This window comes from Aeromonas piscicola, assembly GCF_000820005.1.
Lineage (GTDB): Bacteria > Pseudomonadota > Gammaproteobacteria > Enterobacterales > Aeromonadaceae > Aeromonas > Aeromonas piscicola.
Genome location: NZ_CDBL01000037.1, coordinates 1 through 57,671 on the forward strand (window position 1 = coordinate 1; position 57,671 = coordinate 57,671).

Annotated in this window: 45 protein-coding genes (1 of these 45 running past the window's edge); 13 read left to right on the plus strand and 32 right to left on the minus strand. The window is 61.4% G+C overall.

The features are described 5' to 3' along the window. From BN1128_RS07795 to BN1128_RS07805, 3 genes are all read right to left on the minus strand, one after another. The coding region (locus BN1128_RS07795; RefSeq protein ID WP_042867420.1) for a transglutaminase TgpA family protein at positions 1-1,809 on the minus strand (1,809 nt) is incomplete at its 3' end. Beyond that, entirely contained in the window at positions 1,796-2,785 is a 990-nt protein-coding gene (locus BN1128_RS07800) for a DUF58 domain-containing protein (RefSeq protein WP_209428550.1), read from the minus strand. The genes BN1128_RS07800 and BN1128_RS07795, both read right to left, overlap by 14 nt. A 14-nt stretch (positions 2,786-2,799) precedes the next feature. Further along, on the minus strand, positions 2,800-3,720 hold the full coding sequence (locus BN1128_RS07805) for an AAA family ATPase (RefSeq protein ID WP_042867422.1): 921 nt from the start codon (positions 3,718-3,720) through the stop codon (positions 2,800-2,802). Positions 3,721-3,944: 224 nt separating this feature from the next. On the opposite strand from BN1128_RS07805, the gene ampC reads away from it, so the two are divergent. The 4 genes from ampC (at position 3,945) to dtpB (ending at position 9,491) form a co-directional block, all read left to right on the plus strand. Further along, complete coding sequence (gene ampC, locus BN1128_RS07810) at positions 3,945-5,093, plus strand: FOX/MOX family class C beta-lactamase (RefSeq protein WP_082030384.1); 1,149 nt, start codon at positions 3,945-3,947, stop codon at positions 5,091-5,093. 301 nt (positions 5,094-5,394) lie between these two features. Then, the gene (locus BN1128_RS07815; protein ID WP_042867424.1) at positions 5,395-6,567 is read left to right on the plus strand and encodes an MFS transporter; all 1,173 of its coding nucleotides are present in this window, start codon (positions 5,395-5,397) and stop codon (positions 6,565-6,567) included. 18 nt (positions 6,568-6,585) lie between these two features. Further along, positions 6,586-7,557, plus strand: a complete 972-nt coding sequence (yidZ, locus tag BN1128_RS07820; protein WP_042867425.1) for an HTH-type transcriptional regulator YidZ — start codon at positions 6,586-6,588, stop codon at positions 7,555-7,557. A 431-nt stretch (positions 7,558-7,988) separates the two neighbouring features. Continuing rightward, on the plus strand, positions 7,989-9,491 hold the full coding sequence (dtpB, locus tag BN1128_RS07825; RefSeq protein ID WP_042867426.1) for a dipeptide/tripeptide permease DtpB: 1,503 nt from the start codon (positions 7,989-7,991) through the stop codon (positions 9,489-9,491). Positions 9,492-9,539: 48 nt separating this feature from the next. Here dtpB and ruvX read toward each other — a convergent pair whose 3' ends face one another. Then, entirely contained in the window at positions 9,540-9,962 is a 423-nt protein-coding gene (ruvX, locus tag BN1128_RS07830) for a Holliday junction resolvase RuvX (RefSeq protein WP_042867427.1), read from the minus strand. Between the two features lie 46 nt (positions 9,963-10,008). After that, entirely contained in the window at positions 10,009-10,563 is a 555-nt protein-coding gene (locus BN1128_RS07835) for a YqgE/AlgH family protein (RefSeq protein ID WP_042037546.1), read from the minus strand. Positions 10,564-10,680: 117 nt separating this feature from the next. Between BN1128_RS07835 and BN1128_RS07840 the strand changes: the two genes are divergently transcribed. Continuing rightward, positions 10,681-12,306, plus strand: coding sequence for a methyl-accepting chemotaxis protein (locus tag BN1128_RS07840; RefSeq protein WP_042867428.1), 1,626 nt, complete (start codon positions 10,681-10,683; stop codon positions 12,304-12,306). Positions 12,307-12,386: 80 nt separating this feature from the next. Here the strand turns inward: BN1128_RS07840 and gshB are convergent, their stop codons facing one another. The 5 genes from gshB to metK form a co-directional block, all read right to left on the minus strand. After that, positions 12,387-13,340, minus strand: coding sequence for a glutathione synthase (gshB, locus tag BN1128_RS07845; RefSeq protein ID WP_042867429.1), 954 nt, complete (start codon positions 13,338-13,340; stop codon positions 12,387-12,389). Positions 13,341-13,391: 51 nt separating this feature from the next. Beyond that, entirely contained in the window at positions 13,392-14,123 is a 732-nt protein-coding gene (gene rsmE / locus BN1128_RS07850) for a 16S rRNA (uracil(1498)-N(3))-methyltransferase (protein WP_005316949.1), read from the minus strand. A gap of 130 nt (positions 14,124-14,253) precedes the next feature. Beyond that, a complete protein-coding gene (locus BN1128_RS07855; protein WP_042867430.1) occupies positions 14,254-14,937 on the minus strand; it encodes an endonuclease in 684 nt (227 codons plus the stop codon). 72 nt (positions 14,938-15,009) lie between these two features. Then, complete coding sequence (locus BN1128_RS07860) at positions 15,010-15,543, minus strand: SprT family zinc-dependent metalloprotease (RefSeq protein WP_042867431.1); 534 nt, start codon at positions 15,541-15,543, stop codon at positions 15,010-15,012. Positions 15,544-15,611: 68 nt separating this feature from the next. After that, on the minus strand, positions 15,612-16,763 hold the full coding sequence (gene metK / locus BN1128_RS07865; protein ID WP_042867432.1) for a methionine adenosyltransferase: 1,152 nt from the start codon (positions 16,761-16,763) through the stop codon (positions 15,612-15,614). Positions 16,764-17,105: 342 nt separating this feature from the next. On the opposite strand from metK, the gene tkt reads away from it, so the two are divergent. Together tkt and BN1128_RS07875 are read left to right on the plus strand one after the other, a co-directional pair. Beyond that, positions 17,106-19,097 (plus strand): transketolase, encoded by a 1,992-nt coding sequence (gene tkt, locus BN1128_RS07870; protein WP_042867433.1) that lies wholly within the window; start codon positions 17,106-17,108, stop codon positions 19,095-19,097. 348 nt (positions 19,098-19,445) lie between these two features. Further along, positions 19,446-20,267 (plus strand): hypothetical protein, encoded by an 822-nt coding sequence (locus BN1128_RS07875; RefSeq protein WP_042867434.1) that lies wholly within the window; start codon positions 19,446-19,448, stop codon positions 20,265-20,267. 54 nt (positions 20,268-20,321) lie between these two features. On the opposite strand, the gene BN1128_RS07880 is transcribed toward BN1128_RS07875, so the two are convergent. The 3 genes from BN1128_RS07880 to BN1128_RS07890 form a co-directional block, all read right to left on the minus strand. After that, the gene (locus BN1128_RS07880; RefSeq protein WP_042867435.1) at positions 20,322-21,587 is read right to left on the minus strand and encodes a RidA family protein; all 1,266 of its coding nucleotides are present in this window, start codon (positions 21,585-21,587) and stop codon (positions 20,322-20,324) included. 826 nt (positions 21,588-22,413) lie between these two features. Further along, positions 22,414-23,523 carry an anhydro-N-acetylmuramic acid kinase gene (locus tag BN1128_RS07885; protein WP_042867436.1) on the minus strand — a complete coding sequence of 370 codons (1,110 nt, stop codon included), beginning with the start codon at positions 23,521-23,523 and terminating at the stop codon, positions 22,414-22,416. 21 nt (positions 23,524-23,544) lie between these two features. After that, positions 23,545-24,858, minus strand: a complete 1,314-nt coding sequence (locus BN1128_RS07890) for a peptidoglycan DD-metalloendopeptidase family protein (RefSeq protein ID WP_042867437.1) — start codon at positions 24,856-24,858, stop codon at positions 23,545-23,547. A gap of 211 nt (positions 24,859-25,069) precedes the next feature. Here BN1128_RS07890 and tyrS point away from each other — a divergent pair, with 211 nt between their 5' ends. Beyond that, positions 25,070-26,269 (plus strand): tyrosine--tRNA ligase, encoded by a 1,200-nt coding sequence (tyrS, locus tag BN1128_RS07895; protein WP_042867438.1) that lies wholly within the window; start codon positions 25,070-25,072, stop codon positions 26,267-26,269. 92 nt (positions 26,270-26,361) lie between these two features. Here the strand turns inward: tyrS and ygjK are convergent, their stop codons facing one another. From ygjK to BN1128_RS07915, 4 genes are all read right to left on the minus strand, one after another. Further along, positions 26,362-28,842: an alpha-glucosidase gene (ygjK, locus tag BN1128_RS07900; RefSeq protein WP_042867439.1), complete on the minus strand. Its 2,481-nt coding sequence runs from the start codon at positions 28,840-28,842 to the stop codon at positions 26,362-26,364. A 184-nt stretch (positions 28,843-29,026) separates the two neighbouring features. Beyond that, a complete protein-coding gene (locus BN1128_RS07905) occupies positions 29,027-29,830 on the minus strand; it encodes a helix-turn-helix transcriptional regulator (protein WP_042867440.1) in 804 nt (267 codons plus the stop codon). Between the two features lie 11 nt (positions 29,831-29,841). Next, the gene (locus tag BN1128_RS07910; RefSeq protein WP_042867441.1) at positions 29,842-30,378 is read right to left on the minus strand and encodes a YbhB/YbcL family Raf kinase inhibitor-like protein; all 537 of its coding nucleotides are present in this window, start codon (positions 30,376-30,378) and stop codon (positions 29,842-29,844) included. Positions 30,379-30,647: 269 nt separating this feature from the next. Then, complete coding sequence (locus BN1128_RS07915) at positions 30,648-31,904, minus strand: adenylosuccinate synthetase (protein ID WP_042867442.1); 1,257 nt, start codon at positions 31,902-31,904, stop codon at positions 30,648-30,650. A 182-nt stretch (positions 31,905-32,086) separates the two neighbouring features. Here BN1128_RS07915 and BN1128_RS07920 point away from each other — a divergent pair, with 182 nt between their 5' ends. Continuing rightward, complete coding sequence (locus BN1128_RS07920) at positions 32,087-33,007, plus strand: LysR family transcriptional regulator (protein ID WP_042867444.1); 921 nt, start codon at positions 32,087-32,089, stop codon at positions 33,005-33,007. 230 nt (positions 33,008-33,237) lie between these two features. Here BN1128_RS07920 and BN1128_RS07925 read toward each other — a convergent pair whose 3' ends face one another. Together BN1128_RS07925 and BN1128_RS07930 are read right to left on the minus strand one after the other, a co-directional pair. Further along, entirely contained in the window at positions 33,238-34,599 is a 1,362-nt protein-coding gene (locus BN1128_RS07925; protein ID WP_244464572.1) for a TAXI family TRAP transporter solute-binding subunit, read from the minus strand. A 183-nt stretch (positions 34,600-34,782) separates the two neighbouring features. Continuing rightward, positions 34,783-35,922 (minus strand): MalY/PatB family protein, encoded by a 1,140-nt coding sequence (locus BN1128_RS07930; protein WP_042867447.1) that lies wholly within the window; start codon positions 35,920-35,922, stop codon positions 34,783-34,785. A gap of 161 nt (positions 35,923-36,083) precedes the next feature. Here BN1128_RS07930 and BN1128_RS07935 point away from each other — a divergent pair, with 161 nt between their 5' ends. After that, complete coding sequence (locus tag BN1128_RS07935; RefSeq protein WP_042867448.1) at positions 36,084-37,256, plus strand: MFS transporter; 1,173 nt, start codon at positions 36,084-36,086, stop codon at positions 37,254-37,256. A 55-nt stretch (positions 37,257-37,311) separates the two neighbouring features. Here the strand turns inward: BN1128_RS07935 and BN1128_RS07940 are convergent, their stop codons facing one another. After that, the gene (locus BN1128_RS07940) at positions 37,312-38,196 is read right to left on the minus strand and encodes a LysR family transcriptional regulator (RefSeq protein ID WP_042867449.1); all 885 of its coding nucleotides are present in this window, start codon (positions 38,194-38,196) and stop codon (positions 37,312-37,314) included. Between the two features lie 109 nt (positions 38,197-38,305). Beyond that, positions 38,306-39,061, minus strand: coding sequence for a YciK family oxidoreductase (locus BN1128_RS07945; RefSeq protein WP_042867450.1), 756 nt, complete (start codon positions 39,059-39,061; stop codon positions 38,306-38,308). A gap of 223 nt (positions 39,062-39,284) precedes the next feature. On the opposite strand from BN1128_RS07945, the gene sohB reads away from it, so the two are divergent. Beyond that, entirely contained in the window at positions 39,285-40,292 is a 1,008-nt protein-coding gene (gene sohB / locus BN1128_RS07950) for a protease SohB (RefSeq protein WP_042867452.1), read from the plus strand. Positions 40,293-40,356: 64 nt separating this feature from the next. Here the strand turns inward: sohB and astB are convergent, their stop codons facing one another. Continuing rightward, on the minus strand, positions 40,357-41,694 hold the full coding sequence (astB, locus tag BN1128_RS07955) for an N-succinylarginine dihydrolase (protein WP_042867453.1): 1,338 nt from the start codon (positions 41,692-41,694) through the stop codon (positions 40,357-40,359). 361 nt (positions 41,695-42,055) lie between these two features. Here astB and topA point away from each other — a divergent pair, with 361 nt between their 5' ends. After that, the gene (gene topA / locus BN1128_RS07960) at positions 42,056-44,677 is read left to right on the plus strand and encodes a type I DNA topoisomerase (RefSeq protein ID WP_042867454.1); all 2,622 of its coding nucleotides are present in this window, start codon (positions 42,056-42,058) and stop codon (positions 44,675-44,677) included. 114 nt (positions 44,678-44,791) lie between these two features. Next, complete coding sequence (locus BN1128_RS25855; protein WP_005312189.1) at positions 44,792-44,959, plus strand: hypothetical protein; 168 nt, start codon at positions 44,792-44,794, stop codon at positions 44,957-44,959. A gap of 73 nt (positions 44,960-45,032) precedes the next feature. Here BN1128_RS25855 and BN1128_RS07965 read toward each other — a convergent pair whose 3' ends face one another. The 10 genes from BN1128_RS07965 to BN1128_RS08010 form a co-directional block, all read right to left on the minus strand. Then, on the minus strand, positions 45,033-45,389 hold the full coding sequence (locus tag BN1128_RS07965) for an MGMT family protein (RefSeq protein ID WP_042867455.1): 357 nt from the start codon (positions 45,387-45,389) through the stop codon (positions 45,033-45,035). A 68-nt stretch (positions 45,390-45,457) separates the two neighbouring features. Then, positions 45,458-47,011, minus strand: a complete 1,554-nt coding sequence (locus BN1128_RS07970; protein WP_042867457.1) for a methyl-accepting chemotaxis protein — start codon at positions 47,009-47,011, stop codon at positions 45,458-45,460. Positions 47,012-47,224: 213 nt separating this feature from the next. Further along, positions 47,225-49,090, minus strand: a complete 1,866-nt coding sequence (locus BN1128_RS07975) for a beta-N-acetylhexosaminidase (protein ID WP_042867459.1) — start codon at positions 49,088-49,090, stop codon at positions 47,225-47,227. A gap of 160 nt (positions 49,091-49,250) precedes the next feature. Then, positions 49,251-50,123 (minus strand): glucosamine kinase nucleotide-binding domain-containing protein, encoded by an 873-nt coding sequence (locus BN1128_RS07980; RefSeq protein ID WP_042867460.1) that lies wholly within the window; start codon positions 50,121-50,123, stop codon positions 49,251-49,253. Then, positions 50,116-51,858, minus strand: coding sequence for a glycoside hydrolase family 9 protein (locus BN1128_RS07985; protein WP_042867461.1), 1,743 nt, complete (start codon positions 51,856-51,858; stop codon positions 50,116-50,118). Before BN1128_RS07985 ends, BN1128_RS07980 begins: the two co-directional genes overlap by 8 nt. Before the next feature lie 114 nt (positions 51,859-51,972). Further along, the gene (locus BN1128_RS07990; RefSeq protein WP_042867462.1) at positions 51,973-52,965 is read right to left on the minus strand and encodes an ABC transporter ATP-binding protein; all 993 of its coding nucleotides are present in this window, start codon (positions 52,963-52,965) and stop codon (positions 51,973-51,975) included. An 11-nt stretch (positions 52,966-52,976) separates the two neighbouring features. Continuing rightward, positions 52,977-53,996 carry an ABC transporter ATP-binding protein gene (locus BN1128_RS07995; RefSeq protein WP_042867463.1) on the minus strand — a complete coding sequence of 340 codons (1,020 nt, stop codon included), beginning with the start codon at positions 53,994-53,996 and terminating at the stop codon, positions 52,977-52,979. Next, a complete protein-coding gene (locus BN1128_RS08000; protein ID WP_052445500.1) occupies positions 53,993-54,901 on the minus strand; it encodes an ABC transporter permease in 909 nt (302 codons plus the stop codon). Before BN1128_RS08000 ends, BN1128_RS07995 begins: the two co-directional genes overlap by 4 nt. Position 54,902: 1 nt before the next feature. Then, positions 54,903-55,886 carry an ABC transporter permease gene (locus BN1128_RS08005; protein WP_042867464.1) on the minus strand — a complete coding sequence of 328 codons (984 nt, stop codon included), beginning with the start codon at positions 55,884-55,886 and terminating at the stop codon, positions 54,903-54,905. Between the two features lie 117 nt (positions 55,887-56,003). Then, positions 56,004-57,671: the 3' portion of an ABC transporter substrate-binding protein gene (locus tag BN1128_RS08010; RefSeq protein WP_042867465.1), read on the minus strand. It continues 18 nt past the right edge of the window; only the last 1,668 of its 1,686 coding nucleotides appear in the window; its start codon lies beyond the right edge, outside the window; it ends in the stop codon at positions 56,004-56,006.

The window sequence follows — 57,671 nt, forward strand, 5'->3', positions numbered from 1 at the left end:
CAGCAGAGGGACAAGGGAGCCGAGTCGCGCGCACCAGCTGGCCAGACTCTCCCCCTCGGCGGGTTGGCGCAGGGGGCGCCACAGCCGTTGTTGCGGCGGCGCCCGCCCCGGCCACAACAGCAGCGTACCCACCAGGGTGGCCACCCCCAGCAGGCAGGCCAGGATCAGCCAGGCGGTGTGGCTGGCCAGCACAGGCCAGCGCGCTCCCACCTGTTGCCACAACAGGGCTGCATCGTAGTTGAGCACCCGCCGGGTCCACTGGTAGTCGAGATTGGCGCCCCACCAGCGCAACTGGTTGAGCAGGGCCCAGTTGCGATAGTGCTGCAGTGAGAGGGGATCGGCGGCGGTGAACTCGTCGCTCAGGGCCGCCGTCATGTCCCCCTCTATCCGTTGCGGTGCCACCGCCGCCGTGGGGTCCAGCCGCTGCCAGTCGTCCTGCTCATTCAGGTATTCTACCCAGGCATGGGCATCGAACTGATGCACCTCGAGGTAGTTGCCCCTGGGGTTCCACTCACCGCCGAGATAACCGGTCACCAGCCGCGCCGGAATGCCGGCCGCCCGCAGCACGAAGGCGGTGGCCATGGCGTAGTGGCCGCAGAAGCCGCGCCGACTGTTGAACAGGAAGTCATCCACCCCATCCGGTCCCAGCAGCGGCGGTTGCAGTGTGTAGTAAAAGGGTTCGCGCCGAAACTCATCGAGCAGGGCCGAGGCCAGCGCTGCCCGGTCGGGATAACGGGCTGCCAACGCGAGGGCATGGGCGCGGGCCCTGGGGTTGCCGGCCAGGGGCAGTTGCAGGTTGAGCCGCCGGGCGGCGAGGTCGGCCTTGGGCGCTGTTGGCTCGCTGGTGACCCGGTAGCTGATCCTTTGATCCCCCCGGTCCCGGCGATAGAGGGTGGTAAGCGGGCTGACTTGCACCGGGCCGCTCACCACCCTGGGCCTGGGCAGGGCCAGGGTCCAGCGGTGGCGCTGGGGTTCGGCAATCACCTCGTAGCTGGCGCCAGGCAGAGCCCCTGCACTGGCCTGAAGGGGGGCCGTCTGCATGGGTTGGGCTTGTTGCCACTGCCGGATCCCGGCGCTCAGCCGCCAGCGCCGGCCATCAAACAGCTCCTGGCGCATCACGGGAAAATAGCGCTCATTGGCGGGGGGCGGGCCGTCGGCAAAGGTGACACGAAAGGCCAGCTCGGAAGAGTTGACCAGCTCGCTGATGTCGCCGGGGGCCACCTCTTCCGAAAGACCCGAGAGGGCGCGGCTGGTGGTCGGCATCTGCCAGAGCGGCGGCAGCCTTGGGAGCACTAGAAACAGGGTCAGCAGCAGGGGCAGGGCCAGCAGCAGCGAGCCCCCCGCGCTGCGCCACGGCTGTTTCTGTTCGGGAGCCACGGCGGTCACCAGCGCCGTCACCGCCAGCCAGAGGGCGCCCGCCATCGCCAGGGTCCAGCCCATGCTTTGGCGCTGCACCAGCGCCAGTGCGATGAGAAAGAAGGCGAGCAGCAGTACCTGCTCTATATCCCGCTCCCGCCGCACCTCTATGATCTTCAGGCTGTAGCCGAGCCAGAGCAGGTTGGTGAGGGCCGGCAAGGTGCCCAGTGCCCGCCACTGCCAGGCCAGCAGCAGGGCCCCGGCGATGGCCAGCAGCGCCAGTGCGCGAGCGGGCGGCGTGCGCCAGCCCCGCCACAGCATCATGGCCCGCACGCTCAGGGTGAGGGCGCCAACGGCGGCGATCCAGAGCTGCAGCTGGGGCCAGAGTGCCAGCACCAGCAGCAGCTGTTGCAGGGCGATGAGAGGCAGCAGGCGCCGGTTATCGAGCAGCATACGGGCTGGCCTCGTCTGCCTGAGCCTGCGGGTTGTCGACGCTGGCCAGTGCCAGCTGGCAGCGCTGAAGAAAGGCGGGGCCACAGTCAGGGCCGAGCGTCTGCCCCGCCAGGGTCAGGGTGAAGGGAATGCCCCGCCTGCCGTAATCGGTACACCACCAGGCCAGCACCGCCAGCCGCTGCTCCAGATCCGTGCCCGTTACCCGCGCCAGGCTGAGGTGCGTGTCATCCTGCCTCGGCTCGTGGAACTGCTTGACCAGCAGGCCGCGCCCCTGGGCGAGCTGCTTCCAGGCGATCCGGCCGAAAGGCTCCCCACTCTGGTATGCCCGCAGCATGTCAAAGTCGCCGAGGGGGGCCGGGCCTTGCTGGCCCTGCGCGCCGTGCTGAGCTGACATATCCTCGCTTCGCAGCAGCCCATGCAGGGGCTTGGGGGAGAGCCAGGCCTCCAGCTGCAGATCCAGCAGCGACCAGCAGCGAAACAGACCGAGTGGGTAGCGGCTCTCTACCCGAAGACGGCCCAGTGGCAGACGGCCCCGTCGCAGGCCCGGCACTGCCAGGGTCAGGAACTGGGGAGCCGAGCCGGCCTGCGCCAGCCAGAGCGACCCCTCGTTGAGACTGAAGTGCAGCGCCTGCACCGGGCGCGGGCTCTGTACCGTCACCCGCATGGGCAGCTGGCAGCCCGCCTCCCCCAGCACGGTCGAACCTCCCAGCAGTTCCAGCCCCAGCAGGTTGCGATGGGTAAGCCACATGGCGGCTATGAAGAGGCTGCCGAGGCAATAAGATACCAGCAGCACCAGATTGTTCTGGTAGTTGGTACCGAGCAGATAGATGGCGATCATCACCAGCAGATAGAGCAGCCCCATGCGGGTAGGCAGGATAAACAGGCTGCGCGGCCCCAGTGCCATCTGGCGAGCGGGGGGGATACGGTGGGCCAGCCAGCGTAGCTGCCAGCGCTCCCTCAACTGGCGCCAGCCCATCAGTGATCGTTTCATCAAGGATTGTCCGGATCGACCCTGGCCAGCAGGCGCTGACTAAGGGGGCAGGCCTCGCCGCGCTGCACGCCGAAGCTGCCCCTGAGCCTGTGCTCTGCCACATAGGGGAAGACGGCCTGCACATCTTCCACAGTGACGAAACGGCGCCCCGCTACCAGCGCCCAGGCCCGGCTCACCGCCAGCAGGGTCTGGGCTGCTCTGGGGGAGAGGGGCTGGGGCAGCTCGGCATCGAAACGGCTCTGCTGCACCAGTGCCAGCAGGTAGTCGAGGGTGGCATCGGAGACATGGATGGCATCCCCTTCGGCCTGCAGGGCAGCAAGCTCGGTGGCATGCAGCTGCGGGGTCAGGGGTTGGCTCTGGCGGTTGCCGCGCAGCAGCTGACGCTCCGCTTCCCGTGGTGGAAAGCCGAGCGACAGCCGCACGGCGAAGCGGTCGAGCTGGGATTCCGGCAGCGGATAGGTGCCCGCCTGATCCGCCGGATTCTGGGTGGCGATGACGAAGAAGGGGGAGGGGAGCAGGTGGGTGTGGCCCTCTATGCTCACCTTGCCCTCTGCCATGGCCTCCAGCAGGGCGCTCTGCACCTTGGGGCTGGCACGGTTGATCTCGTCCGCCAGCAGCACCTGGGTAAAGACGGGGCCGGGATGAAAACGAAACTGCTGCTGGTGGGGGTCAAAGATCTGCAGCCCCAGCAGGTCGGCGGGCAGCAAATCGGCGGTGAACTGCACCCGTCGACAGTCGAGCCCCAGTACCTGTGCCAGCCCGTGGGCCAGGGTGGTCTTGCCCATGCCGGGCAGATCCTCGATCAGCAAGTGACCACGGGCCAGCAGGGTCACCAGGGCTATCTTGAGTTGCAGCGGCTTGCCCAGGATCACCTGCTCCAGCGCCGCCAGCAGTCGTGCTATGTGCTCTTGTCCCTTCACCCGCGCCTCCCTTGTCTCCTTTCGCCCCTACAGCTTATACGTCAGCGGCGGGAGAAGGCGGGCAACGCAGGGATAAACCCTTGAGACGGGCCATGTTTGGGGGCAACTTCACACAGACTTCACCCAGGCGCACAGTGGACACATGCTGGCCGGTTATGCTGACCTCACACCTTGACCGCGCCTGCCACCATGCCGGCGCCCTTATCCATCACGAGACTCATCCAATGAAACAAAACACTGCCGTGTCACTGCTTGCACTGAGTACCCTGCTGCTCCCCCCCTTATCCCATGCAAAAGAAGCCGAGCCCCTGACTGCCGTGGTGGATGGCGCCATCCAGCCTTTGCTAAAGGAGCACAGGGTTCCGGGCATGGCGGTCGCCGTGCTCAAAGAAGGCAAGGCGTACTACTTCAACTACGGGGTGGCAGATCGGGAGAGCGGTGCTCGCGTCAGCGAGCAGACCCTGTTCGAGATTGGTTCGGTCAGCAAGACACTGACCGCGACCCTTGGCGCCTATGCTGCGGTCAAGGGTGGTTTTCAGCTGGAGGACAAGGCGAGCCAGCATGCGCCCTGGCTGAAAGGCTCCGCCTTCGACGGCATCACCATGGCCGAACTCGCCACCTACAGTGCGGGCGGTCTGCCGTTGCAATTCCCCGACGAGGTGGATTCCACCGACAAGATGCATGCCTACTATCGCCAGTGGACGCCAGCCTACCCGGCGGGTACCCATCGCCAGTACTCCAATCCCAGCATAGGCCTGTTTGGTCATCTGGCCGCGAATAGCCTGGGCCAGCCATTTGAGCAACTGATGAGCCAGACCCTGCTGCCCAAGCTGGGCTTGCATCACACCTATATCCAGGTGCCGGAGTCGGCCATGGCGAATTATGCCTACGGTTACTCGAAGGAAGACAAGCCCGTCAGGGTCAGCCCGGGCGTGCTGGCGGCCGAGGCTTATGGGATCAAGACCGGCTCTGCAGATCTGCTGAAGTTTGTCGAGGCGAACATGGGATATCAGGGAGATGCCGCGGTAACAAGTGCGATTGCGCTGACCCACACCGGCTTCCATTCGGTGGGGGGCATGACCCAGGGGCTGGGCTGGGAGAGTTACGCCTATCCCGTCACCGAGCAGACATTGCTGGCGGGCAACTCACCAGCGGTGAGCTTCCAGGCCAATCCGGTCACGCGCTTTGCGGTGCCCAAAGCGATGGGCGAGCAGCGGCTCTATAACAAGACGGGCTCGACCGGCGGCTTTGGCGCCTATGTGGCGTTCGTGCCGGCCAAGGGAATAGGCATCGTCATGCTGGCCAACCGCAACTATCCCAACGAGGCCAGGATCAAGGCGGCTCACGCCATCCTGAGCCAGCTGGCCGAGTGACAGTGCGGTTGTTTTAATTGAGATGAGTACGCCGGGATTGCCCGGCGTACTTTTTGGTGCTGCCTGGCCCGGCCATCGTTCACGTTAATGCCCAAATAGCTCGGCACTTAAAATAAAATGTCCAAATTGGAATGTATCGATCGCCATCTCTTCACTAGGTGCAGGAGGGGGTCGCCCATATAGTTCCCCCATTGCGACCCTGTTCGTTGTCATGTTCGTTACCACCTTGGCCCCGCCCACGCTGGCCGCCTGTTTCTGCCGTCAGGCGGGTGCTTGCGGGCCACTCTGTTATGGAGCATCCATGGGTATTTTCCTGTTGTGCAGTTTTCTGATGATCATCCTCTATCCGGTCGGGATCGATCTCTATCTGGTGGCGGTGCCCCAGATTGCCGACACCCTGCAGGCGAGCGAGGCGCAGATCCACACCGCCTTCTCCATCTATCTGTTCGGTATGGCGGCCACCGTGCTGCTGGGGGGAATGATTGCGGATCGCTACGGACGGCGCTGGGTGGTGATCGGGGGCGCCCTCATCTTTGTCATCGCCTCGCTGGTGGCGGCCAATGCAGAGGGGATCAACCAGTTCTATCTCGGCCGTTTCTGGCAGGGGGTCGGGGCGGGGGCGCTCTATATCATGACCTTTACCGTGCTGCGGGATGTGCTGAGTCAGGAGCGGCTGGCGATGGCGCTCTCGATGATTAACGGGGTCATCTGCGTGATCCCGGTGCTGGCGCCGGTGCTCGGCTACCTCATCCTGTCGCATTTTGACTGGCGCGGGATCTTCATTGCGATGGCGCTGGTGGCGGCCGTTAGCGGTCTGGTTAACTTGTTGCTGCTCAAAGAGACCCGCCCGGCCCGGCAACCGGGGAGTGGTGCGGCGCTGTCTTTTGCCCTGCTGCGCTCGCCGCGCTTTATGTTGCTCTCCCTGCTGACCAGTGCCAGCGTGACCGCCATTCTGGTCTATGTCAGCGTCTCGCCGCTGATCCTGATGAAGGAGTTTGGCTTCACCACCGAGCAGTACTCCATCGTGATGATGGTGATGGCCGGGGTGAGCATGTCCACCTCCTTCCTGACGCCGCTGCTGCTGCGCTGGCTTGGCAAGCACAAGGTGCTGGCCGTATCCCATCTGGCTTATCTGCTGGCTGCGTGTTTTCTGCTCGGGTGCTGGCAACTGGGGGGCGATATTCACTTGCTGCTGCCGGGATTTGCGTTGGTCTGTGTCGGGTTCTCCTGCGGCTTCGGGGTGGCGATGGGGGAGGCGCTTGATGGTTGCCTGCACAATGTGGCCTTCGCCAGCGCCGTGCTCTGCATCATGCAGATCAGTATCTCCGGCCTCTATATCTGGCTGCTGGGCCAGCTTGGCTTTGCCCCGACCGAGATGCTGATCTACGCCCTGTTGCTGGCACTGCTCAGTTACCTGGCCGTCAAAGGGCTGCTACCATTGCTCGCGGTACGTGAAGCGCGGTCGCGGGGATAACGAAAGATGAGAGGGGATATGCGCAATCTGGGTGAGCTTGATTTGAACCTGCTGGTGGTCTTCAAGTACCTGATGCAGGCGCGCAGTGTGGCAGGCGCTGCCAAAAAACTCTGCGTTACCCCGTCGGCGGTGAGCAAATCCCTTGCCAAACTGCGGGACTGGTTTGATGACCCCCTGTTTGTACGGGTGCGGCAGGGGTTGCAGCCCACCAACCTCTCCCTGACCCTGGAGGAGGAGCTGAAGGTCTGGTTCCAGCTCACTGACACCATCACCTCGCTCAACAGCGAGGCGATCCCCGATGGTGCCCGCTTTAGTCTGGTAATGGAGTCGCCTTTCTACATCAGCTTCCTGAGCGATTTGCCCATGACCATCTACCAGAAGTACCCCAACTCTGTGGTCAGGATGTTGGGGTGGGATCACCATTCCCTCAATGACATTGTCAACGGGGATGCGGATCTGGGATTTTGTGCCAGGGAAACCTATGCCCGCTCCCGGGCCAAGGTCAACCGGTTGCCCTACTACATCGACCATGAGGTGCTGTTCACCGATCGCCCCGTGGTCTTTCTGCGCAAGGATCACCCCTTGCTCGAGCAGAAGTGGTCGCTGGAGAACTTTCTGGCATCTCCTCAGGTCAGCATGGTGTGGGAGGCGAATGACAGCTGGGCTCTCGACAGTCTGCTGGAGGAGGAGGGGCTGAAACGAAATGTGCCCATCATGGTCTCCAGCTTCGAGCAGGCGTTGCATATTGCCGCCCAGTCCAGCCACGAGCTGATTGCCGTCGCCCCTTCCTACTGCGGCGGTTATGCGGCCAAGCATCACGACAACCTGATTGCCATGCCGCTACCGCTGCCAGAGAAGCTCTATGTGCAGTTGGAGATTGCCTTCATTCTGCTGTGGCACAAACGCCACAATCAGGATGCCAAAGTGATGTGGCTGCGCAACGAAATAAGGCGCCTCTATCACCAGGAGTCGACTCCGGTAAGTCGATAACCAGAGCCGGAGCAACATGCTCCGGTTTTTTCGCGCGCAGCTCGTTCTGATTGGTCGAACCTTTGCCCCATTTTTCGCCAATACCATGCTCAGATTGACGCTGATATCACATCTCGTGTGAAGCTATTTCACGAAAAGAACTCATGTGCTTTCATTATAAAACTTCAATTAGTATCAACTTGAAAGTGTGATCGACCATTAAGTTCATTAACTTATAGTGATATAGCATGCCAATTCTTGATTGTGTGGTTTTAACCTTGGTTGGTTGCTGATGGCAGCCCTGCTGGCTGAGCTGGCGAGTGGGGTGCTCGGCGCCATCACATCAGAATATGGAACCTGCTCCAGGGGAGAGAAGGCGCAGGGCTGTGCATCAATGCGTGGATCCTGCCCCTTTGACATGAATAAAAGAACATACACACAGGTAGGTTAGTATGCGTCCATCCGCCCCGACCGGGTTGTTACAGCAACCAAAACCGTTTTTCATGATCTTCTTCGTCGAACTCTGGGAACGCTTTGGCTATTACGGCGTACAAGGCATTCTGGCGGTTTTCTTTGTTCAGCAACTGGGTTTTTCACAGGAGCAGTCGTTTATTACCTTCGGTGCCTTCTCGGCGCTGGTATATGGGCTGATCTCGGTCGGCGGCTATGTGGGTGACCATATTCTGGGCACCAAGCGCACCATGGTATTGGGGGCCATAGTGCTGGTCATCGGATATTTCATGACCGGCATGTCGATCTACAATCCCGACCTCATCTTCTATGCCCTGGGCACCATTGCCGTGGGCAACTGCCTGTTCAAGGCCAACCCGGCCAGCCTGCTCGCCAAGTGCTATGGACCAAGGGATCCCCGCCTGGACGGGGCCTTCACCCTGTTCTACATGTCGATCAACATAGGCTCCCTGATATCCCTCTCGCTGGCCCCGGTCATTGCCGATCATTACGGCTATACGGTGACCTACAACCTGTGCGGGGTCGGCCTCATCATAGCGCTGCTGACCTTCTTTGCCTGCCGCAACATGGTCAGGGACATAGGCTCGGAGCCGGATCATCTGCCGCTCGACTACGGCAAGCTGCTGCTGGTCTTGCTGGGAGCGGTGGCGCTGGTCTTCTTCTGCGCCTGGCTGATGCACCACGTGGTAATCGCCAACATGGTGCTGATGACGGTGACCCTGGTGGTGGTGATCTTCTTCTTCCGCGAGGCGTTCAAGCTGGATCGCATCCACCGCAACAAGATGTACGTGGCCTTCGTGCTGATGCTGGAGGCCGTGGTGTTCTATGTGCTCTATGCCCAGATGCCGACCTCGCTTAATTTCTTTGCCATCAACAATATGCACCACGAGATGCTGGGCTTTACCGTCAATCCGATCAGCTTTCAGGCCTTGAACCCCTTCTGGGTGGTGGTGGGCAGCCCTGTGCTGGCCATGATCTATACCCGCATGGGCAGCCAGGGGCGGGATCTGACCATGCCGCTCAAGTTTACCCTGGGCATGTTCTTCTGCTCCCTTGGCTTCCTGACTGCGGCGGCTGCGGGCATCTGGTTTGCCGATGCCGGCGGGCTGACCTCGCCCTGGTTCATGGTGCTTATCTATCTGTTCCAGAGCCTGGGCGAGCTGATGATCAGCGCTCTGGGGCTGGCCATGGTGGCGGCGCTGGTGCCGCAGCGGTTGATGGGCTTCATCCTGGGAATGTGGTTCCTGACCCAGGCGATGGCATCCCTGCTGGGGGGCTATGTCGCGACCTTTACCGCAGTGCCGCAAGGGGTGACGGACCCGCTGCTGACGCTGCCCATCTATACGGATGTGTTTGGCAAGATAGGACTGGCGACGCTGCTGGTGGCCGTGGTGATGGCGCTGATGGTGCCCTGGCTCAACCGCATGATGAATGCCGGCCCGGCGGATGCAGAGGATGTGCTTCCGCAACAGGCCAAGGCCTGACGCAGGTGGTGAGGGGGAGGCAGGCGTTCGCTGCCTCCCCCTTGCCGGTCAACCGTACTGCTCTTCCATCCAGGCTTCGACGATAAGCTGGGCGGAGACCCCGTCCACGCTGCCCTTGTCGAGCGCCTTGTAACCACCCCGTTCAAACAGGCGGGCGCGGGCATCCGTGGTGGTGAGCCGCTCATCCTTGAACTCTACCTGCTTGCCGAAGCGGCCGTGCAGACGGTTGCCGAACTTGCGGGCCCGTACTGTGATCTCCTGCTCTGTGCCATCCATGTTGAGCGGCAGGCCGACCACCAGCAGATCCGGTTGCCACTCCTTGAGCAGCTTCTCGACGTCGTCCCAGTTGGGGACTCCATCGTTGGCCTTGATGGCGCGCAGGGGCTGGGCCGTGCCGGTGAGCTCCTGGCCGATAGCGACCCCTATGCTCTTGGTGCCGTAGTCAAAGCCCATGATGCTGCGTGATGACATTGAATATTTTCCTCAAATCGCATCGCAAAATGCGTGGCAAACGGCATCAGCTGTGGCCGATGTCGCTGGATAGATGAATGGGATTGACCCCTATGCTGGCGGCCGCTTGCTGCCAGCGCTGATGGATCGGGGTCTTGAAGACCAGATCCGGGTTGGGCGGTATCACCAGCCAGGCGCCGTCCACCAGCTCCTGTTCCAGTTGACCCGCACTCCAGCCGGCGTAACCGAGCGCCACCAGCCAGTGATCCGGGGCCTGCTCTGTGCCCAGGGTTTCCAGTATGTCCTTGGAAGTGGTGACCATGAGTTCATCCCCCACCTGCAGGGTGGAGTTGAACCCAGGGCGGAAGCTGTGCAGCACGAAACCGCGATCGGCGTGAACCGGTCCCCCTTGCAGCACGGGCTGCTTGAGATCCGGGCTGGCCGGGGGGGCGAGCTTGAGCTGGGTCAGCATGGCGTCCAGTGACATGTCCACCGGGATGTTGACCACCAGCCCCATGGCGCCCTCCTCGTTGTGTTCGCACAGGTAGACCAGCGAACGCTCGAAATAGGGATCGGAGAGGCTCGGCATGGCGAGCAGGAAATGATTTTGCAGTGTTTGCATATGGGCCAAATATTGCAAAGGTATTTGAAGCAATTATGGCAGCTCGCCTCGTTGGGCAAAACCGCTTTTTACCAGCAGGGTCTAGGCTATCAGTATATTTCGAGTGGAGAGAAAGCCATGGAAGGTATTTCGATCAGACAGAAGTTGATCCTGGGCTGTGTTGTGCCCTTGTTGGCACTGTTGGCCTTGCTGGTCGGTGCAACCCAGGCCATGTCCCAGTTGATGGCGGGAATGAACGCCATGTATCAGGGAGAGGTAGTACAGCTCAAGGAGCTCAAGCAGATTGCCGATCTCTATGCGGTCAAGGTGATAGACGCAGCCAACAAGGCCAATGTGGGGGGCTTTGACCCTGCCAAATCGCGTGCGGACATGAGTGCAGCCCAGCAGGAGATCAACCGGATCTGGCGAGAGTATCGCGGTCAGGAGATGAGTCAGGCCGAGCAGCGCGAGGCCGACAAGATGCAGGCGCTGTTCGCGGCGGCGGATCGGGAAATTGAGTCCGTGATACAGATACTGGCAAGCATGCAGGGTGACAACCAGGGCCAGCTGGCCGCCCATATCATGCCACTCTATCGGGTGATCGACCCGGTCAGTGACGGGGTCAGCGCCCTGGTGGAATACCAGTTGCAGGAGGCCGAGAAGAACATGGCCGAGCTCAATGATCTCCGGCAGCAACTATTCCAGCTCTTTATCCTGATGTTTGTGGTGGGGGGGGGCTGCATTCTGTTCTTCGGTGTGTGGGCGGGGCGCAGCGTCAGCCAGCCGTTGGCGGCCATGGGCGGGATCTTGCGCGGCATGCAGACCGATCTCGACTTGAGCAAGCTGGTACCCGTGCTGCGCAAAGATGAGATGGGTGGGTTGGCTCATTCACTCAACGAGGTGATCTGCCATTTTCGTGAGCTCATCACCCAGATCAACGGCATGGCGGAGCAGCTTGCCACAGCATCGGCCCATCTGGCCCACATCGGCATGCAGAGCCGGGGGCGCTTCGCAGAGCAACAGGCAGAAACGGATCAGACCGCAACCGCCATGAACCAGATGAGTGCGACTGTGGCCGAGGTGGCGAACAGTTCCAACAGCGCCGCCGATGCGGCGCACCATGCCGACGAGAGTGCCCGTCACGGCCACCATATCGTCGAAGATGCCATCTTGCGTATGTCCGGCCTCTCCGCCCAGATCCAGAACACGGCCGCCATGATCACCCAGCTGGCGGATGACAGCCGCAACATCAGCAGCGTGATGGATGCCATTCGTGGCATTGCCGAGCAGACTAACCTGCTGGCGCTCAATGCGGCCATCGAAGCGGCGCGGGCCGGCGATCAGGGGCGCGGCTTTGCGGTGGTGGCCGATGAGGTGCGCACCCTGGCCCAGCGCACGCAACGCTCCACCGAAGAGATCGGCAAGACCATCGTCAAGTTGCAGCAAGGTGCCAGCGAGGCGGCCTCCAGCATGGAACTGGGGCTGAGTCAGGTTGAGGAGTCCAATCGCACCGTGCTGGCCTGTGGTCAGGCCCTCGGCGAGATAGTGAGTTCAGTCAATGTGATCAACGAGATGAACACCCATATCGCCACGGCGGCTGAGGAGCAGAGCAAGGTCGCCGAGGAGATCACCCGCAACGTGGTCAACATTGCCCACATAGCGACCGAGTCGACCAGGGCCGCGTCCGAGTTGAACCAGAGTTGTCACGAGCTGGAGCAGCTGTCGAGCGATCTCAAGGTGAAGGTAGGGCAGTTCCGCTGCTAAAGGGTATTGGGGTAAATGGATAAAAAGAAGCGGTGGCCCCGGGGCCGCCTCTTCTTTTATTGCCGTTTGGCTGTGGCGATTCAGGCTTTCGCCAGCCGACGCTCGATGGCATCCATCAGCATGCCGGTGATGGAGACGTCAAAGGCGGCCTCGATCTCGCGGATGCAGGTCGGGCTGGTGACGTTAATCTCGGTCAGCCGATCGCCTATGATGTCGAGGCCGACGAAGATGAGCCCCTTCTCTTTCAGGGTCGGGCCAACCGCGCGGGCGATGGCCCAGTCGGCGTCGCTCAAGGGGCGCGCCTCGCCACGGCCACCGGCCGCCAGATTGCCACGGGTCTCCCCCTTCGCCGGAATGCGCGCCAGGCAGTAGGGGACCGGTTCACCGTCCACCACCAGCACCCGCTTGTCGCCATCCTTGATGGCGGGCAGATAGGTCTGCGCCATGCAGTACTGGCTGCCATGTTCAGTGAGGGTTTCGATGATGACACCGACGTTGGCGTCATCTTCCTTCATGCGGAAGATGGAGGCGCCGCCCATGCCGTCCAGTGGTTTGAGGATCACGTCTTTGTGTTTGGCGTGGAAGGCCCGCAGCTTGTCAGAGCGACGTGTCACCAGCGTGGTCGGGGTGTGTTCGGCAAACCAGGCGGTGTAGAGCTTCTCGTTGGCGTCACGCAGGCTCTGGGGCTTGTTGACGATGAGGCAGCCCTCATCCTCGGCACGCTCCAGCATGTAGGTGGCGTAGATAAATTCGGTATCAAACGGCGGATCCTTGCGCATCAGGATCACATCCAGATTGGAGAGCGGCTGATCGACTACCTCGCCGAGCGTGTACCAGTCGGCATAATCATATTTGACGGTCAGCGGGCGCATGGTGCCAAAGGCGCGACCGGCTTCCATGTAGAGATCCGACATCTCCAGATAGAAGAGCTCATAGCCGCGTTTTTGCGCCTCTTCGAGCATGGCAAAGCTGGAATCTTTCTTGATATTGATGGCCGAAATCGGGTCCATCACTATACCGAGTTTAATGGTCATCCGAATATCCTTCTGGTAGCTCGATTGCGAGTGAGATTCTTAAAACCTGTTTCAGGCCAGATCGCCAAAGCGGCACTGCAGCGCGGTAATGGCGGTCAGGGCGGCTGTTTCGGTGCGCAGCACCCGCGGCCCCAGCAGCATCTCTTTGAAATCTTCCTGCACGGTACGGGCGATCTCGTCGCTGGACAAGCCCCCTTCCGGGCCAATCAGCAGTCGTACCCCATGCTCGGGAACGGGCAGGGTGTTGATGCTGTATTCGGCGCGCGGGTGCAGGTTGAGCTTGAGCTCTTGGGTCTCTTCTGCCAGCCAGGCATCGAGCTCCATCGGCATGCGAACTTCGGGCACCACATTGCGGCCGCACTGCTCGCAGGCGCTGATCACCACCTTCTGCCACTGCTCGCGTTTCTTCTCCAGCCTGTCGGCGGGCAGCTTGACGCCGCAGCGCTCGGAGAAGAGCGGGGTGATGCAGGTGACACCCAGCTCGACGGATTTCTGGATGGTGAAGTCCATCTTGTCGCCCCGGCTGATCACCTGACCCAGATGGATGGCAAAGGGGGATTCCACCGAGCGCTGCTCGCAGCTGTCGATGGTCACTTCAACCGATTTCTTGCCGACCAGGGTGATGGTGGCGGCATATTGATTGCCGTCGCCGTTGAACAGTTCGAGCTGCTGGCCCGGCTGCATGCGCAGTACCCGGCCGATGTGGTTGGCACCGTCTTCCGACAGGGCGAGGGTCTGGCCAACTTGCAGGGTGGCCGCTTCATAGATACGTGGAATGCGCATGGCTGATTATCAGTCTCTTGCTTGGAAACCCTTCAATATCCTACTGCGAGGCGCTGAGCAAGGCTCACGCGACAGAGGTTGAAGGGGTTCATGATGAGAGGGGGTGCTCCCCCTCCTTAGTCAAATGGGGTTATCGGCACTGCTTTTCAATGAAGGGATTGGTATTGCCCTGCAGCTTGCCGATGCGGCGGTTGCGCTCGCACTCCCAGCTATCAGCCGGGTACTGCCTGTCCCAGGCTTCAAACAGTTTACGTTGTTGCGCGGCGAGGCGCAGCCCGTGTTGCTGGCTCATGTAGAGGTAGGCGCGGGCGATCTGGCCCCGTACCAGCCCCTTGGGTGGTTGCACCCGGCGCTCCTTGAAGTCCACCAGCATCTGGCACTGGCCGTACTGATCCGGGGTGCCATTCCAGTCGGAGAAACGGTAGTTGGCCCGATCGCCATTTACCTCGCCGATGGCGGGGAAGAGGTTGTGCATGTCCCCCTCCATTTTGTTGAACTCATCGCTCTTGCTGCAGTTTTTGCGTCCACCCTGCTGCCAGCACTGCAGTTGATGGCCAAATTCCCAGGCGGGTACCACGTGTTCCCACTCGATTCGGGCGGCTCGTTTGGGCTGCTTGCGCGGTTCATAACCGCAGCTGGCGAGATCCGGGCTCATTTTCTTGCCCTGATACTCAATCTTGCAGCCGCAGTAGAAGGTGACGGGGTGATCCTGATAGAGGCGATTCAGATCCTGTTTGGCGGTGCGAAAGGTCTGGGCATGCAGGGGCAGGCTGACCAGCAGGGCCAGGGTGAACGAAAACAGGGGACGAAACATGAAGATCCTTGGCAATGAAATGGTTGGATGAAGAGAGGGGCACCCTAGCACAGGGTTGCGACACGGGCTGGCTTACTCCGCAGGCACAGGCTCCTGCAGTTCCCGCTCCAGCGGCTGCTTGCAGCGGCGACAGTGGTAGCGGGCCTCGCCGCGCACCACCTTGTTGTGGCGGCGCACCGACAGCTGATGCTGCTGGCAGTGACAGCGATAAGGCACGGTGCGCTGTGCCAATACCGTCAGATCGAAGCTGTGGGTGGTTCTTGGCTCAAGGCCGAACAGCTCCCGCATCATCGACTGCCACTGCTGGCCGTGGGGTAGCACCCGTGCCTTGCCGCGCCCTTCGCCCCAGAGCGCATAGACCAGCAGATGGGCCACTTCATGGGGCACCACCTCGTCCAGAAACGCCTGCTGGTTGGCCTGATAGAGGGTAGGGTTGAAGCGCAGCTCCCAGGTCTGCAGCCGAGCCGAGCCTGCCGCTCGACCGCGCATGTTGCAGTGGATACGCGGGCGGGCAAAGGTGCGGCCGAGGCGCGCCTCGGCCTGCACGAAACAGGCGTCGACCCGCTGATGCAGCAGTTGTTCGAGATGAGCTGGGGTAGCAGACATGGGATTTCCGTCGGTCGGCAGACAAGCAAAAGGGGAGCCAGGCTCCCCTTTTATCACAACTGAGTGGCTTAGAGGCCGGCGGCGGAGCGCAGCAGCTCGGCCTTGTCGGTCTGCTCCCAGGGGAACTCTTCGCGACCGAAGTGACCGTAGGCAGCGGTAGCCTGGTAGATGGGTCGCTTCAGATCCAGCATCTGGATCAGGCCGTACGGGCGCAGCTCGAAGTGTTCGCGTACCAGCTTGACCAGCAGATCCTCGGCCACCTTGGCGGTGCCAAAGGTCTCGACGCTGATGGAGGTCGGCTCGGCCACGCCGATGGCGTAGGAGATCTGGATCTCGCAGCGATCCGCCAGACCGGCGGCGACAATGTTTTTGGCCACGTAGCGGGCTGCGTAGGCGGCGGAGCGGTCAACCTTGGACGGATCCTTGCCGGAGAAGGCGCCACCACCGTGACGGGCCATGCCGCCGTAGGTGTCGACGATGATCTTGCGACCGGTCAGACCGCAGTCACCCATGGGGCCGCCGATAACGAAACGGCCGGTCGGGTTGATGAAGTATTTGGTGTCCTTGGTGATCCACTCTTGCGGCAGCACCGGCTTGATGATCTCTTCGCGTACCGCTTCCACCAGATCCTTGTGGCTGATGGACTCGCTGTGCTGGGTAGACAGTACCACGGCATCCACACCCAGGATCTTGCCTGCGTCGTCGTAGGCGAAGGTCAGCTGGCTCTTGGCATCCGGACGCAGCCACGGCAGGGTGCCGTTCTTGCGCACTTCGGCCTGACGCTTCACCAACAGGTGAGAGTAGGTGATGGGGGCGGGCATCAGCACGTCGGTTTCGTTGGTGGCGTAGCCGAACATCAGGCCCTGGTCACCGGCGCCCTGCTCCAGTGGATCGCTGCGGTCAACACCCTGGTTGATGTCGGGGGACTGCTTGCCGATGGCGTTCAGCACGGCGCAGGAGTCGGCATCGAAGCCCATGTCGGAGTGGGTGTAGCCGATGTCACGCACTGTGTTGCGCACTATCTCTTCGATATCAACCCAGGCAGAGGTGGTTACTTCACCGGCCACCATGACCATGCCGGTCTTGACCAGGGTCTCGCAGGCAACACGGGCCTTGGTATCTTGCTTGAGGATGGCGTCCAGTACCGCATCGGAGATCTGGTCCGCAATCTTGTCGGGATGGCCTTCGGAGACCGACTCGGAAGTAAACAGCTTTGCCATGATGGGATTCTCAGCTTGTCTGGGGTTATCGCCACAGCAATAACCGGGTGATGATAGGATGATTGTAGAGGTATCTACATCTGGACGTCCATTTTAGTTAGCGCCCTTCTCGATTGCCAGCACTATTTTGGTTTTGCCCCGTGCTGGCCGAACAAGATACGTGCTTTACCCCATTTGGGGTGCAAGCCGTTTACAACTCAATCGTTTGCCCCGGCCAGAAAAGCGATTGAGCTCCCAAAGCCACTTTATTCGCCCAGATAATATTTGCACCGCACGCCCCCTGCTGGGACAATAACGCGCCTTAATCTTGGCCATCAAATGAAGCAATCGCAGGAGATACAGATGCCTTCTCGTAAAGAGCTTGCCAATGCCATTCGCGCATTGAGTATGGATGCCGTTCAAAAAGCCAACTCCGGTCACCCGGGCGCCCCCATGGGAATGGCGGATATCGCCGAAGTGTTGTGGCGCAGCCACCTCAAGCATAACCCGAACAACCCCAAGTGGGCCGACCGCGACCGTTTCATTCTGTCTAACGGCCACGGCTCCATGCTGCTGTACTCCCTGCTGCACCTCTCCGGTTATGACCTCTCCATCGACGACCTGAAAAACTTCCGCCAACTGCACTCTCGTACCCCGGGTCACCCCGAGTACGGCTATGCGCCGGGCGTGGAAACCACCACGGGTCCGCTGGGTCAGGGCATCACCAATGCCGTGGGCATGGCGATCGCCGAGAAGGCCATGGCCGAGCAGTTCAACCAGCCGGGTCACGACATCGTTGACCACTACACCTACGCCTTCATGGGCGACGGCTGCCTGATGGAAGGCATCTCCCACGAAGCTTGCTCCCTGGCAGGTACCCTGCAACTGGGCAAACTGATCGCGTTCTGGGATGACAACGGCATCTCCATCGACGGTCACGTTGAAGGCTGGTTCACTGACGACACCGTCAAGCGCTTCGAAGCTTACGGCTGGCACGTGATTGCCGCCGTTGACGGTCACAGCCCGGAAGCCATCAATGCCGCCATCGAAGCCGCCAAGGCCGAGACCGGCAAGCCGACCCTGATCTGCTGCCGCACCATCATCGGCTACGGTTCACCGAACAAGTCCGGTTCTCACGATTGCCACGGCTCACCGCTGGGCAACGACGAGATCGCCGCCGCTCGTGCCTTCCTGAAGTGGGACCATGCGCCGTTCGTTATTCCGTCAGACATCGCCGCTGAGTGGAACGGTCAGGAGAAGGGTACCAAGCTGGAAGCCGACTGGGCTGCCAAGTTTGCCGCCTATGAAGCCGCTTACCCGGCGCTGGCTGCCGAATTCAAGCGCCGTACCGCAGGCGAGCTGCCGGCCAACTGGGCCGCTGAATCTGCCAAGATCATCGAAACCCTGCAAGCCAACCCGGCCAAGATCGCGACCCGTAAAGCGTCCCAGAACTCTCTGGAAGCCTTCGGCAAGCTGCTACCCGAGTTCATGGGTGGTTCCGCTGACCTGGCTCCGTCCAACCTGACCATGTGGTCCGGTTCCAAGTCTCTCAACCCCGAGAGCGCGGCAGGCAACTACATCCACTACGGTGTGCGCGAGTTCGGCATGTCCGCCATCATGAACGGCATCGCCCTGCACGGTGGTTTCATCCCCTACGGCGCCACCTTCATGATGTTCATGGAGTACGCCCGCAACGCCCTGCGCATGGCCGCCCTGATGAAGCAGCGCGTCATCTTCGTTTACACCCACGACTCCATCGGTCTGGGTGAAGATGGCCCGACTCACCAGCCGGTTGAGCAGATCGCCTCCCTGCGTCTGACCCCGAACATGAGCACCTGGCGCCCGTGTGACCAGGTGGAATCCGCGATCGCCTGGAAGCACGCCATCGAGCGTACCGACGGCCCGACTTCCCTGATCTTCTCCCGCCAGAACCTGGCCCAGATGGACCGTACCAGCCAGCAACTGGCCGATACCGCCAAGGGTGGTTATGTGCTGAAGGATTGCGCCGGTACCCCGGAACTCATCCTGATCGCCACAGGTTCCGAAGTCGAGCTGGCCGTGGCCGCCTTTGATCAGCTGACTGCCAAGGGCCGTGCCGTGCGCGTGGTCTCCCTGCCTTGTATCGATGTGTTCGACGCACAATCTGCCGAATACAAAGAGTCCGTCCTGCCGGCTGCCGTTACCAAGCGTGTGGCCATCGAAGCGGGTATCGCCGACTACTGGTACAAGTACGTGGGCTTTGGCGGCAAGATCATCGGTATGACCACCTTCGGTGAGTCCGCACCGGCCGAGCTGCTGTTCAAGGAATTTGGCTTTACCGTGGAAAATGTGGTTGCGACCGCAGAGTCCCTGTAATAGCTGACCATTGAGCCTCTTTGGCTCAATAGCCGGAACGATAAGACGCCCCCCATCGCAAGATAAGGGGCGTTTTTTATGATCCTGAGAGTGTTGCAGAAGGTTTTATGAAAAACGGGCTCCAAACAGTGTAGTTGTGAGAGAGACCATTTATTAGATGGACGCATATGCGTACAATGCTCTTACGAGTCTACTTGTCTCTGATGCAGTCTAATGCTGAATGGAACTTTTCACACTTAAGCTGTAGTGATGAGTGAGCGTTGAAAAGAGCGTTGTCATATCCGGCTGTGTTTTTAAATAGTTCATTTAGTAGACACAACATGTTCTGCTCAAGGGAAAGAAGTTTGCATGTCACAGTATAAGCCTAATCACATACCACTTAGAGTGCGTCTAGTATGTGCTTTTTTAATGCTCGTTTGTGTGGCCTACGGTGTTGCCGAGCTGGCTAATGGATATACCTATATTCCAGCGAAAAGAGGAGGTTTTTTTATATCTGGCATTCCAACACTAATCATCGCCATCTCATCTTTTTTGTTCTGTATTGTCGCTGCATTGTTCATAATAGATCACTATGACAAGAGAGATAATGAGAAAGCTTATTCAATAGGAATAAAAATTATATTCAATGTTGCACTCTATATGTTCCTGGGGGCACCACTTGTTGAAATATTAGAAGCGGTTTTGATGAGGAATGGAATAGATATATTCCCTAGGTTTCATGGGTTTGCTGAGGCATTTTCATATCACACACCTGGTATGCGAGAACTGCTTATATATGTAACCCCTATTTCAGATAATGCTCTTTATATTATGGGTGGAGCGTGCAGCTTAGTATTAATCAGCGAGTCCCTCGAAAAGTATCATGGAGGGAAATATAAATCGCTGTGTCCTATATTGGGTGGTCTTGCAATGATAGGGTTTGGAACTTTTATTCTATCTATATCATTCAAGGAGTTACTGTTAGGGCAGGCTGGTTTCGGAAAAGATCATGCTTATGCTGTCACAGCTATGGATGACCCTGCGAAATTCAATGCGGTATTACTCACCGGGTTCATAGTCGGAGGGATGTTCTTCTTTTTTGGCTGCATTGGTCTCATGGGCTACGTGATTAAAAAAATGAGAATGTCTAGGCGTAACAAGAGTCAATCCAACGACCCACTCTTTAGATAGCGCGATAAAAGACACCGGCCTAAGCCGGTGTCTTTTTATTGCTAGAGCAATGCCTTAAACCAGAGGCGGGGTACTTTCCGCATTGGAGAGCACGGCATCCATCTGCACCAGGGCTCCGGCGGGCAGCTCGCTGACGCCGATAACGGTACGGGCCGGCAGATAGCTCGGGAAGTATTTGGTGTAGATGGCGTTGACCGCATCCAGATCCGCGATGTTCTTCACTTGAATATTGACCTTGACGATATCGTCCATCACATGGTCGATGCTCTCGACGATGGCTTTGATATTACTGAGGCACTGGGCGGTCTGCTCTTTGATGCAGCCAGCCAGGATCTTGCCAGTAGTGGAGTCGATCGGCAGCTGCGCGGTCAGATGGTTGTAGTGGGAGAAGGCGACCGTCTGGCAATGGAGTGGGCTGCGTGGTGCCTTGTCAGTATTGCGGGCGCTGATCACCAGGTTGTGTCTGTCTTCTACCAGCTGCGGCGGTGTGCCGTCACCGTGGGAGATGACCGCATCCATCTGCACCTGGGCACCCAGCGGCAGGGCAGTTGCGCGGATCACCGAGCGGGCCGGCAGATAGGCGACGGCGCGGGCAATGGCGGAGTCCGGGAAGAAGGTGGTGTAGACCTCGTTGACGGCCTCCAGATCGGCGAGGCTGGTCAGGTAGATATTCACTTTGACGATGTCGTCAAATGGCACATCGATGCTCTCCAGCACCGTTTTGATGTTGCGCAGGCACTGACCCGCCTGCTCCTTGATGCCACCGGCGATCAGCTGGCCCGAGGCGGCATCGACCGGCAGTTGCGCGCCGATATTGTTGTAGTGGGAGAAGGCCACGGTATGGGTCGAGAGCGGGTTGTGCGGTGCCTTGTCGCTGTTGCGGGCCAGCTTCACCAAGGCGCAGGGAGCTTGCGGGAAGGTGCCTTCGCCATTGGAGATGATGGCGTCGATCTGCACCTGGGCATCCAGCGGCAGGGCGGCCACAGCGAGTGTGGTACGGGTCGGCAGATAGCTTGGGAAGAATTCGCGATAGACGGCGTCGACCGCCTCCAGATCCGCCATGTCTTTCAGGAAGATGGTGGCTTTGACCATATCGTCCATCACGTGGCCGATGCTCTCAATGATCGCCTTGAGGTTATTCAGGCACTGTCTGGCCTGTACCTTGACGTCGCCACTCACCATCTTGCCAGTCTTGGGATCGACCGGTAACTGGGCAGAAATATTGTTGTAATGAGAGAAGGCCACCGTCTGGGTGTAGGGGCCCAGATCCTGGGGGGCATTGGTGGTATTTCTTGCAGCCTTGATGATGGTGCCACTCATAGATATTCCTCTTTTTAGTATTCGTTGTTAACTCAGGTACAGGTTCGTCCCATCCAAGTGCGCCAGCGGGTGCATCCCCGGTTATTATGTTTAATCCACTCAATAGCTGAATAGGATAATAGAGGAAGGGACAGGGTTGATTATTTCAGACGAGGCGATTCTATGAGTGGTCATCGTGGGATGCAAACCGGTGATTGCGTTTCTATGAGATGGCTCAACGCTTGGAAATATAGCTATTTTGCTATTCAATTCAGGGTGAATACGATTCTTGGGTGGATCAAACAGGTCCGATATCGCGGGCGAGCCTGTGTGGACTGGGTTCTTACCCTTGCGGGGGAGGGGGCAGTGCTGTGAATGAGGCGTTAAAAATATGCGTCCTCTTGCGGTTAACTGATTTTATTGTGCATAGATATGTATTTTAAATCGTTTTTGGCATCTATCCAGTCCGCTAAAAATATGCTAGTCCAAGGTCATGCAAAGACTAATAAAGATGTGGCTGGAATATAATTCAATATATTGCATAGGCGATATTTTTTATTGCACTTGAATAGCCGCTTGTGCGCTGATCCTGATGATATTTATCGCGCCAAATAGAGAGATAAATATGCCATAAGGGTGCAGTCGTCCTGTTGGCGGGTCGTGATGGTGGGGTGAGATGCTGGGGCCAAATACTGGCTTGCCCACTAGGGTGACGCAGGTCGGGCAGCCAGTGTCACTTATCAGGTTGGGTAGAGGGCCGGGCGACTGGCGACCGTGTAGACGGGAGGGCAGATTGCCCTCCTTGCCCAGATATGCTTGATACGAAGGTCCTGATCCCGGTTATCGATCAGGCAGGATAGAGGGCGCCCAGCACGGCCAGGCGACTGGCACCCGTGACGGCGGGCAGGTTACCTGGCTTGCGGTGGATGAAGCGCTGCGCCAGCCAGGCAAAGGCGGCACCTTCCACCCAGTCGGGGGCTAGCCCCAGATCAAAGGTGCTGGCGATGCGCCATGTGGGCAGCAGGCTGGCCAGTTCGCTCAGCAGGGGGGCGTTATGGGCGCCACCGCCGCAGACATACAGCTCGGGCCGGCTTTGCGCCTCGTCCAGTGCAGGCAACTGGCGGGCTATGCTGTGGCAAGTGAGCGCCTGCAGGGTGCGCTGCACATCCACAGGGGCGTATGCACTGCCCGCCAGCTCGCCATCGAGCCAATCCAGGGTAAACATCTCCCGCCCCGTGCTCTTGGGCCACGGGGCGGCGAAGTAGGGGTGAGCCAGCAGCTTTTCCAGCAGCGTCGGGATCAGCCGGCCGCTGGCGGCCCATTGGCCACCTGCATCGTAGTTGCAGCCGTCTGGCTGATGACGGCGATACCAGCCATCGAGCAGGGTGTTGGCGGGGCCGGTATCAAAGCCATACACCCCGCCCGCGTTGCCCGGCAGTACCGAGATATTGGCGATGCCGCCGAGGTTCAGCACCACCCGCAGGGCGCCGGGCTTGGCAAACAGCGCCTGATGGAAGGCGGGCACCAGCGGGGCCCCCTGACCACCGAGCGCCATGTCCATGGTGCGAAAGTCGGCGATGACGTCGATGCCGGTCAGCGCCGCCAGCAGAGCGGCGTTGCCGATCTGCAGGGTAAACCTAAGCTGGGGGCGGTGGCGAATGGTCTGGCCATGGCTGCCGATGGCGCGAATAGCGGCAGGGGTAAGGCCCGCCTTGGCGAGCAGGGCCTGAGTGGCGGTGGCAAACTCCTGCGCCACTTGCCTGTCGGCGACCCCCAGCCTGTCTATCTCGTTGTCGCCGGGCGTACAGAGGGCATGGAGTGCATAAGCCATGTCGGCAGGCCAGGGGTGACAGAGGGCCGCTTCGACCCGCAGTTCATCCCCGTCGATCATCACCAGCACGGCGTCGATCCCATCCATGCTGGTGCCGGACATCAATCCGATATAGCGCTCTTTCATTCCCCACTCCTTGGCGGCCACTTAGCCACCGCGATTGTCCCGTTTATTCTGGGCCAGCTGCAGCTCCGGGCTGTCCAGCTTGGCCAGCTGGGGCATGGCCTGCGCCTTGAAGTTGGCCAGCGCCCGCCCGGTGAGCGTCTCGGCCTGGGGCAGGTTGAGGGTGCGCGGGTTCTTGTGTACGCCGCCCACCACGAATTCATAGTGCAGGTGGGGGCCCGTGACGCGCCCGGTGCCGCCCAGATTGCCGATGGTCTGGCCCTGCTTCACCCGCTGCCCCTTGTTGACGGTGCGTTTGGAGAGGTGCAGGTACTTGGTCACATAGTTGCCGGCGTGCTTGATGAAGACGTAGTTGCCGTTGAACTGGTTGTAACCGGCCGCCACCACGCTGCCGGAGCCCGCCGCCATGATGGGGGTGCCCACAGGTGCCACATAGTCGATGCCGTTGTGGGCGCGGACCTTGCCGGTGACCGGGTGCAGGCGGCGCGGATTGAAGTTGGAGCTGATGTATTTGAAGTTGACCGGCGCGCGCAGGAAGCTCTTGCGCATCGCCTTGCCTTCCGGTGTGTAGTAGTTGCCATCCTCGTTCAGCACGGCGCGATAGGTGGCGCCCTGGTTGACGAACTCGGCGGCCAGGATGTCGCCGGAGGCCACTCGCTCGTCATCCTGATACTTTTCCTGATAGACCACCCGAAAGCTGTCCCCGGGTTGCAGGTCCTGGGCAAAGTCGATGTCCCAGCCGAAGATGGCGGCGAGACCCATGATTTGATCCTCCGTCATGCCCGCCTCGGCGGCGGCGCCCCAGAAGCTGGAACGGATCTCGCCCTTGGCCACCTGCTCGCGGGTATCGAGTTCCAGCTTGACCGGTTTGGCCACGAAGCTGTCGGCCTTGCGGCTCACTTTCAGCGCCTGTTCCAGGCTGTGGGGGTAATAGAGGCTGTGCAGATCGCCATTTTTGGTGAGCTTGAAGGTGAGCTCCTGGCCAGGTTTGAGCAGGCGCAGGGTATCCGTGCCCTCGAGCTGATCGATCAGGTGCAGATCCGTGGTGCTGAGCCCCAGCCGCTGGAAGATGACCCCCATGTTGTCGCCGCTGCGTACCTTCACCTGCTTGGTGATGTAGCTGGGCTTGGGCGGAGTGACAGGCTGCTCGGCCTGGGCCAGCAGCTCGTCCTCGTCGGCTTGCGGCTCGGCGGCAAGCTCATTGCCGTTGTCATCGACCCGAGTGGCGACCGCCTGTTCGCTTGGCCAGGCCGCCAGCATCATCACCATGATGCTCAGGATCAGCACCATCTTGCGGTGCCAGGTGGGAAGAGAGTTGAAGGCGTTCCAAATAACCATGCGAAGCTGACGAAGTTGGGCAGAAAAGAGAGTCGGAGTTTACAGCCTTTCTAATTGACCTGCCATGCCAGCCACAATGGGAGAATGTTGCAAATGGTCATATGAAGCTGACTAAGTCGGGCAGAATGGACGGATTTTACAGCCTTTCCAATTGGCCCGCCATTCCAGTAATATGTTTGGCCCTGTGGAATCGTGATTGGAGAGTCAAAAAATGTCCCAGCTCGAGGTGGCGCTAGCCGAGATCAAGCGCGGAGCGGAAGAAATTCTGGTGGAAGAAGAACTTGTCGCCAAGTTGAAGGAAGGGCGCCCGCTGCGCATCAAGTTGGGGATGGATCCGACGGCTCCCGACATTCACCTGGGTCATACCGTGATCCTCAACAAGCTGAAGACCTTCCAGGATCTGGGCCACGAGATCATCCTGCTGATCGGTGACTTCACTGCCATGGTGGGTGATCCCTCCGGCAAGAACAGCACCCGTCCGCCGCTCTCCGAAGAGGCCATCAAGCACAACGCTCTCACCTATGCCGAGCAGGCGTTCAAGATCCTCGATCCCGCCAAGACCCGCATCGAGTACAACTCCAGCTGGCTGGGCGAGCTGGGCGCGACCGGCATGATCAAGCTGGCGGCCAAGCAGACAGTGGCCCGCATGATGGAGCGCGACGACTTCAAGAAGCGCTACACCGGCGGCCAATCCATCGCGATTCACGAATTCCTCTATCCGCTGCTGCAAGGCTATGACTCGGTTGCGCTGAAGGCGGATGTCGAGCTCGGCGGTACCGATCAGAAGTTCAACCTGCTGATGGGCCGCGAGCTGCAAAAAGATGCCGGCATGGCCGCCCAGTGCGTGCTGATGATGCCGCTCTTGGTCGGTCTGGACGGCGTCAAGAAGATGTCCAAGTCCGCTGCCAACTACATAGGTGTGCACGACGCCCCGGGCGAGATGTTCGGCAAGATCATGTCCATCACAGATGACCTGATGTGGAACTACTACGAGCTGCTCTCCTCTCGTCCCTTGGCCGAGATTGAAGAGTTCAAAGCCGGCATCGCCGCGAACACCCTGAACCCGCGCGATGTTAAGATCTGGCTGGCGAAAGAGATCATCACCCGCTATCACGACGAAGCGGCAGCGGAAGCGGCCCACGAAGATTTCACCCAGCGCTTCTCCAAGAACGCCATTCCGGACGAGATGCCGGAAGTCGAGCTGGCACTGGAAGGCGAAGGTCTGCCGATCGCCAACCTGCTCAAAGACGCCGATCTGGTGGCCACCACCTCAGAGGCGCTGCGCATGATCAAGCAGGGCGCGGTCAAGGTTGACGGCGACAAGCTGGACGATGGCAAGGCACTCATAGGTGCCGGTACCGCCGTCTATCAGGTCGGCAAGCGCAAGTTTGCCCGGGTGACCGTCAAGTAAGCCGTGACTGGCATATCAGCCCGGCGCTGCCATAAGATAAGGCCTCCCTTGCGGAGGCCTTTTTGTTGCGTCACTCCCAAGGGCTGCGGGGATCAGCCTTCTGTTTTAAGGAAGTTGCGATAGAGCATGTAAAGGTGGGCCGAGCTCCAGCTGAAGTTGCTTGCCCCCTGCATGGCGCCTGTCTCCGGGTTGTAGTTTTCGCGGATGGGGCCAGTGCCCGCCAACCCCTCGGCGTTGGCAAACAGCTTGTTGACCAGCATCTGGGCATCGCTGCGATAGCCGTAGTTCTCCAAGCCCTTCACCCCGAAGTAGAACTGATCCAGCCAGACCCGGCCGCGCCAGTAGATGTCGGGGTCGTAGGCAGGGTTGGTCAGCGCCGCCGTGCCGAGCGGCACCTTGGTGTTGAACTCCTGAGCGTTGAGCATCACCTCGCGCACCCGCGCGGCCTTCTCCTTGTCGGCCACCTCGGCCCAGAGTGGGCTCCAGCCTTCCGGGCCACGGCCACGGGCGGTCAGCAGCTTGCCGACGCAGCCGTTGGCGTCCGCCACGTCGCCTTGGGCTATCTGGCGATCGTAATAGAAGCCGGAGGCCTCATCGAACAGACAGCTGTTGATGTAGCCGGCGAGCTGGGTTGCGCCCTCGCGGTAGCGGTTCGCCTCGTCCGGCTTGCCGAGCAGCGCGGCCATGTCCGCCAGGATACGCTTCTCCTTGGCGAGGAAGGCGTTCAGCTCCACCGACTCCTGATCAATGGAAAAACCGATGAGGCTGCCGTCGTCCTCGTGGTTCTCGAAGAAGGCGACGTTCCAGTCCTGGCGGGCCTTGGCAATGTCACCGCCATAAGTCTTGTCGGCGTAGCGCTTGAGCTGATCCGGCTCGATGAAGCCGAAGCGGGCGGCGTTGTCCATGCCGGACTCCCAGCCGGCGCCGTGCTGGGCGCCTATGTCCATCTCGGCGTAGCCGCCGACGCTCAGCACCTGCTGATAGAGCGCCATGCCGGCGCAGGCGTACCAGCCGTCCCCCTCGTTGGTGCAGCCAGTGAGATCGATCCCGCCCGGTACGGCGCCGCTGTACTGCACCTTGAAGGTGATGTTGCCGAATTCGTCGTTGTGTTCGACGTGGCGGGTGGCGCCGTATTCGATGATGCCGTTGCGATTGTTGTCCCGCGCCCTGTACCACCAGTCGTGATAGGCCTGGATCTTCGGATACATCTCGGCGATGAAGGCCTTGTCTTTGGTGGCGTTGTAGATCTCCCAGATGGCCCAGGCGGAGAGCGGCGGCTTGGTGTCGCGCTCGTTCCAGTTGCCGCCATCGCCGCCGCGATCGGCCAGCTTGTTGTAGAAGACGGCGTCGATCACCATGCCGGCGTCTTGCGGGCGCACCGTGTCATCGGCCTGGATCTGGTAGTCATACATGGCGCGCACGTTGTTCTTGGCCACATCAGGATTGAAGTGGGCCATGGCGTAGGCGTGCTTCCAGCTGTCCCAGGCCCAGACCCCGTCAAACCAGCGGGCCGTGTTGGAGGGGGTGACCCCGTCGTGCAGTATGGCGCCGGCCGGTGAGCGCCAGTTGCCGTTGAGGGTCTCCATCGCCTTGACCGCGATGCGCCGTTCGGACTCGGGGATCCCCTGATTGGAGAGGCCGCGCTCTAGATAGCCTTCCCAGCGGCGGATGGAGTCGTCGAAATGGCTGGCAGGGTCGGCCAAGAGCGCCTGGCGACTCTGCTGGAAGCGGCTTGCGTCATCGCTGCTGTGAACGTAGCTCTGCAGGGTGTAGATATCCTGGCTCCCCTTGGCGGCAAGGGTGAGGCTGGCCTCGCTCACATAGCCGAGCCCCTTCTCATCCAGGGTGGTGCGGGTCGGCAGGGTGCGGTCGATGCGATAGCTGGCGCTGCCGCTCTGCATTATGTTCCAGGTGCTGCGCAGCTTGCCGAACTGGAACTCGATGCCCCGTTCGCTCTGGCTGATGGTGCGGGTCCAGTCAGGATACTGCTCGGCGACCGTCTTGTTGGCATCCCACTGCTGGAGCAGCTCCCCCTGCCAGTTGAGGGTCAGGGTGAGCGGCGCATCTGTGTGATTGCTCAATCGCGTGCGAACAAGGGCGGTGCGGGCATCGCCGTAACGCAGCTCCAGCTCCAGGGTGAAGGGTTCGAACTCGAAGCGCTGAATGAGCGCCCCCGGGATGGCGTAGATCTCGTGTTTGCTGGCGCTGGTGAGCGGGAAAGCGCGGCCGCTCTCGTCGCTCAGGCTGAGCCGGTCCTGCTCGCTTGCAAAGAAGAGACTGTACTCCTCGGCAATCACCATGGGGCCGGTGAAGCCGCCCCACTCGCTGTCGCTGGCGGGCAGCAGGAAGCCGTGCCAGGCCCCCAGATCGAGCAGCGGGTTGTATTTGAGGTTGGAGTAGCTGTCAAAATCTCGGAACTGGAGCGGGGTGCCGCTGCGATCGATCACGTTCTGGTACTGGCTCGCCAGGGTCGCACTGGGCGGAGTCGGGGCGCTGGAGTCATTGCCGTTGCAGGCGGTGAGGCCAAACAGGGCGACGCTCAGGGTGATGGAAAGTAAACTTTTACGAAACATGTCTCGCTCCAATTACGATTTTGTAGGTTAAGGATGGTGCTTTTTTAGCGTTTATTTTAGTGAAATCGTTTGCAAGAGACATTGTAGGGGAATGACGCAGGCCATATTAGCGCTTCGTCACACTGTTGAGCGAGGAGATGTGAGCCGGATCACTAGGTTACACGAGGTTACATTGCAGGGTGTTTTAGTAACTATTTACTTGGCGTTGAGTGTCCATTGAGGGGCAGGTACGCAGATATTGGTGCGGGGTCAGACCGAACTCCTGCTTGAAACGGGAGGCAAAACGGCTGGGGGAGTCGTAACCGCAGGCGAGGGCCACCTCCAGCGGAGTGAGGGCCTGTTGCAGCAGGGTGAGGGCGTGGCTCATGCGCACCTGGGCCAGCAACTGGCGAAAGCTGCGCCCCTCGGCGGCCAGTTTGCGCACCAGGGAGGCGCGGCTCATGGCGAAGTGGGGGGCTATGGTCTCGAGCTTGTGGTCGGCGCCTGGCTCCACCCCGAGGTAGCGGGCCAACCGCTCCCCGAGCGTCATTGTGCTGGCGGGAAACAGCAGGTCGAGGGCATTGGCGGCGTGCAGCTCGGCGTAGAAGCCGTGCAGCAGCTGGGTCTGGGTGGCCTGGCTCAGCGTGCGGCTGGCCATGGAGCAGATCAGCTCGAAGCAGAACGCCAGTGCCGGGCTTACTTCAAGGCGCGGCTCTCTGAGCCGGGTGGTCGGGGCGTCAGTCAGCCACTCGGCGGGAGGCGGGGCCAGCAGGGTCAGGGCATGGGAGCTGAACTTGCCCTGTTCGGGTTGGTTGACGAAGGTGAGCTGGTGGCCTGCCGGGATCAGCAGCCAGCTCCCCTTGTCAAACGACAGGCGTCTATCCTGCCACCACAGCTGCTTGTTGCCCTGCTGTACCCAGATGATGGTCGGCGCATAGATGAGCACCCTGTGCAGCGGCTGCTCGCGGATCCCGAGATAGTGATGCAGTTGCAGCAAGGGGGTGCTCATCTGGCGGGCTCCTAGGGGGTGACGAAGGTGGCGGTCAGGGTGGCCTTGCCCAGCGCCATGGCATTGAGCATGTAGCCTACCATGGCGGGCGGGGTATCTGCCTTGACCTCGAGATCCTGGGGCAAAGCCCAGGCGGTGAACTGGTAGCGGTGCATGCCGTGCCCGGCGGGCGGGCAGGGGCCGCCGTAGCCCTGGCTGCCGAAGTCGGTTCCGAGCTCAAGGCCCTGTTTGAGTTTGCCGGAGACGTTGCTGGCAAGTGAACTCTGGTTGGCCGGCAGGTTCACCACCAGCCAGTGCCACCAGCCGCTGCCAGTGGGGGCGTCGGGATCATAGGCGGTGATGGCGACGCTCTTGGTGCCGGCCGGCAGATCCTGCCAGCTCAGCTGGGGCGAGCGGTTCTCCCCCTTGCAGCCGAAGCCGTTAAAGCTGAACGCCTTGTCCATCAGCTGGCCTTCCTGAATGTCCGTGCTCTTCAAGCTCATGGCAGAGGCGGGCAGGGCCGCCACGCATAGCAGGGAGAGCAGGGTGAAACGCAGGGGTAATTTCATGGTGGTGCTCCTTTATGGATGACGGGATCCCGCCGAGAGGATCCTGATGACGGGATCAGTCTAGCGAAGCGGGGCGATTCGGGTGCAACCCAAAGGCTCAATATTGGGTTGTTGATGATTGATTGTGAGCTGAACTGCATCTGGGCGGGAAAGAGTGGGACGGTGAGGTGAGACGGAAAGGGAGGGGGCCAGCTCGTGGTGTGGCGGCCATAAAAAAACCGGCCTCCATGAGGCCGGTTTTGACATCTTGCTGGCAGCAGCGAGGCGGCTTAGCGCAGTATCATCTGCTCGCGGCCCGGGCCGACGGAGACCATGGGCACCGGCACACCCAGCAGGGCTTCGATGCGCAGCACATAGTGCTGGGCAGCCTTGGGCAAGTCTTCGAACTTGCGGATGTGGGAAATGTCTTCGCTCCAGGCTTCCATGGATTCGTACACCGGCTTCAGACCGGCGGTCTGCGGCCAGATCGGGTTCTCGGTGTTGGCGCCTTCGTAGGCCACGCAGATCTTCAGATCCGGCATGCCGGAGAGGCAGTCCAGCTTGGTCAGGGCGATCTCGTTGGCGGCCTGGATCTCCAGACCTTGCTTGGTGGCAACGGCGTCGAAGTAGCCGATGTCACGGGGGCGGCCAGTGGTGGCACCGAACTCGTTGGCGAACTTGCGGAACTCTTCCTGGTTCTCCATGGCGGTGATCAGGGTGCCGGTACCAACAGAGGTACTGAACGCCTTGGCCACAGCAATCACGCGCTCGGGGCGCAGAGCCGGCAGGCCGCCACCGATACCGGCGTAGGCGCCGGAAACGTGGGAAGAGGTCACCCAGGGATACTCGCCGTAGATAAGGTCACGGCCGGCGCCCAGCTGGGCTTCGAACAGCAGGGTGCCGTTCTGGGCCTGGATGGCCTTGAGCGGCTCGCTGACGTTGCAGACGGCGTCGATCCAGGGGGCGGACACTTCCAGCAGCCAGTCGGCCATTTCCTGGGCGGTCTGGCTGAACTCGAAGCTCGGGTAGAGGGCTTTGAGCTGCGGCAGTTTCCAGTCGAGGAAGAACTGGATGCGCTCGACCAGCACGTCCGGCTGTTTCAGCCAGCCGACCAGGATCGCTTTTTTCATGACCCGATCACCGTAAGCCGGGGCTATGCCCTGACGGGTGGAGCCATAGGCGCCATCACCCAGACGGACTTCTTCCAGGGTATCTTCCAGCGCATGGATCGGCAGGCAGAAGGTGGCGCGATCAGAGATGGCCAGTTTCGGGGTCACGCCGGCGGCTTTCACTTCAGCCAGCTCGCGGGTCAATGGCTCCGGGCTGATGACCATGCCAGGGCCGAGGACAACCAGGCACTCCGGGTTGAATACGCCGCTCGGCAACTGGTGCAGCTTGAAGGTGCCCAGGTCGTTGACGACGGTGTGGCCGGCGTTGTTGCCGCCCTGAAAACGGATGCTGGCGGCGGATTGACCTGCCAGATAATCGACGATGCGGCCTTTGCCTTCATCACCCCAGTTAGCACCTACGACTACGATAGACGACATGACTCTTTCTCCTAAGACGTTAGGCGTCCATCCTAGGAGGCTGGGGCGGATTAGAAAAATTAATTATCTTTATAATTCCGATAAGGAAACCATATAATTGTGGCGAATTTACCGGCAAGACGCCCCGTGTTGCCGCGCTGGCCCGCGTCATGGGCGAGATGTGGAAAAACAAGAGGATCCCGATGCTGGACATTCACTGGCTGCACACCTTCGTTACCCTGGCCCGCCTGCAGCACTTCGGCCAGACCGCCACCGAATTGCACATGACCCAGCCCAACGTCAGCCTGCATCTCAAGAATCTGGAGCAGGCCACCCGGGTCAAGCTGATTGATCGCAGTCCGTTTCGGCTGACCCAGGCCGGTGAGCGACTGCTGCAAAGCGCCGAGCGCGCCATCAACGAGCTGCTGCTGTGCCAGTCCGATCTCAATGCCCTCAACCAGCTGAGCCAAGGGACGCTGGCCATCGCTGCCAGCGACATCATCTCCCGCCTGTTGCTGATCCAGCCGTTCCAGCGTTTCAAGCAGGCCTTTCCTGGCATCGATCTCACCCTGTTCAACACCACCTCGGATCAGGCGGCCGAGCTGGTCAAGACTGGCAAGGCGGATCTTGGCTTCGTGATGGCGCAAAAGCGCAGCGAACCGCTGTTCTACACCGAGTTGCAGCAGGTGACCTGGTGCGCACTGGGACACGGCTTGGCCCGCTGGCAGGCGAGGGCCAAGGTGGGTGAGAGCGATCCCCTCGATGAGCCGACCTTGATCCTGCTCGGCCACGACACCCGCACCCGCGCCCTGATCGACCCCTCGCTGCCCCTGCTCGGGCTGCCGAGCTGCCGCATCATGGAGGTGGGCAGCGTGGATGCCCAGCTCGACTGGGCCGAGGCGGGCTTCGGGGTGGCCATAGTGCCGGACTTCTCGCTCCACCCGCGCCTCAAGCTCACCGCTCCCGTGACCCGTCTGACCGACTTCCCCGGCACCAGCCTGGGGTATGTGGTGCGCCAGAATCAGGTGTTGTCGCGGGCCATCAAACAGCTGCTGCACTGGGTGGAGGAGGAGATATTGCAGCCCGACGCCCGCCATCAAGCGGCGCCCAGGGCAGAAGGTTGACCAGGTCCGGCGGGACAAGCAGACGGGATGCCCCTTGTGCGCCCGCTTTCACGGCGGGCGCCTGACCGGGTTTGACTGGGCCGGGAGGGGAGATAGCGATCGGCCACCGTTTTGCGGCCCGTGTGCGCATGAGTTGCTACAGAACAAGGTAAAAGGTGCAAGGCAACAGCTGCAATGCAAAAGAAGAGGCCACCCTGACAGGTGGCCTCTTTCGTTGGCGGTACGTGGGATTACTGGGCGGGCACGCTTGCCGAAGGGGTGACCGGCAGGGGCTGGTTCAGGCTGCCACTGGCGGCACTGGGCGCAGCCCCTTGCGTATCGGCTGGCGCCGAGCCGAGTGCGACCGAGGCGGCTTGTGTGGCTGCAGCGGCAGAAGGTGGCTCCGCCGTCACGGCTTGCGTGGCCAATGCGGCCGAGGGGGCGTCCACAGTCACAGCTTGCGTGGTCTGGGCGGCCGAGACGGGTGCCACCGGCTGGTTTGTCATTGCACCCGAGGTTGCTGCCTGTGCTGCTGCGCCATCCCCGGTGGCCTGCGCCGCCGACTGGGCTGCCGGGCTTGCCGTCGCCGCCGAGCCCTCTGACTCCTGAGGGGTCAGGGATTCGGGGTGCAGTGATGGCGGCGGCAGGACGGCATCCTCCATGCCCCGGTGGCGCGGCACCTCAGCCTCCGCCAGCATGGAGTCTAGGGTGAGGGTAGTCAGCGCCGGATGCAGACGGGTGAACTGCTTGAGCCGTGCGGTCAGCACGTCGCGCACTGTGCGCACCTGGGTGTCTGGCAGGCTGTCCAGCGCAACCAGTTCGGCGGTGACGGCGAAGGTGTTGATGCCGCTAGGCTGGCCCGGGTAGAGGTTGGCGCCGATACGGCCGCGCTGGTAATAAGGGTGGTTCTTGAGCAGGCGATCGATCTGCTCCCCCTCGATGGGGATGATGCGTGCCTTGCAGCGACCGGTCAGATCCCCTATGCCCTGATTGGGGTGGCCCGCCACCATGAAGGCGGCGTCCAGCGTGCCATCGCAGAGCCCCTCCAGCCGGTTGTTGATGGAGGAGGGAATAACGGGCGCGAAGCTGCTCTCCTGCCAGCCCATGGCATCGAGCAGGGCCTGGCTGGTGACGCGCTCTCCCGAACCCGGATTGCCCAGATCGACCCGTTTGCCTTCGATGTCGGCCAGGGTGTTGATGTTGCTGTTGGCGCCGGCGATCAGGGTCAGCGACTCCTGATGGAGTCGAAACAGGCTGCGAAGCCGGTCGTTGGGCGGCTGGCCCACGAAGGGGCCTGTGCCGTGGGCGGCGTGGTGCACCACATCCGACTGCACCAGCGCCAGCTGGATTTTCCCCTGGCCCAGCTCCTTCAGGTTGGCGAGGGAGCCCGAGGTGCTCTGCACGGTGCAGTGCAGCCCGTGGTTGGCGTTATCTTCGTTCAGCAGGCGGCAGATGGCCCCTCCCGCCGGATAGTAGACGCCGTTGAGCGCCCCCGTGCCTATGGTGAGATAGGCCGGCGTGGCGGCGTGCAGGGGCAGCACCAGGGCTGCCGCCAGCCAGGGCAGGGCGGTACGAGACAGGGTCGACAGGTGGTGCAGGGCGCTTGGCAACATAATGAACCGGATCAATGGCTGATAAAAAGGATGGGCCAAGCCCATCCCGTCTGACATCACGGCCTGCCGCTATCTGGCGCAGAGGCGGGTTGGCATGGCATGTGCCATTCAAATCCGCTCTCATCGCTTATGGCGGTGGCTGGTGCAGCTGACATTCAGCCGCAAAAATATACCCTATTGCCATCAGATGCGAGTCTGGATCGCTTTCTCCATCCGGGCCAGCGCCTCGGTCAGCCGTGCCCGGGTGCAACCGAAGTTGAGCCGCACGAACTGGCCATCGCCGAACTGGGCGCCGGGGGAGAGTCCCACCCCTGCCTGCTCGAAGAAGGCGATGGGATCCTCGAGACCGAGCACACTGACGTCGATCCAGGCGAGGTAGGTGGCCTGATGGCGCGCCAGCTTGACGCCGGGCCAGCGGGCGACCGCCTGCTCGATCAGCGTCAGGTTGGCGGCCAGGTAGTCGAGCTGTTCGCTGAGCCAGGGGTCGCCTCCCTCATAGGCCGCCTCGGCCGCCACAAAGCCAAGCAGGTTGACGTCGGCGCTGATGCCGCGCATCGCCTGTTGCAGTTTGAGGCGCAGGCGGGCGTTTGGCACCACGGCGAAGGCGCAGCACAGACCCGCGATATTGAAGGTCTTACTCGGTGCCATCATGACGGCGCAGCGCTCGGCCGCTGCCGGGCTGATGGCGCCATAGGGTATGTGGCGGGCATTTTTGTCCAGCAGCAGGTCGCAATGGATCTCGTCCGAGCAGACAACCAGATTGTGGCGCTCGGCGATGGCATCTATGGCTTCCAGCTCGGCGCGGGTGAACACGGTACCGCCCGGGTTGTGCGGGTTGCACAGCAGCAGCAGATCCGCCGCCGGGGCCTGACGCTCAAGTTCTTCCAGATCCAGCACCCAGCGACCGGCCTCTTCCACCATGGGCACTGTGAGCAGGGGGCGATCGTTGAACCCGGGTGCCTGCAGGAAGGGGTAGTAGACCGGCTTGGGGGTGATGATGCCGCGGCCGTGCTGGCTCCAGGCCTTGCACGCCAGATTGAGGCCGGGTACCACGCCGGGCAGGAAGATGAGCCACTCCGGCTGTATGGTCCAGCCGTAGCGGCTGGCCAGACGCGCCATGATCAGTTCGATCAGCCGGGCAGAGGGGCGCGAGTAACCGAAGATGCCGTGGGCGACCCGCTGGGTGAGGGCCTCGATGACGGCGGGCGGCGAGACAAAGTCGGTGTCGGCTACCCACATGGGCAGCACGTCCTGTCCCTTGTACTTGTCCCATTTCAGACTCATGGTGTCGCGACGATCTATTTCCCGGTCAAAATCAAACATGTGAAATCCTTATGCTGGGCAGTGGGCTTTCAATGTACGGGGTCGGGCGCGGGGTCGCAAGCCTTGAGGTGACTCTTGATAATGACATAAAATAAGCGACGCCATTTCATGCACTTGCCGAATTTTGGCCAGTTTTCTTCCCCCCAATCAGTGGTAATCCTATGAGCTTGTTGACCGCCGCGCTGAAGAGGTCGGATCCCGTCTCCCTCTCTTTTTTGGCCGTGACCTTTATGACCGGGGTGGCGGTGGCGCTCCAGGTGCCTACCTTGAGCCTGTTTCTGGCCGAAGAGGTGCAGGTGCGCCCCTTGCTGGTCGGACTGTTTTACACGGTCAACGCCGTGATCGGCATCCTCATCAGCCAGTGGCTCGGCCATCGCTCCGACAGCAAGGGAGATCGCAAGCGACTGATCCTGCGCTGCTGTTTCGCTGGGGTGGTGCTCTCCCTGTTGTTCGCCTGGAATCGCAACTACTGGCTGCTGGTGAGCCTGGGGGTGGTGCTGGCGAGTCTGGCCGCCACCGCCAGTCCCCAGTTGTTTGCCTTGGCGCGGGAATATGCCGACAGCCGCAACAAGCGGGCGGACATGTTCAGCTCCGTGCTGCGGGCCCAGTTCTCCCTGGCCTGGGTGATTGGCCCTCCCATCGCCTTCGCGCTGGCCATCGGCTATGGCTTCGAGGTGATGTATCTCGCCTCCGCTCTGGCCTACCTCATCTGTGCCTTCGTGGTGTGGCGCTGGCTGCCCTCCCTGCCGCTGCCCACGCCAAACAGCGAGGTTGAGCGGGTCAGCAGCTGGAAGGATCCCTCGGTGCGGGCGCTGTTCATCGCCTCCACCCTGATGTGGACCTGCAACAGCATGTACCTCATCAACATGCCGCTCTACATCACCCGCGAGCTGGGGCTGGAGGAGAAGCTGGCCGGTGTGCTGATGGGCACGGCGGCAGCCCTCGAGATCCCCTTCATGCTGCTGGCGGGCTACTACACCCAGCGCTTCGGCAAGCGTCCCATGATGCTGGTGGCCGTGCTGGCAGGGGTCGGTTTCTACGTGGGGCTGGTCACCCTGTCGAGCCAGTCTGCGCTCATCGCGCTGCAACTGCTCAACGCCATCTTCATCGGCATAGTCGCCGGGATCGGCATGTCCTACTTCCAGGATCTGATGCCGGGGCGCGCCGGAGTGGCGACTACCCTGTTTGCCAACAGCATACGCACCGGCTCCATCATGGCGGGAGCCATCGCGGGGACTGTGGCCGAGATCTGGAGTTTTCACGGGGTCTTCATGGTGGCGACTGCGCTGGCGCTGGCGGCACTGGGCGCCTGCTGGCGGGTGCCCAATGTGTGAGGCGGGTCTGTGACCGGTTGGCTATGGGTGACGCAGGCAGCCTGACGGCTTGTGCTTATTTGTCGTTGTCGTTCTGATATTCGTTGCGCAGGCAGCGCAGCAGCAGCTCGGTGGCCGGCCCCAGCGAATCCGCTGACGGGGTCAGCAGATAGGTGTAGAGATGGCGTTCGTTGCCACTTGCCAGATCCAGCGGCACCAGGACGCCGCTGGCCAGCTCCTCCTGCACCAGATGGCGGGGCAGCCAGGCATAGCCGAGGCCGAGTTTGAGCATGGCGATCACTTCGTGATAGTGGGTCGCCTTCCAGCCGGTATCATCCGCATCGTTCCAGTCCACCGAGCGGTGAATGGGGGGATGCAGGCTTATCTGGTTGTGGCTGGCAAGCTCGTCGGTTGAAACGGCCCCCGTCAGGGCGGCGAGGGGATGTTCGGCCGAACAGAGCGGCAGCAGGCACACTTCGTCCAGCGGCAGGCCGGTGCGATCCTGGGGCAGGTGCTCGGAGAGCATGAGATCCCCAACTTGCAAGGCGTTGAAGTGGCAGTGAATGCGTTCGTGCAGATTGACGCGGCAGCCCCGGCTGCGGGGATAGAAGTGGGCCAGCGCCCGATAGAGTCGCTCCCGTGGTTGCAGCACGGAAACATAGAGATTGATCTGCGGTTCCCACTGCCGTTCCAGGTTGTTGGCCAGGTTTTCCAGCTCTTCCACCTGCTGGCTGAGCTGACGCGCCCGCTTGAGGAAGATCTCCCCGGCTGGCGTCAATACCGCCTTGCGCCCCCTCACTTCCAGCAGGGGGACTCCCAGACTCTGCTGCAGCTTGGCCACCGCATGATTGAGAGAGGATTGGCTCTTGTTCAGTGCCTCGGCGGCCTGGGCATAACCGCCGCAGTCCACCACGGCCTGAAAGATCCGCCATTGCTCAAACGTGCTCTTGGGACGAAACATATCTCAACCTGATAAGGGATCGGATCTGATAAAGGCCTTCGACAGGGTGCCGACGACACCCTATTGAATTTAACCCCATGCGGTGCAGGGTTCCGGTTATTTTGTTGATTTATTTGGGCTGGGCCACAAAGGTCTGACCGGTTTTGCCACGGCTGTCCTGTCCCATCAGGTAGAGATAGAGCGGCATCAGGTCGGCTGGCGTCTTGAGCTGCTGGGGATCTTCCGCCGGGAAGGCGCTGGCGCGCATCTTGGTGCGGGTACCGCCCGGGTTGAGGGTGTTGACTCGCACAGCCGTGTTTTCCAGTTCGTCGGCCAGCACTTCCATCATGCCTTCGATGGCGAACTTGGAGATGGCGTAGGTGCCCCAGTAGGCGCGGCCCTTGCGCCCCACGCTGGAGGAGGTGTAGACGATGGAGGACTCACCGTGCTCCCTGGCGGTCTGGCGGATCAGCGGCAGCAGCGCCTGGGTCAGCAGGAATTCGGATTTCACGTTGACCTGCATCACCTCGTCCCACTCTTTCTCCTGAATATGTTCGAAGGGAGAAAGGGTGCCGAGCAGGCCGGCGTTGAACAGCACGCCGTCGAGGCGGCCAAACTGCTGGGCGAAGGTCTCGGCCATGCCGCGGTAGTGGGCGGCGGTTGCCCCTTTCAGGTCCACCGGCACTATGGCGGGAAGGGGATAACCGGCGGCCTCAATCTGGTCATAAACAGCCTCGAGTTTGGCACTGGTGCGGCCGAGCAGGATCACGGTCGCGCCGTGGGCGGCATAGGTGATCGCCGCTTCGCGGCCTATGCCGTCACCGGCACCTGTGACCAGAATGACCTTGTCCTTGAGCAGATCCCGGGGTGCCTGATAATCGAGCATGACAACTCCTGTTAACAAATTCGTGGCAGATGCGCGCGGCAATAGAGGGGTAAGTGTACTGACCCCGCACGGCATTTGACCAGTATGAGACGGCAAAAATGTGAAGAAAATAGAGGGGTTGTGATTGAATAGTGTGTTTTTTGAGCCGCTGTCGCAGAGTTTTTGCGCGAGCCCTGCAAACTCCCTAGAATGTGAAAAACTCGAACACTGAGCGGAGCATCAAGTGGCATTTTTGACCGAATATGGGCTGTTCCTGGCCAAGACCCTCACCTTACTGCTGGCCATAGCTGCCGTCATCCTGATGGTGATCAGCAGCCGTCAGCCGAAATCCCGCAAGGGTGAGCTGGTGGTGACAGATCTCTCCAGCGAGCTGGAAGCAGGGCGTTACCAGTTGCAGGCGGCGCTGGCCGGCAAGACCGAGCGCAAGCAGCTGGAGAAGGCGCGCAAGGCTGAACACAAGGCCCGAGCCAAGACCGAAGACGAGCGCAGCCGGCTGTTTGTGCTCGATTTCAACGGCAGCATGGACGCCAAAGAGGTGGCTTCCCTGCGGGAAGAGGTGAGCGCCGTGATAGGCGTTGCCCAGTCCGGTGACGAAGTGTTGCTGCGCCTTGAGTCCGGCGGCGGTGTGGTGCATGGCTATGGGCTGGCTGCTTCCCAGCTGCAGCGACTGCGTGACAAGGGCATCAAGCTCACGGTGGCCATCGACAAGGTGGCGGCGAGCGGCGGTTACATGATGGCCTGCGTGGCGGATCAGATCCTGGCTGCGCCCTTTGCCATCGTCGGCTCCATCGGGGTGATAGCCCAGTTGCCGAACTTCAACAAGCTCTTGAAAAAGCACGACATCGAATTCGAGATGCACACCGCAGGCCAGTACAAGCGCACCATCACCATGTTCGGTGAGAACGACGATCTGGGGCGGGAGAAGTTTCGCGAGGAGCTGGGCGCCATCCACGAGCGGTTCAAGGCGTTTGTGGCCGAGCACAGACCCAACCTCGACATAGACAGTGTCACCACGGGGGAGCACTGGCTGGCGAGTCAGGCCAAGGGACTGGGGCTGGTGGACACCCTCTGCACCAGCGACGACTACCTGCTGGCCCAGGCCAGCCATCACAAGGTGGTCGGCATCAGCTATCGCAAGCCAAAGAGCCTGACTCAGAAGCTGGGCCAGCAGGCGGCCCTGGCGCTGGAGTCGAGCTTCGGCCAGCTGTGGCAGCAGAGTCCCTGGCGCTGAGGCCTCGCTTGCACCACGGGCATGAAAAAGCCGGGCATTTGCCCGGCTTTTTCTATCCAGCGACTCAGCGCTGGAACGGGTAGACGGAGCCGAGTTTGAGGATCTGGGTCAGTTCGTCCAGGGCGGTGCGGGACTCCTGCACCAGCGCCGGGTCGCGCAGATCGTCCAGCGCCAGGCTGTCGCGGTAATGGCGATCCACCCAGTTATCGAGGCGGGCAAACTGGCTGTCGTTGATGAGGCAGGCCGGATTGACCGCCGCCAGCTCCTGATCGTTCATGGCGACCCGCAGCCGCAGACAGGCGGGGCCACCGCCGTTGCGCATGCTCTGCTTCACGTCCATGTAGTGCACCTGCTTGATGGGGGTGCCCTTGGCGAGGAGTTGGCCGAGGTAGGCCGATACGGCCGGGTTGTCACGACACTCTGTGGGGGCGATGATCGCCATCTCGCCGGACGGCAGGGTCAGGATCTGGGTGTTGAACAGATAGGATTTCACCGCATCCTGCACCGACACCTCGGCAGTCGGTACCTCGATGAAGTGCAGCTCGCCTTCGCCGAACTTGGTGCGCACCTCGACCAGCGCCGACTCGGTATTGAGAAACGCCTGCTGGTGGAAGAAGAGCACGTTCTGGTTGCCTACCGCTATCACGTCGTTGTGAAACACCCCTTGATCGATCACGTCCGGATTCTGCTGGATGAAGACGGCACTCTCTTCACTCAACCCGTGCAGCCGGGCGATGGCCTGGCTCGCCTCCAGCGTCTGGCGGGCCGGGTAGCGCTTGGGGGCTGGCTGGGAGACATCAAACGCGCTACGGCCATAGACGAACAGCTCGACCCCGGACTCGCCGTAGGCACGACACAGTCGGGTATGGTTGGCGGCGCCCTCGTCACCGAAGTGGTCGTTCTCCGGCAGGTGCTGGTGGTGATAGAAGTGGCGGTCGTTGTTGAACACGGCGCGCAGTATGCGGCCCGTCACCTCGGGTTCGAGGGAGCGGTGGAACTTGTTGGTCAGGTTGGCGGGGGTGAAGTGAATGCGGCCATCCTGGGTATCGGCACTCGGGGAGACGGTGGCGGCGTTGGCAGTCCACATGCTGGAGGCCGAATAACAGGCGGCCAGCACGGCGGGTGCCTGTTTCGCGGCCTGGGCCAGCACGCTTGCATCATTGCCGGTGAAGCCGAGGCGGCGCAGAGTGGCCAGATCCGGCCGCTCCTGCGGTGCCAGCACCCCCTGGGTCATGCCAAGCTCGGTCAGCGCCTTCATCTTGCGCAGCCCCTGCTTGGCCGCCTCCTTCGGATTGGACGCCTCCTTGGCGTTACTCTGGGAGGCGACGTTGCCATAGGACAAGCCGGCATAGTTGTGGGTCGGGCCGACCAGGCCGTCGAAGTTGACCTCGAAGTGCTTCATTGCGGACATCCTTTCGATTTTTATATGGGTAGCGGTTCCTTCCGCGCACAAAGCTGCGGGATGCAGCCATTATAAGGAGATTTTGTCTTTTGTAACAAGCTGATAACCAAAGTGGTTTGTTATGTTACAAGAGCGGTTGGTTATGTCGTTTCAAATATAAAAAGGGGGTGGATATAGCATAAAAATAAAAAAGCGGTTGCTTCCCGCGGCTCGGCTTCGCATTAATAAATAAAGAGGTCAGCTGGGTCGGGCGGGTGAGCTAATTTGCTCACAAGATTGCTTTTTCGCGTCAAATCTCTTATACAGCCCCACAAAACCGCACACCAACCCCGTCGGGTGCAATGAGGATAATAGTTACAGCATGGGCAAATCACTGGTCATAGTGGAGTCTCCGGCCAAGGCCAAGACCATCAACAAATATTTGGGCAAGGACTACGTGGTGAAATCCAGCGTCGGTCATGTTCGCGATCTGCCCACCAGTGGCAGCGCCAGCAACGAGCCCAAAAAACCTGTCATTCGCGGCATCAAGCTGAGCGAATCAGAGAAGGCTGCCAAGGATCGCAATGCCCTGTTCTCACGGATGGGGATCAATCCGACCGCAGGCTGGCAGGCCAACTACCAGATTTTGCCCGGCAAAGAGAAAGTGGTCAGTGAGTTGCAAAGTCTGGCCGCCAAGGCTGACACCATCTATCTCGCAACCGACTTGGATAGAGAGGGAGAGGCGATCGCCTGGCACTTGCGCGAGATCATCGGTGGTGACGACAGCCGCTACAAGCGGGTGGTGTTCAACGAGATCACCAAGACCGCGATTCAGGAGGCGTTTGCCCAGCCATCCGAGCTGAACATCCACCGTGTCAACGCTCAGCAGGCCCGTCGTTTCCTCGACCGGGTAGTGGGTTACATGGTCTCCCCCCTGCTATGGAAAAAGCTGGCTCGCGGCCTCTCCGCCGGCCGGGTGCAGTCCGTTGCGGTGCGTCTCATCGTCGATAAAGAGCGCGAGATCAAGGCGTTCGTACCGGTGGAGTTCTGGGATCTCAACGCCGATCTGCTGACCGGTGACAAGGCCGATTTGCGCATGGAAGTGGTCAGCCGCAACGGCGCCGATTTCAAGCCGGTCACTCAGGGCGAGACTTTCGCAGCCGTAGCCGCCCTGGCAGGGGTTGACTACAAGGTGGTGAACCGGGAAGACAAGCCGACCGGCTCCAAGCCGTCCGCCCCCTTCATTACTTCCACCCTGCAGCAGGCGGCGTCGACTCGTCTGAGCTTCGGGGTGAAGAAGACCATGATGATGGCCCAGCGTCTGTATGAAGCGGGTTACATCACCTACATGCGTACCGACTCCACCAACCTCAGCAAAGAGGCGGTCGAGGCGCTGCGGGAATATATCGGCGAGCAGTATGGCGCCGCCTATCTGCCAGCCGAGCCGAACCTCTATGGTTCCAAGGCCGGTGCCCAGGAGGCTCACGAGGCGATCCGTCCCTCCAGCGTGCTGGTGACTGCCGAGATGCTGGAAGGCATGGAGCCGGATGCGATGCGGCTTTATGACCTCATCTGGCGCCAGTTCGTGGCCTGCCAGATGACCCCGGCCCAGTACGACTCCTCCACCCTGACCGTCAAGGCCGGTGAGTTTGAGCTCAAGGCCCGTGGTCGTACCCTGCGCTTCGCCGGTTGGACCAAGGCGCTGCCGCCCATGGGGCGCAAGGGCGAAGACAGCCAGCTGCCGGCGGTGACAGTGGGCGAGGTGCTCAAACTGATCAAGCTGGATCCGCGCCAGCACTTCACCAAGCCGCCTGCGCGCTTCACCGAAGCGGCGCTGGTTCGCGAGCTGGAAAAGCGCGGTATAGGCCGTCCTTCCACCTACGCCTCCATCATTTCCACTATCGTGGATCGCGGTTATGTGCGGGTCGAGAGCCGCCGTTTCTTCGCTGAGAAGATGGGTGAAATCGTCACCGACCGCCTGGTGGAGAACTTCGTCGAGCTGATGAACTACGAGTTCACCGCCAAGATGGAAGACAAGCTCGATGGCATCGCCGAAGGCAGCCTGGAGTGGAAGAAGGTGCTGGACGCCTTCTACGAAGAATTTACCCAGGAGCTGGCAAAAGCGGATCGGGATGCGGAAGAGGGGGGCATGCGTGCCAACCAGATGGTGTTGACCGACATCGACTGCCCGGATTGCGGCCGCAAGATGGGCATTCGTACCGCCACCACCGGCGTTTTCCTCGGTTGCTCAGGTTACGCCTTGCCGCCCAAAGAGCGCTGCAAGAAGACCATCAACCTGGTCTCCGCCGACGAATTTGTCTCCGCCACCGACGGTGACGAGGCCGAAACCGAGGCGCTGCGCGCCAAGCACCGCTGCGGCGTCTGCGGCACCGCCATGGACGCCTACATCATCGACGACAGCCGCAAGCTGCACGTCTGTGGTCGCAACCCGGATTGCGACGGTTACGAGATCGAGAAGGGTCAGTTCAAGCTCAAGGGTTATGAAGGCCCCAGCATAGAGTGCGATCGCTGCGGTAGCGAGATGCAGCTCAAGAACGGCCGTTTCGGCAAGTACATGGGCTGTACCAACGAGACTTGCAAGAACACCCGCAAGATCCTGAAAAACGGCGACATAGCGCCGCCGAAGGAAGATCCTGTACCGCTGCCCGAGCTCAAGTGCACCCAGTCCGATGCACACTTCGTGCTGCGTGACGGAGCGGCCGGCCTGTTCCTGGCCGCCAGCAACTTCCCGAAATCCCGCGAGACTCGTGCACCCCTAGTGGAAGAGCTCAAGCGCTTCAAGGATCGCCTGTCGCCCAAGCATCAGTACCTGGCTGACGCCCCGGCGTCAGATCCTGACGGTAACGCCTCCATCGTTCGCTTCAGTCGCAAGACCAAGGAGCAGTACGTGATGACGGAGGTCAACGGCAAGGCAACGGGCTGGACGGCGCACTACGACAACGGCAAGTGGCAGGAGAGCCTGGCCAAGTCGAAGAAGGCCTGATGGCGCGCAGTGCACAGTATGATGAAAGAGGCCCCTTGCTGGGGCCTTTTTGTTGGGAGATGACGGTATACTGAAACGGCTGCAAGGATGGCAGCGCTGTACACGGAGGTTGTGATGGAGATTAACGAGATCCGGCCGGGAATGACTTGTCTGACCCGGGAAGGGACTGCCTATGTGCTGGAGGTGGACAGGCAGAGTCTGCTGGTGTTGCTGCAACGGGAGTATGAAACCATCCCTGTGCAGGTGCGCAGCGACGAGATCCTGGCTCCTCTCACGCTGTGATGTACCAGGGGGCAAGAGGCCATGGCCGCTCTTTGGCTCAATAAAACGTCATGAGAAGCCGTGACCCCCTGATTTAAAAGGGAATGAGGAATAGCAGCTCGGCGAGGTCGGGCTGCCATTGCCACTCCCGCATCTTTACCTTTCCGCCTACCACAGGCACCCCCTCCTGCTGCAATCGCCCCGTCTGTTCCATAAAGCCTGTCGACCCTTTTGGCAGTGAAATAGTGCCGCCTGCGCCCAGCACGCGATGCCAGGGCAGCACCTTGTCCGTTTCCCGCAGCACCTTGCCCACCAGCCGGGCTCGACCGGGCAGCCCAGCCAGATCCGCCACCTGACCATAGCTGACCACCTTGCCGGCCGGGATCAGGGCGAGGATCGCTTCGATGCGGGCGACCTTGTTCAGGGTGGCAGGGGCTGGCTCCATTCTCATGGATCATGACTCTCCAGAAACGACAGAAGCGCCATTGTGGCGCTTCTGTCATGGGGGTGGCAACCGCTTCAACCAAAGGTCTGACTGAGCCCCTTGAGCTGTTTGGCGCGCTCCAGCAGCTCTTGACTCGAGTCGTCGACTTCCTGCATCTTCTGGCTATTGGCCTGGGAGTACTGAGAAATCTGGTTGATGCTGCGGCTGATCTCCTCCACCACCGCCTGTTGCTGCTCGGCGGCGGCGGCGATCTGGGTGGAGTGTTCCGTGACCAGCTCTATCTCTTCCAGCACCGAGTGCAGGCTGCTGGCGCCCTGGCGGGTCATCTCGGCGCACTCGCGGGTCTGTTGCAGGTTCTCCTGCATCATCCCCTTCCAGCGTCCCAGTGTGTGCTGGATCTGCTGTATGCTGCCCTGGATCTGCTCGGTCGCCTTGTGGGTGCGGGTCGACAGGGTACGCACCTCGTCGGCCACCACCGCAAAGCCGCGGCCCTGCTCACCGGCCCGCGCCGCCTCGATGGCGGCGTTGAGGGCCAGCAGGTTGGTCTGATCGGCTATGCCCTGGATCTCGCCCATCACACTGCCGATCCGCTCCGACTCGCTGGCAAGTTCTACCGCAGAGTTGAACGCCAGTTCAGCCTGTTTGGCGAGCTGCTCGATGCGCTGTTCGGTCTGGCTCAGCTGTTTGTTGGTGTGCTCGCAGCGGCTGCGTGCCTCGTTGACCTGACCATTGGAGTCCTGGATGTTGTGGGCAATCTCATGAGCCGTGCTGGCCATCTGGGTCATGGCGGCAGCCATCTGCTGGGTCTGGGCATCCTGCTCGTTGATGTCGAGACAAGCCTGATGGGATGCCTGTTTCAGGTTGGTGGCCAGGGTCTGCAGGGGATGGGTCGCATCGTTGATCCGGCCCAGCACGGTACGGATGCGGGCCTGCAGCATCTTGATGTGAAAATCGGCGATGGCGCCCGGGCCGTCACCCGAATAAACCAGCCGGGTCAGGCTGTCGTATTCGCGACCGAGTTGCTGCAGATAGAGCGGTAGTGCAAAGAGCTCACGCCAGTAAGCGCCACCGATGAGCAGCAGGGGCAGCAGCATCAGCAGGGCCGTCATGGCGCCCTGGTTGAGCAAGGCCCAGCCAAGCAGGCCGAGCAACAGCAGGCACAGCACCGGCAGGCGCATGCGGCTGAGGGAGGGAAGGCTGCTGGCCGAGCCGCGCTCTGCCTTGAGCAGGGCCTGATAGGTCTGGCTGGCGACGCGTTTGAGCTGGGGTTCCGGTTTGCAGCGCACCGACTGGTAACCGCTGACCCTGCCCCCCTCGTAGATGGGGGTCACATAGGCGTCGACCCAGTAGTAACGGCCATCCTTGCAGCGGTTCTTCACCATGCCGCGCCAGGGCTTGCCCTCTTTGAGGCGGGCCCACAGATCGGCAAAGGCGGCCTTGGGCATGTCGGGGTGGCGCACCAGGTTGTGGTTGTGACCGACCAGCTCTTCAACGGGGTAGCCGGCAATGCGACAGAAGGCGGGATTGGCGTAGGTGATCACCCCGCGCAGGTCGGTGGTGGAAACCAGTTGTTCGTCGGCAGGAAACTCCACTTCGCTGTCCAGGGTATGGACGTCTCTGCGAGCCATAGGAATACGCTCCGATGTTCTGTTGATAGTTTTGTCGTTGTTATTGTGGCAGATCCGGGCGTGGTTGCAGGTGATTGCCAGGGCGCGCCGAGTCGGCTTCATAGGGGGCTGAATTTTGCCAACAATGGCGGATGAATGGTAGGGGAAAGTTGGTTTTTTGTTGGTGGATGGTAAAAAAAGGCGACCCAAAGGTCGCCAGACAGAAAGATAACACTACCTCTGTGGCACCCGATAACGCACCTGTAGCTGGTCGAGGATCTGCAGCTGGCCAGGCAGGCGGGCGGCGAAGTGATCCCACGTCTTGCGGGTGGTGTCGCTCCAGGCCACCTCGGCGGTGGCCAGCATGCGCGGGAACAACATATAGTCGAGACGGTCACGAGAGGTCACCAGTTCCGACCATAAGGGGCTCAGCACCCCCAGGATGTTATCGTTGGCATGGAAATCGGCCGGGGCAGGATCACATCGATAGACCTGCTCCAGATTGAGGGTGCCCGCCCAGTAGAGGCCGGGTTCGCGAGGATCCTGGCTCCAGGCCAGATCCAGATAGAGGTGCTGGGCCGGTGCCATCACCACGGGATAGCCCGCCGTAGCCGCATCCAGCCCTGCCTGGAAACTGGTCCAGGCGAAGATGGTGGCATCCCGGCTTACCTTGTCGCCGTGTAATATCTCCTCCCAACCCAGCATCTGCTTGCCCTTGCTGGCCAGATACTGTTGGCAGTGGCGCAGCAGGTGGCCCTGCAGCTCGCGGCAATCCTGATATCCCTGCCGTTGCATCAACTGCTGGCAGGCCGGGCTGTCGGTCCATACGCCGGTCGGTACCTCGTCCCCCCCCATGTGTACCAAGGGGCCTGGGAACAGCTCGCACACCTCGTCAATTACCGCCTCCAGAAACTGATAGGTGCCGGGCAGGGCCGGGTTGAGCACGTTGTCGTCGAAATATTGCACCGACAGATAGCGGGAGCGATCAGCGTCCTCGACCAGTAGCCCGGGCAGCGCCTTGATGGCGGCGTGGCAGTGGCCCGGGATATCGATCTCGGGAATGACGGTAATGCCGAGCCCGCTGGCATAGGCCACCAGCTCGCGTACCTCGCTTTGGGTGTAGTAGCCGCCATAGGGCTCGGCGCCGCCACTGAGCTGGGGCCCCACAGGCAGATCGTGGCCGCGCCAGGCGGCGATCTCTGTCAGCTGCGGGAAAGCCTTGATCTCGAGCCGCCACCCCTCGTCATCGGTCAGATGCCAGTGGAAGCGGTTGAACTTGTAGAGGCTCATCAGCTTGAGCAGGCGCTTGAGGCTAGCGACGGGGTGAAAGTGGCGGGCGCAGTCGAGGAAGATGCCGCGAAAACCGAAGCGGGGGGCATCGATCAGCTCGATACAGGGCAGGCTCTCCCCGTGCTGCAGGGCCCACTGGGCCAGGCTTGTCAGGCCGTGGCGCCAGCCAGCCTCGCCAGCCGCGGCTATGGTCACCCCCTCCGGCGTGATGGTAAGGCGATAGGCCTCGGCAGCCAGGGGAGCCTCGATCAGCCGGATCTCGGCATCATGATCCTGTTCCAGCGCCAGCCCTGTCAGCTCGTTGAAATGGGCCAGCAGGCCGGTCAGCGACCCGGGCCCGCTGACATGAGCCCGCTCCGCCAGCCGGAAGTTGCCCTCCAGCAGCACCAGCTGCTCCGGTTGGGGCACTATGCCGGCGAGGGGTTCGACCTCTGGCAGATCCGGGGCGCCGGGCCCGCTTGGCGGCAGGCCCAGCTCTTGTTCCACCAAGGTGACCGGCATCAGCTGGGGGCCCGTGCTTGCCTCGGGCAGGCTCAGGAAGAAGCCCTGCGGCATGTCAGACAATCGCTTGATGGGGGTGTTGCGACAGCAAAAACGCAGCTCGCTTTGCCCCTCGGCCGGGATCAGCACCTTGTAGCTGCCGCTCTGGCGCTCAAGCCTTGCCCCCTCGAGGGAGGCGGGATCTATGTGGCGTGCCAGGCAGAAGTGAAGTTTCCAGGGGGCTGCCGGCAACTGGCTCAGGCTGAATCGGAACCAGACATCCTCGCCATCGCGTCGGTCAACCTGGGTGTGGATCAGGGGTGCAGACATGAAAATTCCTCTGATGGAGTTAAGGGAACAAACAAGGCGATCATCTCCTTGTGGTACTGGTCAACCCGGGGAGGGATCCAAAGTGCAGGCATGGGTATTCCCCGGAGCGGGCAGAGGGGGATCCTGTCCCCGCCGGCGGGCAGATCAAATTGGACAAGGCTCAGCAGTGCAGACATGGGAACGACTCCGACTGGGCAAACAGTATGGCCCCCTCCAGCGCATCGGCCTTGGGGTTGACCAGGTTGAGGTGCGCCAGCCGGGGGGCGAGGCGCATGCCGATGCCACCGAGCAGGGCAATCTGGCTGGCTCCCAGCTGCTGCATCCCCTCCAGCAGGATCCGCAACTGTTCGCAGGTCTCGTCAAGCAGCTGGCAGGCGAGCTCGTCGCCGTCGCTGGCGGCATCGAACACCCAGGGGGCGAAGCGGCCGTAGTCGGCGGGAATGGCGCGGGCGGCCCAGCGCACGACTTCGGCCTGATCCCGTTTGAAGTGATCGAGCAAGCGGATGGCGAGCGTACTGGGGGGCAGGATGCCGTCGTGGCAGAGCAGGGACTGCTGGATGGCACGCAGCCCAAGCCAGGCGCCGCTGCCCAGATCCGAGATGGGAAAACCGCGGCCGGAGCAGGTGTGGATCTGACCATGCTGATAGAGGAGCCCGGCCGAGCCGGTGCCGGCGATGAGAATGGCCCCCTCCTTGCCACCAAAGGCACCGAGGCAGGCACCGACGGCATCGGAGGTGAGCCTGACGCTGGCAAAGGGGAAGGGCATCTCGAGCATGGCGTGATAGCACTCTGCCAGCTCGGCGGAGGCAAGCGCCAGCCCGACCCCCATCTGCTGCGCGCTTGCCACCGGCAGACCGGCCTCGGTGCGGGCCTGCTCGATGGCGGCCAGCACGTTGGCGTGAGCGACCGCTATGCCCAGCTCCAGATTGGATCCGGCGGCGCGCCCCTCACCCAAGAGCTTGCCCGCCTTGTCCCGAATGCGGGCGCGGGTGTGGGTGCCGCCGCCATCCACGCCGACCCAGAACTCAATCATGCTGTCCTCCCTGTGCACACTGCCAGCTGATGGCCAGGGCAAACCAGGCTGCGTGGGGGATCCACTGCTCACCCCAGCGCCAGTTCTGATCCAGCCGATCCTTGTACTCCTCCGGGATGAAGGCCACCTCAGCCTCGTCATCGAACCCTGAGGTGATGCCGTTGCAGATGCCGCCGAGGGCATTGGGATAACCGGCTGTATAGCCCGGGTTGTTGATGCCGTGGCCCGCCAGCATACAGGCGTTGAACGGGTTCTGCCCGAGGATCCAGTCGAGCTGGCGCTGGCCGAAGCCAAGCAGTTGCCCGGATTGCTGCGGGAGCTGCTCGGCGGCGGCAAAGGCCATGGCGGCCAGGGAGGCCAGCCGGGCATTCTCCCCCTGCCACCAGTAACCCGATTCGTTGTGGTGGGGCATAAAGAAGCTGACGCGAGGCGCTTCATCCACCCCTTTCACATACTGGCGGGCGAGGGAGAAGGGGTTGCCCGCCCGGGCGCACAGCGCCAGCTCGGCGGCCAGCGCCTGCTCCACTACCGTTTGTACCCGGGCCTTGTGCCCCTGACCCGGCTCTACACCTAAATATTCCAGCAGCGCCAGCACCGGCAGGCCCGCTTCGGCGGCGTGATAGTAGGGGCGCGAGCCAGCCTCGTTGGCCGACCAGTAGTGACCCAGCTCCGGATGGATGCGCTGGCGAGCGCAGAGTTTGCTGGCTCGGGCTCTTGCCTCGGACAGCCACTCGGAGCCGAACGTGCGGGTCAGCTCCACCGCCGCCAGCAGGGCGCAGTAGTCGTCGATGATGTTTTCGACCCCGTCATCGAGATAGGCGAGGTTGTACTCGCGCAGGTGCTGGTAGCCGCGTCTGGCCGCCTCTGCGTAGCGGCTGGCATCGAAGTCGCCACTGACGCTCTCGCGGGCGGCGCGGGCCAGCGCGGCGATGGCCATGCCGCCCCCTTGCCGGAAACCGGCTTGCCAGTTGGCGGATTTGATCCCCTGCTGGGTGGCGTAGGCGCACAGCTCGCGCTGCTCCGGGTCCTTGCTCCACTTGTCGAACAGGGTCATGAAGAAAAAGCCCGACTCATCCTGCATCCGGCAGAGGAAATCGGCGCCGTGTAGCGCTTCGTCATTGAGCCGCTTGCAGAGATTCACCCCATCGATATCGCGGCGCGAGGCCAAGAGCTCCCGGCACTTGAGCAGGGCCCACACCACCATGGGGGTCTGCTGGGGATTGAGGTAGTTGGCGTAGGAGAGGTGGCTCAGGTATTTGCTCATGTCGCCGCTGGCATCGAACCAGCCACCGTGCACATCTTTGTGCTGGTCGGTGCCAAACAGGCGGGCGCTGCGGTCGGCTCGATCGAAGGCGCCGCTGGCGCGCTGCCCCTTGAAGTAGTGAATGACGTCGGAGAGGCAGCGACTGGCCAGCAGATCCTGGCCGATGGCGAAACGGGTCGAGCGGACAATGCGCTGCTCCGTAGCGGTTGTGCCTATGGGGGCCGTTATTGCCTCCAGCCGATAGTGGCCGGGCTCCTTGAAGGCGGAGAAGTCGGCGCTTAGGTAAGCGCGGCCCTGCCAGCCGGGAACGCTCCCGGCCGCTTGCAGCGGGGTTTCAAACAAGATCTGGCCATCATCGAGGCGTTGCAGCCTGACATAGCCGCCGAGATCATGGGCGGGGGAGCTGGTTTGCAGCAGGGCGACCTTGTGCCCGTCGCACTCGTAGCCCACCTGATTGATCAAGAGTTCCATCAAGGTATTACTCCTGTGGTTCACCGACAGACGGTGAGGCACATCACGGGGCTGTGGCCGCCCCGTATCGAGGCATGGCCGGACAGCGCAGTCCGGCCGGTCTAAGGCTCACCCTCACTCGTAGAGGTAGCAGCGCACGAAGTGGTTGTCGGCGAGCTTGGTGATGGGGGGCAGCTCATCCTTGCAGCGGGCCATCGCCTGATTGCAGCGCCCGGCAAAGGGGCAGCCGCAGGATTCCGGTGTCCACAGCGGTATCTCCCCCTTGCGGCCCCCCTCCAGTTCGGCGTGGATGCTCTTCTCGGGGTCGGGCACCGCCGAGATGAGCAACTGGGTGTAGGGGTGCTGGGGGTGGTGCAGTATCTCGTCCACCTCGCCCCACTCCACCATGTGGCCCACGTACATCACCGCCAAGTCTTCCGCCACGTAGCGGGCGGTGGCGATGTCGTGGGTGATGTAGAGCATGGAGACCCCCAGCTCGTTCTTCATCTGCTCCATCAGGTTGAGGATGCCGATGCGAATGGAGACGTCGAGCATGGAAGTCGGCTCGTCCGCCAGCACCACTTCCGCCTCCACCGCCAGGTTGCGGGCTATGTTGACCCGTTGGCGCTGGCCGCCGGAGAGCTGGTGGGGGTACTTGGCCGCCGTCGCCTTGGCCGGAGTCAAGCCGACCTTCTCCAGCAGGGCATGGACCATGTCCGGCAGGTCTTTCTTGTCGATCACCTTGCTGTGCAGCAGCAGGGGGCGGGCTATGTGGTGGTAGATGGTGTGGGTCGGGTTGAGCGAACCGAACGGGTCTTGCCACACCATCTGCACGCTCTGGCGATAGTCGAGCAGGGCCGTGCCCTTGTTGAACTCCTCCAGATCCCGGCCGCGATAGAGGATGCGGCCGCTGGAGAGCTTGTACATCTTGGCGATGATCTTGGCGATGGTGCTCTTGCCGGAGCCCGACTCCCCCACCACCGCCAGGGCGCGGCCCCGGTGCAGGTTGAAGGTGATGTCGGAGAGGGCCCGCATCTTGCCGCTCTTGATGGCATTTGAGTTGACGGGGAAGTCCTTGTAGAGGTGCTGGACTTCGATGATGGGCGCGTCGGTTTGGGCGATTTGCATGACAGACATCCTTAACAGCCAGCGGCCTTGTCCAGATAGAAAACGGGATCCGGTTGCTCATCCTGCGCCTCATAAAGGTGGCAGGCGGTTTGTTGCCCCGGCCGGATCTCGACCAGGCGGGTGTACTCCTGGCGGCAGCGATCGTGCACCTTGCCACAGCGGGCCTGGAAGCGGCAGCCGACCGGCACCTCCAGCAGGTTGAGCGGTGTGCCCGGGATCCCCTCCAGCACGGTTTTCGGGCCGTGCAGGGGCGGGAAGGAGTTGCCGAGCCCGCGGGTATAGGGGTGCAGGGGCGAGGTCAGGATCGCCTTGGACGGCGCCACCTCGATCAGCTCACCGGCGTACATGATGCCGATGCGATCGCAGAATTCGACCATCAAGGAGAGGTCGTGGGTGATGAACAGAATGGAGAAGTTGAACTGCTCTTTCAGGGCGTAGACCTTCTGCAGTATCTCCCGCTGCACCACCACATCCAGCGCCGTGGTCGGCTCGTCCATGATCAAAAGCTCGGGGTTGAGCGCCATGGCGATGGCAATCACCAGCCGCTGGCGCATGCCGCCGGAGAACTGGTGCGGATAATCCTTGAGCCGGCTCGGGTGTATGTCGACTATCTCCAGCAGCACCTGGGCGCGCTTGATCGCCTCGTAACGGGTCATGCCGGGATTGTGGGCCAGCAGCACATCGCAGAACTGCTCCTCCATGCGCAGCACTGGGTTGAGCGCGTTCATGGCGGACTGGAACACCACGGATACCTGTTGCCAGCGGTAGGATCGCAGCCGCTCTTCGCCGTAGTGGAGTATGTTCTCTCCCTTGAACAGGATTTCGCCGCCACTGATGTAGGCGGGCGGCTTGTGCAACCGGGCCACCGAGAAGGCGATGGTGGACTTGCCGCAGCCGGACTCGCCGGCGAGGCCGAATACCTCGCCGGGGGCTATGTCAAAGCTGACCGAGTTGACGGCGCGCACGTCGCCGCTCTCGGTGATGTAGTCGACGCAGAGGTTGCGTACCGACAGCAGGGGTGGGGTCTTCATGCTGTCCTCTCCTGTGGTGCTGAGACGGGTGCGGCGAGTTTTTTCCAGCGGTTGAGCCCTTTATGGGATCGCAGCTGAGGGTTGGCTATCTCGTCGATGGCGAAGTTGAGCAGGGCCAGACCTGCGCCCAGGGTGGCGATGGCGAAGCAGGGGGCCAGGATCTCCCACCAGGCACCCACCAGGATGGCGCTGGAGGTCTGGGCGTTGTAGAGCATGATGCCCCAGCTGACCACGGTCGGATCGCCAAGCCCCAGGAACTCCAGGGTCGCCTCGGTGACGATGGCGTAGATGATGGAGCCGATGAAGCTCACCCCTATGATGGAGATGAGGTTCGGCAGGATCTCCACCAGAATGATGCGCCAGGCCGGCTCCCCCAGTACCTCGGCGGCGATGACGAACTCTTTCTCGCGCAGCGCCAGGGTCTGGGCCCGGATGACGCGCGCGCCATAGGCCCAGGAGGTAAAGCCTATGATGAGCGCGATCACCGTCGGTGACGCCTCCCCGATAAAGCTCGCCAACACCAGTAGCAGGGGGAGGTTGGGGATCACCAGCACCACGTTCATCAGGAAGGTGAGGCACTCGTCGATCACGCCGCCAAAGTAGCCGGCGGTGATGCCGATGGTGATGGCGAGGGCGCACACCAGTATGCCGGCCCCGAAGCCCACCATCAGGGAGATGCGGGCGCCGTTGGCAAACTGGGACCAGATGTCGTGGCCCATGCGGGTGGTACCCATCACGTACTCGGCGCTGGGGGGCTGGTGCGGACGGGAGATTCGCTTGGTCGGTTCGTTGCTGGCCAGCAGGGGGGCGAACAGTGCCATCAGCACGAAGCTGACCACGATGAAGAGGCCGAAGGCGGCTTTCTTGTTGCCCAGCAGGATTTTCAAAATAGTCGGCATACGCATCTTATTTGCCTCCTGTACGCAGACGGGGATCCAGGAAGACGTAGAGCACGTCGGCCAGGAAGTTGAAGCTGAGCATGGTGATGGTCATGATGAGCAGCTGCCCCTGGATGAGCGGGTAGTCGCGGGCCAGAATGCCCTGATAGAGAGTCAGACCCAGCCCCGGGTAGTTGAAGATCACCTCTGTGATGAGGGAGCCGCCGATGACGAAACCGAGCGCCATGGAGAGCGCGGTGACGCTCGGCAGTATGGCGTTGCGGGCACCGTAGTTGAAAATGACCCTGTTGCTGGAGAGCCCCTTGGCCTTGGCCATGGTGATGTAATCCTCCCCCAGCAGGTTGATCATGTTGTTGCGCATGGTGATGAGGAAGCCCCCCACTTGCACCATGGCCAGCGTCAGCACTGGCATGACGGCGTGCAGCATGATGCTCTTGATGTGTTCCCAGCCGAAATCGGCGGTGATCTCCGGGCTGTAGGCATAGCCGATGGGCAGCCACTCCAGACTGACCCCGAACAGGAAGAGGGCGAGCAGCGAGATGACCACGGGCGGAATGGCCTGCATCACCAGCGTGAGCGGGGAGAGTATGCTGTCCATGCGTCCCCCCCGGTGCCAGGCGGCGAAGATGCCGACGATGGAGCCGATGGAGAAGCTGAGGATGGTGGATGTGCCCACCAGAAACAGGGTCCAGCCGATGGCGCGACCCAGCACGTCAGCCACGGGTTGGGGGTAGTAGCGCACCGAGGTGCCGAGATCCCAGGTGAAGACGCTCTTCACATAGGTGAGAAATTGGGTGCTGATGGGGCCGTCCACAAAGCCGAAGGTCGCTTTGAGGGCCTCCAGTGCGGCTGGTTCCATCATGGCGCCAGCCCGGGCAAACATGACGGAGACAGGATCCCCCGGCATGGCTCTGGGTAGCAGGAAGTTGATGGTGGCGGCCACCAGGAAGGCGACCAGATAGAAGGAGAAACGTCTCAGTATAAATCCCATGGTAAACCCTTTTACTGCAAGCCTGCCCCGCGCCGGGCAAAGCTCCCCCAACCCCGTACGATCCGGGGGATGGAAGACATGGCGGGGAAAATGGCCCCCCGCAGGGGGCCGGGGTGGTTAGCTGTTTGGCTTGAGTGACAACACGTGCAGCAGACGTTCCGGGGTATCCGGGTGAACCTGCGGCTTGGCAACCGGGTTGTCGGCACTGAACCAGCCATTGAAGCGCTTGGTGCTGTATTCGTACCAGGTCGGGTTGTTGAACACAGGGATGATGGTCTGGTTGGCACCGACCCTGTCCTGGATCTCGAACATGATGGCCTTCTGCTTGGCGGCATCGGCGGTCTGGGTGAAGTCATCGATCAGCTTGTCCAGCGCCGGATCCTTGTAGCGGGGCGCCGCAAAGCGGTTGCCACGCTCACCCATGTTGCGGGAGTGGAAGGCGGTCTCGAAGTACTTGTGCGGGTTGGCACCGGCGAAGTACCCCTGCAGCGCGACGTCGAAGTCACCGGTGATCAGGTTTTCGGTCCAGACGGTGGCTTCCGGGGTGGCTGTCTTGGCATTCAGGCCCAGGGCCTGCAAGCCTTCGACCCCGATCTGGGCGGTGTTGACCCAGTCGGTCCAGCCGTTCGGCACCAGCACCTTGAAGGTGATCTTCTGGCAGGTCGGGGTGTCGAGGAACTTGTCGCCGTCACAGTCCTTGTAGCCAGCCTGTTTCAGCAGGGCCTTGGCCCCTTCCAGGTCGAACTTGTTGAACTTGCCGTATTTCTTCTCGACTTCCGGATTGTCCCAGGAGGCGAATGCCTTGCCCAGACCTGACGGGTATTCGTTGACGGTCGGGTAGCCGTAGCCGGCAATGTCCACCATGGCCTGACGGTCCATCGCCATGGAGAAGGCGCGGCGGAAGTTGATGTCGTTGAAGGCTTCGTGGTTGCCGGGATTCTTGGTCTGGAAGTTGACGTTGAATGCCACTGTACCTGAGGCCGGGAACCAGTATTTGTTGTTCTTCGGATCGTTGCCGACGTAGAGGCGCTCGATGTCTGGCACAAAGGATCCGAACCAGTCCACATCACCCTTCATCACTGCTGCCAGCACCTGATCGTTGGTGGCCATCTGCGGCATGCGCAGGCAGTCGATGGAGAGGTTGGCGTTATCCCAGTAGTGCGGGTTGCGGCACTGGGTGTAGAGCTGGGCGGAGAAGTTGTCCACCTCGGTGAAGGGACCGGTACCGACCGGCTTGTCGTTGGTGAAGGCAACCGGATCCTTCACGGATTTCCACTGGTGCTCGGGGACGATTGGCACCAGTACTAGGTCATTCACCACGTTGGTGTTGACGTCGGTCAGCTCGAACTTGACCTTGTTGGGGGCCAGCTTCTCGATGCTCTTGATCTGGGTCCAGATAGAGCGCTCGTCCAGCGCCTTGTTGGCCTTGACCAGATTGAAGGAGAAGAGGATGTCATCGGCGGTAAAGGGCTGACCGTCAGACCACTTGACCCCGTCACGCAGATCGAAGGTGACGGATTTCAGGTCTTCGCTGAACGCATAGTTGGTGGCCAGACGATAGACGGGTTTGCCCCCCTGCATATCGTTGAAGATCACCAGAGGTTCATAGATGAAGTGACGGGTGGTGTGTAGCAGGCCCGCTTGCAAGAAGGGGTTGAAGTTCTTGACCCAGGCCGTTTCCTGTTGGGCGACCAGGGTCAGCACCGTCTTGTTTTCGGCTGCCATGGCAGTGCCGGCAGCCCCGGCCAGCATCATGGTTCCCAGCAGTACAGCAGTAGAGATTTT

Coding starts and splice junctions, on each gene's coding strand:
- BN1128_RS07800 (WP_209428550.1), bottom strand. CDS start 2,785: ATGGGCTGGCGCCAGTTGAGGGAGCGCTGGCAGCTACGCTGGCTGGCC.
- ampC (WP_082030384.1), top strand. CDS start 3,945: ATGAAACAAAACACTGCCGTGTCACTGCTTGCACTGAGTACCCTGCTG.
- BN1128_RS07815 (WP_042867424.1), top strand. CDS start 5,395: ATGGGTATTTTCCTGTTGTGCAGTTTTCTGATGATCATCCTCTATCCG.
- yidZ (WP_042867425.1), top strand. CDS start 6,586: ATGCGCAATCTGGGTGAGCTTGATTTGAACCTGCTGGTGGTCTTCAAG.
- dtpB (WP_042867426.1), top strand. CDS start 7,989: ATGCGTCCATCCGCCCCGACCGGGTTGTTACAGCAACCAAAACCGTTT.
- ruvX (WP_042867427.1), bottom strand. CDS start 9,962: ATGTCATCACGCAGCATCATGGGCTTTGACTACGGCACCAAGAGCATA.
- BN1128_RS07835 (WP_042037546.1), bottom strand. CDS start 10,563: ATGCAAACACTGCAAAATCATTTCCTGCTCGCCATGCCGAGCCTCTCC.
- BN1128_RS07840 (WP_042867428.1), top strand. CDS start 10,681: ATGGAAGGTATTTCGATCAGACAGAAGTTGATCCTGGGCTGTGTTGTG.
- gshB (WP_042867429.1), bottom strand. CDS start 13,340: ATGACCATTAAACTCGGTATAGTGATGGACCCGATTTCGGCCATCAAT.
- rsmE (WP_005316949.1), bottom strand. CDS start 14,123: ATGCGCATTCCACGTATCTATGAAGCGGCCACCCTGCAAGTTGGCCAG.
- BN1128_RS07855 (WP_042867430.1), bottom strand. CDS start 14,937: ATGTTTCGTCCCCTGTTTTCGTTCACCCTGGCCCTGCTGGTCAGCCTG.
- BN1128_RS07860 (WP_042867431.1), bottom strand. CDS start 15,543: ATGTCTGCTACCCCAGCTCATCTCGAACAACTGCTGCATCAGCGGGTC.
- metK (WP_042867432.1), bottom strand. CDS start 16,763: ATGGCAAAGCTGTTTACTTCCGAGTCGGTCTCCGAAGGCCATCCCGAC.
- tkt (WP_042867433.1), top strand. CDS start 17,106: ATGCCTTCTCGTAAAGAGCTTGCCAATGCCATTCGCGCATTGAGTATG.
- BN1128_RS07875 (WP_042867434.1), top strand. CDS start 19,446: ATGTCACAGTATAAGCCTAATCACATACCACTTAGAGTGCGTCTAGTA.
- BN1128_RS07880 (WP_042867435.1), bottom strand. CDS start 21,587: ATGAGTGGCACCATCATCAAGGCTGCAAGAAATACCACCAATGCCCCC.
- BN1128_RS07885 (WP_042867436.1), bottom strand. CDS start 23,523: ATGAAAGAGCGCTATATCGGATTGATGTCCGGCACCAGCATGGATGGG.
- BN1128_RS07890 (WP_042867437.1), bottom strand. CDS start 24,858: ATGGTTATTTGGAACGCCTTCAACTCTCTTCCCACCTGGCACCGCAAG.
- tyrS (WP_042867438.1), top strand. CDS start 25,070: ATGTCCCAGCTCGAGGTGGCGCTAGCCGAGATCAAGCGCGGAGCGGAA.
- ygjK (WP_042867439.1), bottom strand. CDS start 28,842: ATGTTTCGTAAAAGTTTACTTTCCATCACCCTGAGCGTCGCCCTGTTT.
- BN1128_RS07905 (WP_042867440.1), bottom strand. CDS start 29,830: ATGAGCACCCCCTTGCTGCAACTGCATCACTATCTCGGGATCCGCGAG.
- BN1128_RS07910 (WP_042867441.1), bottom strand. CDS start 30,378: ATGAAATTACCCCTGCGTTTCACCCTGCTCTCCCTGCTATGCGTGGCG.
- BN1128_RS07915 (WP_042867442.1), bottom strand. CDS start 31,904: ATGTCGTCTATCGTAGTCGTAGGTGCTAACTGGGGTGATGAAGGCAAA.
- BN1128_RS07920 (WP_042867444.1), top strand. CDS start 32,087: ATGCTGGACATTCACTGGCTGCACACCTTCGTTACCCTGGCCCGCCTG.
- BN1128_RS07925 (WP_244464572.1), bottom strand. CDS start 34,599: ATGTTGCCAAGCGCCCTGCACCACCTGTCGACCCTGTCTCGTACCGCC.
- BN1128_RS07930 (WP_042867447.1), bottom strand. CDS start 35,922: ATGTTTGATTTTGACCGGGAAATAGATCGTCGCGACACCATGAGTCTG.
- BN1128_RS07935 (WP_042867448.1), top strand. CDS start 36,084: ATGAGCTTGTTGACCGCCGCGCTGAAGAGGTCGGATCCCGTCTCCCTC.
- BN1128_RS07940 (WP_042867449.1), bottom strand. CDS start 38,196: ATGTTTCGTCCCAAGAGCACGTTTGAGCAATGGCGGATCTTTCAGGCC.
- BN1128_RS07945 (WP_042867450.1), bottom strand. CDS start 39,061: ATGCTCGATTATCAGGCACCCCGGGATCTGCTCAAGGACAAGGTCATT.
- astB (WP_042867453.1), bottom strand. CDS start 41,694: ATGAAGCACTTCGAGGTCAACTTCGACGGCCTGGTCGGCCCGACCCAC.
- topA (WP_042867454.1), top strand. CDS start 42,056: ATGGGCAAATCACTGGTCATAGTGGAGTCTCCGGCCAAGGCCAAGACC.
- BN1128_RS25855 (WP_005312189.1), top strand. CDS start 44,792: ATGGAGATTAACGAGATCCGGCCGGGAATGACTTGTCTGACCCGGGAA.
- BN1128_RS07965 (WP_042867455.1), bottom strand. CDS start 45,389: ATGAGAATGGAGCCAGCCCCTGCCACCCTGAACAAGGTCGCCCGCATC.
- BN1128_RS07970 (WP_042867457.1), bottom strand. CDS start 47,011: ATGGCTCGCAGAGACGTCCATACCCTGGACAGCGAAGTGGAGTTTCCT.
- BN1128_RS07975 (WP_042867459.1), bottom strand. CDS start 49,090: ATGTCTGCACCCCTGATCCACACCCAGGTTGACCGACGCGATGGCGAG.
- BN1128_RS07980 (WP_042867460.1), bottom strand. CDS start 50,123: ATGATTGAGTTCTGGGTCGGCGTGGATGGCGGCGGCACCCACACCCGC.
- BN1128_RS07985 (WP_042867461.1), bottom strand. CDS start 51,858: ATGGAACTCTTGATCAATCAGGTGGGCTACGAGTGCGACGGGCACAAG.
- BN1128_RS07990 (WP_042867462.1), bottom strand. CDS start 52,965: ATGCAAATCGCCCAAACCGACGCGCCCATCATCGAAGTCCAGCACCTC.
- BN1128_RS07995 (WP_042867463.1), bottom strand. CDS start 53,996: ATGAAGACCCCACCCCTGCTGTCGGTACGCAACCTCTGCGTCGACTAC.
- BN1128_RS08000 (WP_052445500.1), bottom strand. CDS start 54,901: ATGCGTATGCCGACTATTTTGAAAATCCTGCTGGGCAACAAGAAAGCC.
- BN1128_RS08005 (WP_042867464.1), bottom strand. CDS start 55,886: ATGGGATTTATACTGAGACGTTTCTCCTTCTATCTGGTCGCCTTCCTG.